This window comes from Sphingopyxis sp. MC1, from assembly GCF_000371385.1.
Taxonomy (GTDB): Bacteria; Pseudomonadota; Alphaproteobacteria; order Sphingomonadales; family Sphingomonadaceae; genus Sphingopyxis; species Sphingopyxis terrae.
In genome coordinates, this window is the sequence record NZ_AOUN01000002.1 from 173,015 (window position 1) to 227,204 (window position 54,190).

The following is a 54,190-nucleotide window of genomic DNA, read 5'->3' on the forward strand; positions in this document are numbered from 1 at the left end:
CGATTTCGCGGCCGGGTCGGATACGCCAGGCAACGAGCTCAGCTATATCACCAACCTCCCTTCGATGGCGACGACCGCCCTCTATCACGGCAAGGCAAGCGCGCCGTCGGTCGAACAATTCGCCGAAGAGGCGCGCCAGTGGGCGATCGGGCCCTATGCCGCGGCGCTGCTCAAGGGGCAGAAGCTGCAGGGCGAGGAACGCGCCGCGATCCGCCGCGAGCTTGCCCGCTTCACCGGCCTGTCCGAAACCTATCTCGAGCAGGCTGATCTGCGCGTCACGCCCGGCCGCTTCTACAAGGAATTGCTGCGCGACCGCGGCCTGACCGTCGGCCGGCTCGACAGCCGCTACACGGGCAAGGACTATGACAATGCCGGCGAAGAGCCCGACAATGATCCCAGCTTCTATGGCATCGACGCGGGCTACACCGCCGCGATCAACAGCTGGGCGCGCGATACGCTGGGGTTCAAGACCGACCGCGAATATCAATCGATCAGCGGTATCGGCGGCCAGTGGGACTGGCGCATCGGAGGCCGCGACACCAACGCCTATCTGAACGTCGCGCCCTATATCGGGCAGGCGCTGCGCGAAAACAGCGGACTGCGCGTCTTTGTCGGTCAGGGCTATTATGATTTCGCGACGCCCTTTTTCGCCGCCGAATATTCGCTGTCGCGCACCGGCATCCCGCAGGATCGGATCGAGTATAAATATTATGACGCGGGACACATGATGTATATCCGCGACGAGGATCGCCACAAATTGTCGTCGGACATCCGCGCCTTCATTCGCGCGCGGTAGAAGAGCGACCGGTTGCGGACCATGTCCTCCCTGTGGCGCAGCCATGGGGAGGGGAACCGCCGCCGCAGGCGGTGGTGGAGGGGCCGCGATGCTTGCGCAATCGCCCCTCCGTCAGCGCTGCGCCGAAGGCGCGGTTTATCCTGAGCGCCTGCAAGGCAGTCGAAAGGCGCTGCCACCTCCCCATCGCTGCGCGACAGGGAGGAGCGTCAACACCCGCTCTCCACCTCAAAAGCCTTTGGGTTCAGCGCAGCACCCCGGCCGCGGCCTGTTTGCGTGCGTAGAGAAACAGCGCGATCAGGATGACCCAGATGACCGCGGTGAAGACCATCGGGAAGGTTCCGAACATCCGCATCAGGTCGCCATAATGCATGCCGAACTGGTAGACGCAGCTAACCGCCAGTCCGGCAAGCGAGACCATGAAGGCCGCGACCGCATGGCGGCTGCGGACCAGCAGCAGAAGCGATCCGATTACCGAGCCCCAGACGCCGAGCGCCCATCCCGCGTTCGCCCAGACCGGAAAGCCCGTAAACCACGCCTGCTGCTCGGGCGTGAAAGCGGCCAGATAATCGGGATTCTGGATCTTGGTCATCACATAGTCCATCGCGCCGAAGGCGTTCCAGACGAGCGATACGGCCCCGACGACCCACAGGTGCCACGGCGTTTTGACGGCTACATTCATGTTGATCTCCCCCTCCAGAAAGATGGGGGCAGACTATCATCCATTCGCGCGCTGGACAATTGGTGATGTAGGCGCGCAACACACCGTAAACGCTTGGCAAATCCGCCGCGCTCTCCGATAGGCAGCGCATGTGTGTCGTCGCCCTTGCTCGCCGCGTCCATCCCGACTGGCCGCTGATCCTGATCGGCAACCGTGACGAGTTTCACGCGCGGCCTGCGGCGGCGCTCGCCGAATGGGACGATGACAGCGGCATCGTCGCAGGGCGCGACCTGCAAGCCGGCGGGACATGGCTTGGCGTGCATCGACCGAGCGGACGCGTCGTCGTGGTGACCAATGTCCGCGGCGCGATGCCCGATCCGGCGAAGGAATCGCGCGGCGCGCTCGTCGTCGACATGCTGCGCGGCGACGGGCGTTTCGGCGATCCGTCCGAACCCGATCTCGACCGGTTCAATGCCTTCAATCTGTTCGCCGCCGATGGAAATGCCCGCCTGCTCACCAACCGGCCCCAGCCGCTGATCGCGGCGCTGGCGGACGGCGTTCATGCCCTTGCCAACGAACCCGCCGACCGCCCCTGCCCGCGCGCCGAACGGCTGCGCGCTGCGCTGGCCGCCACGGTCGAGGCCAGCGCCGACCCCGAAGGGCTGCTCGATACGCTGACCGCCGAAGGAGACCCGGCACTGTTCCTGCGCGGCGAGGTCTATGGCACGCGCGCCTCGACGCTGGTCATGATCGGCGCGAGCGGCCATGTCCGCATGGTCGAACGCCGATACGAAGCGGGCGGCCGCTCCGCCGGAACGACCGCCCTCGATTTTCGTATCGGCTGAGCCGCAAATCCTACTTAGGTGCGAGCACCATCAGCATCTGCCGCCCTTCGGTGCGCGGATGCGCCTCGACCTTGGCGATCTCTGCCGTCATCTCCGCCACGCGCTGCAGCACGTTGAGGCCGAGCTGCGTATGGCTCATTTCGCGGCCGCGGAAGCGCATGGTCATCTTGACCTTGTCGCCTTCCTCGAGGAAGTCGAAGACCTTCTTCATCTTCACTTCGAAATCATGATCGTCGATGTTCGGACGCATCTTGATCTCTTTGATTTCCTGGGTCTTCTGCGTCTTGCGGGCCGCATTGGCTTTTTTCTGGGCTTCGTATTTATACTTGCCCACATCCAGGAACTTGCACACCGGCGGATCGGCGTTGGGGGATACTTCGACCAGATCGAGGCCGACTTCGGCCGCCTGTTCGATCGCTTCAGCAGTCAGCATTACGCCCAGATTTTCGCCTTCCTCGTCGATCACACGGACCTTGGGCGAGGCGATGAATTCATTGTATCGCGGGCCGTTCTTCGGCGGCATTGGCGCCAGCGGGCGGCGGGTCATGGGCGGGCGTATAGCTGTATCTCCTGTGTCGTTTCAGTTCATATGCGCAGCGGGCGCGCAAACGCGCGCGCGGTGCACATATAATGAACATTGGCGCGGCGTAAAGGTTGCCGTGCGCAATTTACCGGCGGTTTTCGTCCGACTGTGGCGGCTATGCCACGCCCGCCGCCCCTAGGATCCGGACCCTACCATTTGGCGGGCGCGGGGTCGATCACGCGGAAGCCGCCCGCCCCCACCTCGCTGACCTCCAGCGCGCGGATCGCGATGCCGCGGTCGTTGAAGCGGAAGATGCCGTCGATGCCGCCGAACCCGTCCGCCGCCATCAGGCGCCCGGCAGGAAAGTTGGTCCCCGGCTTCCAGTCACGCGCAATGCGCACCGTCAGCAGCACCGAATCATAGCCGAGGCTGGCCAGGCGATAGGGCGCCTTGCCGAACCGGGTGCGATATTTGGTGGCGAGCTGGCCGTAGAGGCCGTCCGAAACGCTGGCGAACCATGCACCGCGCATCGCCGGGTTGCCGCCCAGTGTCGCATCGGTGTTCCACAATTCGGTGCCGAGGATCTGGCGCTGTCCCGCGCCCTTGATGATCGGAACCGCGCGCACCGCATTGCCGCCGACATCGGCGATCAGCACCGCGTCCATCGCACCCGCGCTCGCCAGACGGCGCGCCGCGCCGGTCAGCGCCGCGGCGCTGCGGTCATAGGTTTCGGTCGCGACGAGCGTTCCGCCCGCATTGGCGACCGCCGCCTTGAACGCCGCCATCGAACGCTCGCCATAAAGATTCTTGGGGATCAGCGCGCCGAAGCGCTGCTGCCCCTTGGCGCGGGCAAAGCTCACGACCCGCTCGACCGACTGGCCGGGAACGAAGCCCATGATGAAGACGCCGTTGCCCGCGACGCTGCTGTCGTTCGAAAAGCTGATGACGGGCACCTTCGCCGCCCGCGCGATCGGCGCCACCGCGGTCACATCCTCGCTGAGCAGCGGGCCGAGGATCAGCTTGTTGCCGTCGGCCACCGCCTGCTTCGCAGCCGCGGCGGCGCCCAGCGCGGTGTCATACGTCGTGATGCGGACCTTGTCAGCCTTGGTATCGAGCAGCGCCATCGTCGTCGCATTGGCGATCGCCATGCCGACATCGGCGTTGGTTCCCGTCTGCGGAACGAGCAGCGCGACGCGGTGGCGGTCGGTATCGGTCGGCAGGCCGGGGCCGACATTGTCGGTGGGCTTGTCGGGCGGCGGTGGGGTGGCCGGACCGTTGGTCTTTGGCACCACCTGGCATGCGGCGAGCAGCCCGCCAAGCGCCAGCGTCGCGATACCGCGCAGCAATTGCCGCCGCGGCGACGCATTCCCTTGGCGCTCGCGCGTCGTTTCTGCCATCTCTGCCGCCATGCCGGATTCGACCATCTCTATATCTCCCTTGCCCGGTCTCTATATCGTCGCGACGCCCATCGGCAACCTTGGCGATATCACCCCGCGCGCCGCGGCGGTGCTTGCGCGCGCCGACGTGATCGCGGCGGAGGATACGCGCGTCACGGCAAAGCTGCTCGCACATCTGGGCTTGCGTGTTCCGATGACCCCCTATCACGATCATAGCGACGAACGCGCCCGTGCGGCGCTGGTTGCCCGGATGGCGGACGAAGTCGTCGTGCTGGTGTCCGACGCCGGAACCCCGCTGATTTCGGACCCCGGCTACAAGCTGGTGCGCGATGCGCGCGCGGCGGGACGGGCGATCACCACCCTGCCCGGCCCCTGCGCCGCAATTGCCGCCATCACCTTGTCGGGCCTGCCGAGCGATCGCTTTCTTTTTGCGGGCTTCCTGCCGAACAAGGCCAAGGCACGCGCCGACACGATCGCCGAATTCGCCGCTCTGCGCGCCACACTCGTCTTCTATGAAAGCGGGCCGCGCCTCGTCGCGACGCTGGCCGCGCTCGCCGCCGGCCTCGGCAATCGCGAGGCTGCGGTCGCGCGCGAAATCAGCAAATTATACGAAGAATGCGTCACCGGCCCCCTCGAAGCGCTCGCCGCGCGCTACGCCGACGCGCCGCCCAAGGGCGAGATCGTCGTGATGGTCGGCCCACCCCAGGAGCAGGCGGTCGAAGCCGCGGACGACGACGCGATCGACGCGGCGCTGCGCGAGGCGCTGGACGAGCAGCCGGTGGCCAAAGCGGCCAAGGCCGTCGCCAAGCGCTTCGGGCTCGACCGTCACGCCGTTTATGCGCGCGCACTCGCGCTTAAGGATCGCGCTTGAACCGCGCCGCCGCCGAAGCGCGCGGACGCCGGGCCGAACGGCGCGCTGCCTGGTGGCTGCGCCTGCATGGCTGGCGTATCCTGGGCGAACGGCTGCGCGTTCCCGCGGGCGAAGTCGATCTGGTGGCGCGGCGCGGCCGCACCCTCGCTTTCGTCGAAGTGAAATGGCGCGACCGCGCCGCCGATCTCGATATGGCGATCGACGAATTTCGCCTGCGCCGCGTCGCCGCAGCCGCAGAAATGCTCAGCGCGCGCTTTGCGCGACCCGATGATGATATTCGCATCGACGTGATGCTCCTTGCGCCGGGGCGCTTGCCTCGCCATCTGGTCCACGTCTGGCAGCCCTGAAGGAAGACGGAATGACCCTGTGCGCGGCGGTTCAAATGGACCCGATGGATGGCATCAACATCGGCGGCGACAGCAGTTTCGCGTTGATGCTGAAAGCGCTCGAACGCGGCTACACCCTCTATCACTACGATGTGCGCGGGCTGACCTGGGAGGCCGGACGGCTGACGACACGGGCGCACCCCGTTCTCGACGTCAAGCGCGAGTCCGGCGCGCATTACCGCTTCGGCGATCCCGTAACGATCGACCTCGGCCGCGATGTCGATGTCGTGCTGATGCGGCAGGATCCGCCCTTCGACCTCGGCTATCTTACCGGTACCTGGCTGCTCGAACGCATTCGGGGCGAGACGCTGGTGGTCAATGATCCCGTTTCGGTGCGCAACGCGCCCGAAAAGGTTTTCGTGCTCGATTTTCCGCAATTCATGCCGCCGACGATGGTCACGCGCGATCTTGACGCGGTGAAGGATTTTCAGGCGCGCCACGGCGCCGTCGTCGTCAAGCCGCTACACGGCAACGGCGGCAAGGCGGTGTTCCGCATCGACGCCGACGGCAGCAATCTGGGCGCACTGGTCGAACTGTTCGGTCAGGTCTGGCCCGAACCCTTCATGGTCCAGCAATTCCTGCCCAGCGTGTCCAAAGGCGACAAGCGGATCGTGCTGGTCGACGGCGACGTGGCCGGCGCGATCAACCGCAAGCCCGGCGAAGGCGAATTCCGGTCGAACCTTGCCGTCGGCGGCTATGCCGAAGCGGCGGAATTGACGCCGCGCGAGCAGGAAATCTGCGCCGCGCTCGGCCCGCAGCTCAAGGAACGCGGCCTGATCTTCGTCGGTATCGACGTGATCGGCGGCGAATGGCTCACCGAAATCAACGTCACCTCGCCGACCGGCATCGTCGCGATCGACCGTTTCAACAACAGCGATACGGCCGGCATGATCTGGGATGCGATAGAACGCCGGATCGCTTGAGCCGCCACCGCGTTTGCCATCCATGACCGAATTCATCCTCGATCTGATTCAGGCGTGGGGATATTGGGGCATTGCCGTCCTGATGTTCCTCGAAAACGTCTTCCCGCCCGTTCCGTCCGAAGTGATCATGGGTCTGGGCGGCATCGCGGTCGCGCAAGGGCGCTTCGACTTCTGGACCCTCGTCGCGGTCGCGGTCGCCGGCACCACGGCGGGCAATTGGGTGTGGTATGCGATCGGGCGCTGGATCGGCTACAAGCGGCTGAAGCCCTTTATCGACCGCCACGGCCGCTGGCTGACGCTCGACTGGCACGAGGTCGAGCGGCTGCACGCGGGCTTCGTCCGATATGGTCCGGGCATCGTCTTCGTCGCGCGCTTCATGCCCGTCGCGCGGACGATGGTGTCGCTGCCCGCGGGCATGGTCCATATGAATCAGGCGAAATTCCTGCTGTGGACCGCCGCCGGATCGACGATCTGGATCGCCGCGCTCGCTGGCGCAGGCAACTGGTTCGGCAAACAGTTCGCCGATATCGAACAGTTCGTCGGCCCGCTCGCGCTCGTCGCGATCGGCTCGCTGGTCCTCCTCTATTTCTGGCGCGTCTTCACCTGGAAACCCAAGCACCGTCGCGACTAGCCGGCGCGCGGGTGAGCGCTGCGATAGACGTCGAGCAGATGCGCGGCGTCGACGGCGGTGTATATCTGCGTCGACGCCAGACTCGCATGGCCCAAGAGTTCCTGCAGGCTGCGCAAATCGGCCCCGCCCGCGAGCAGATGCGTTGCGAAGCTGTGGCGCAGCGCGTGCGGCGTCGTGCGCTCGGGCAGGCCGAGCGCGCGGCGCGCCTGCCGGACGCTGGCCCGCACCACACCCGGCTGCAGCGGCCCGCCGCGCGCGCCGACGAACAACGGCGCGTCCTTGCCCATCGACCAGGGGCAGGCCGCGACATAGCGCGCCACCGCCGCCGCGACCGCGGGCAGGATCGGCACGATCCGCGTCTTGCCGCGCTTGCCGGTGATGCGCAGCGTTTCGCCGAGCGGCAGCGCCGCGCCGGTCAGCGACAGCGCCTCGCCGATGCGCAGCCCCGCACCATAAAGCAGCAACAGCAAGGCAAAATCGCGCGCGCCGACCCAGGCTTCGCGGGCATTGTCCTCGACATCCTGTGCAAGCTGCATCGCCTCGGCGGGCGCGACCGGGCGCGGCAGCCCCTTTTTGACGCGCGGTCCGCGCATCTGCGGCACGCTGGCGTTCGATCCGCCGACAAAGCGCAGGAAGCTGCGCAGCGCCGACAATTCGCGCGCCGCCGAGGCATTGCCCAGCCCGTCGGCGCGGCGATCGGCCAGGTAAGAGCGCAGGTCGTTCGGGGTCAGGCCTTTGAGCATGCGCGCATCGACCGCGCCGCCGCGATGATGCGCCAGAAAGCCGCAAAAGCGCTCGGCGGTCGCGATATAGGCGCGCCGCGTATGGTCCGACCGGCGCTTTTCATGCGCCAGATGGGCGTCCCAGTCGCGGATCAGGACGTCAAACAAAACCCACTCCGTTCGGGCTGAGCTTGTCGAAGCCCCGTCCTTTCTTTCAGCCTCCAAAAGGGAAGAACGGCCCTTCGACAAGCTCAGGGCGAACGGGCTTTGCAGTCGTCTAGCCTGTTCGCACCACTTCCGAAAGGATGCTGTCGAGCAGCAATATGCCATCGTCGGTCACGCTCAGCCGGTCGCCGGTCTGCTGCATCAGCCCCTGCCCGGCCAGCCGCGCCACCGCATCGGCATCGACGAACGCGTCGCGCGCCAAGCCGCTCCGCACCTCGATCCGCGCCAGATCGATGCCCTCGGTCAGCCGCAGGCCCATCAGCATCGCCTCGGTCGCGCGTTCGTGCGGCGGCAGGTCGGTCTCGACCTTCAGGCCGTGGCCGTTGCGTTCGACCGCCGTGATGAAATTCTCAGGCTTCTTGTGGCGCTCGGTCGCCTGCGCCAGCCGCCGCCCATGCGCCCCCGGCCCGACCCCCGCGTAATCGCCGTAGCGCCAATAGGTCAGATTATGGCGGCTTTCCTCGCCCGGCCTTGCATGGTTCGACACTTCGTAACGCGGCAGCCCCGCCGCCCGGGTCATCGCCTGCGTAGCGTCGAACAGGTCGGCGGCCGCATCGCCGTCGGGCAGGACAAGCTCGCCCTTGGCGGCGAGCGTCGCGAAGCGCGTGCCGGGTTCGATGGTCAGTTGATAGAGCGAAAGATGCCCGGTGCCGAACCCCAGTGCATCGGCAAGCTCGCGCTCCCAGTCGGCGAGCCCCTGCCCCGGCCGCGCATAGATAAGGTCGAAGCTGGCACGGCGGAAATGCGCCTGCGCCGCCGCAATCGCCCGCCGTGCCTCGTCCCCGCTGTGCGCGCGCCCCAGAAATTCAAGCACTTGCGGATCGAAGCTCTGCACGCCGATCGACACACGATTGACCCCCGCGACCGCCAGATCGGCGAAGGCGGCAACCTCGACCGAATTGGGGTTGGCCTCCAGCGTGATCTCGCAGTCGTCGGTCAGGCCCCACAGCGCCGCCGCCTCGGCGATCACCGCCGCCACCGTCGCGGGCGGCATCAGGCTCGGCGTGCCGCCGCCGAAGAAGATCGACGACACTCGGCGTCCCGGCAGCAGCGTCGCCTCGTGCCGCAGATCGGCAAGCAACGCATCGCGCCAGACCGCCTGATCGACGCTCTCGCGCACATGGCTGTTGAAGTCGCAATAGGGGCATTTCGACACGCAGAACGGCCAATGGACATAGAGGGCGAGCGGTTCGGTCATGGGGGGGCGACGGGGGCGACGAAGGATCTAAAACACCCCCGCCACCAGCTTCGCGAAGGCATCGGCCCGGTGGCTGATCGCATGTTTTTCGGCCGGATCGATCTCGGCATAAGTCAGGGACTTGCCTGTCGGCACGAAGACCGGATCATAACCGAACCCCAGCGTACCGCGCGGCGGCCAGGTCAGGCTGCCCGCGGCGCGCCCCTCGAAAACCTCCGCATGGCCGTCGGGCCAGGCGATCGCGAGGGTGCAGATGAAGGCGGCGCTGCGGTCGACGTTGGGCCCCTGCTCGGCGAGCAACCCCTCGACCTTGCCCATCGCCATATACCAGTCGCGGCCCTTTTCGCCTTCGAACCACTGCCGTTCGGCCCAGTCGGCCGTATAGACACCCGGCCGTCCACCCAGCGCCGCGACCGCCAGCCCGCTGTCGTCGGCAAGCGCGGGAAGACCCGCGCCGGACGCACTCGCATGTGCCTTGAGCAGCGCATTTTCGCAGAATGTCGTCCCGGTTTCGTCGGGTTCGGGAAGGCCGAGGTCGCCCGCCGACACCGGTTCGATGCCATAAGGCAACAGCAGCGCCCGAATCTCGCGCACCTTGCCCGCATTATGGCTCGCGATGACGAGTTTACCCGGAGCGAGTTTTCGATGTGACATTCGACAACCTCATTTTTCGTCATGCCGGACTTGATCCGGCATCCATGAGCGCGTGGACCCCGGATCAAGTCCGGGGTGACGAGAGGAAACTACCTACCCACCGCCTTCGCCTGCGCCGCGAAAATCTCGCCGCAGCCGATGCGCGCGAGGCGAAGGAGGCGCAGCAGGCCTTCCTCGTCATAGGTCGCGCCTTCGGCGCTCGCCTGCACTTCGACGATCTGGCCCTTGCCGGTCAGCACGAAATTGCCGTCGGCTTCGGCGTTCGAATCCTCGTCATAATCGAGGTCGAGGACGGCGGTGCCCTGATACATGCCGCACGAAATCGCCGCGACCTTGTCCTCGATCGGGTCTTCGGCAATCGCCTTGGCCGCGATCAGCTTGTCGACCGCGAGCCGCAGCGCGACCCACGCGCCCGAAATCGATGCGGTGCGCGTGCCGCCGTCGGCCTGGATCACATCGCAATCGATCACGATCTGGCGCTCGCCGAGCTTCTTCATATCGACGACGGCGCGCAAGCTGCGCCCGATAAGCCGCTGAATTTCCTGCGTTCGTCCCGACTGCTTGCCCTTCGCCGCCTCGCGGCTGCCGCGCGTGTGCGTCGCGCGGGGCAGCATGCCATATTCGGCGGTCACCCAGCCCTGCCCCTTGCCGCGCAGGAAGGGCGGCACCTTCTCCTCGACGCTGGCGGTGACGAGCACCTTGGTGTTGCCGAAGCTTACCAGCACGCTGCCTTCGGCATGGATGGTGAATTCGGTTTCGATAGCGATGGGGCGCATCTGGTCGGGCGCGCGGCCGGAGGGTCGCATGATATTCCTTTCATCGTTGAAGGCGCGGCTCTTAGGCGCGCGCCGTCATCCACTCAACCGCATCTTGAAGAAATCGAGGATTTCGTCGCGCGCCTGCACCGTCGGCTGGCCTGCCTCGTCGATCAGGTGGATGGTGACGACGCTGTGCGGGTTTTTCATCGGACTGTCGGGGTTCGCCGCCGCATCGGGCAGGACGCGCCCGACGAAGCGATCGCCGAGCGCATCCTCATACGCCGCAAAGCGCGCCGCTTTGCAGAATTTGTCGCCCGCGAAGCGATAGGCGAGCACGGTCAGATCCTCGGCCTCCATCCGCGCCTTCACCGCCGCCAGCTCATCGGGCGCGATATGCATTCCCGCAGGATCGTTGAGCGGCAGCGAGGGCTGCGCGAGCACCGGCGCGAGCACCGCGGGCTCAAGCATCATCGACAGCGCAAAATTGCCGGTAAAGCACATGCCGATCGCGCCGACGCCGTTGCCGCCGCATTCTTCGTGCGCGAGCGCCGCGAGCGCGCGCAGCCACTGCGTCGCCGGCGAGCTTTCGTTCGCCTGAAAAGCGCGGAACTGGCGGCTGATGCACCCGCCGATCATCGTGAACAATGCGCCCGGCATGCGCGGCACCGCGCCGTCCTTCCCGAAGATATGCGGCATATAGACGGTGAAGCCCGCATCGCGGACCCATCGCGCGAACCGCGCGACATGCGGGCTGATCCCCGGCATCTCGGTCATCACGATCACCGCCGGGCCGCCGCCCGTCACATAGACGAGCCGGTCGGTGCCGAGCAGCCGGATCGTCCGCCGGTCGAAATCGTCGAGCGGATCGTCGCGATCGAGCGGACGTGTCGTCATGCTTTTCTCTCCCCGCGGCCCAGACCGCTCGAACCTTGACGAAGGCTAGGCATAAGATTCATCCGATGCACCTGTTTTCATCGCGCAGCTCGGCCCGATTTCGGCAAAGCAGGGCGACAAAGCGGCATCGCGCCATTCGACTAGCGCCGCGAAGGGTGATAATCAGTCTCTTTGGTGGGAGATGCCTATGCTGCGCTGGTTGCGCGAACGCTATCTGCTCGTACTCGGGTCGATCTATATTTATAACGAACATCGCGGCTATACCGCGATCGACCGGGTTATCGAAGCGGTTCGCGCGCGGACGCCCGACGATCTAGCCTTGATCGCCGCGATCGAAAGCCACCGCGGCGACGAGCGCAAACATTATATGATGTTTCGTCGCTGGTTCGAACGGCGCGGCTCGATGCCGCTCGATGTCGATCGCACCTTCGGGCATATCGACCGCTTCGTCGAAATCGTCTTTCGCACGCCGATCGACAAGCTCGATACGCAGGCGGTCATCGATCGTGACGAGCTGTTCGAACGGCTCTGCCGCGTTATCGCGCTGACCGAACGGCGCGGTTACAAGCAGGTCGAAACCCTGCTGAAGAACCGCTTCGTGCTCGACGATCCGATCCTGACCCGGATTTTCCGGATCATCCACAAGGACGAACCGAGCCACTGGGCCCCCTATGAGGCATGGCTCGTCGCCCACGGTCGCCGCCGCCCGCGCTGGTGGGAACGCGCGATCGATGCCTTCATCCATTCCGAATTGCTGTTCATCAAGCTGCCGTGGCTCTTCCTCAACCCGTGGGTTGGGCGCCGCACCGCCTGGCCCGATGCGCGCGATGATGAAGCCTATGGCAATCGCCCGCTCGCGGCCCACGCCGCTACATGACCGACTATAGTGCAGGGGCGGAATTGCCCGCCAACGGACAGGCCCCGGCGGGCGAAGCCGGGCTGGCGTCGCGCCTGTTCAATCGCCGCGTCGGCGGCATGCTGCTCAAGAACACGGCGGTCAGCAGCGCCGTCTTTCTGGTCGGTCTCGCCGTGCTCTGGGGCCTGGTGCAATGGGGCAGGATGCAGGCGGTGCCCGCGGCGGCGATCGGCTTTCTGACCTCCAACAGCCTGCACTATGCGCTCGGCCGTTCGTGGATATTTCGCGGCACCGATCGTGCCATCGGGTCGGGCTACCTGATCTTTCTGGTCAACGCGGGGGTGGGCATGGCGATCACCATCCTGCTCTTTGCCGCCTTGCTGAAATGGACCGCCATCCACTATCTCGTCGCCCGCGTGATCGTGTCCGTCTTTGCCGGGCTCGCGATGTTCGTGCTCAACGCGGTGCTCAATTTTCGACAGGTGTAAGGTGCGGATCGCGTTATTTACGGGAAATTACAACTATGTGCGCGAAGGCGCGAACCAGGCGCTCAACCGCCTTGTCGCGCATCTCGAGCAGCATGCGGGCGCCGCGGTGCGGGTCTATTCTCCCGTCACCGACACGCCGGCGTTCGAACCGGCGGGCGACCTGGTCCCGGTGCGGTCGATCGCGCTGCCGGTGCGCAGCGAATTTCGGCTCGCGCTCGGCCTGCCCCGCGCGACCCGTCGCGACCTGACGCGGTTCGCGCCCGACATCATCCATGTCGCGACCCCCGATATTCTCGGCACCCGCGCGCAGACCTTCGCCCTCGATCGCGGCACGCCGCTTGTCGTCAGCCTGCACACGCGGTTTGAAACCTACCTTGGCTATTACGGCCTCGACTGGCTGCGGCCGGTGGTCGACCGCCACATCCATCGTTTCTATCGCCGCGCCGATCATGTTCTCGCCCCGACTCCGGGTCTTGTCGATGAGATGCGCTCGCTACGCGGCGACGACCGGGTCAGCCTGTGGAGTCGCGGCGTCGATCGCGACCTTTTCGCGCCGTCGCAGCGCAGCCTGGAATGGCGCCGCACGCGCGGAATCGCCGACGACCGGATCGTCATCCTCTTCTTCGGCCGCCTGGTGCTGGAAAAGGGCGTCGAGGAATATGTCGCGATATTGCGCGAATTGCTGTCCAGCCACCCAGTCACGCCGCTTGTGGTCGGCGCAGGACCGGCGGCCGAGGCCTTTGCAGCGCTGCCGTCTGCGGTGCTGACCGGCCATCTCGACGGACAGGAACTCGCGCACGCGGTTGCCAGCGCCGACATCATGCTCAACCCGAGCACGACCGAAGCCTTTGGCAATGTCGTGCTCGAGGCGATGGCATCGGGCCTGCCCGTGGTCAGCGCCGATGCGCCGAGCGCGAGCGCGCTGATCGTGGAGGGCGAAACGGGTCATCTATGCACGCCCGGCGACCGCCGCGCCTATTCGGACGCGCTCGTTCGGCTCATTGCGGACGGCGACGCGCGGCGCGCAATGGGCGCCGCCGCACGCGCAAGAAGCGCCGCCTTTTCCTGGCACGCCGCATCCGAAAGCGTCGCGCGCCTCTATCGCGCGATCCTCGCGCCGCCTCGGCAGGCCCAGCCGGACGGAGCCGCGGGCAGCGCGATGCTTGCCCCCGCCCCTTCGCATCCCTAAGTCCATGCCATGACGACCCCGCCGATCACCGAATTGACGACACGCGCGCGCGATGTGTTCCGGCTCGTCGTCGATGCCTATCTGGAGAATGGGCAGCCGGTCGGGTCGCGCACGCTGTCAAAGCTGGCGACGCTCAACCTGTCGCCCGCGTCGATCCGCAACGTCATGCAGGATCTCGAAGAGCTCGGCCTGCTTGCGAGCCCGCACACCAGCGCCGGACGCCTGCCGACCGAACAGGGGCTGCGCCTGTTCGTCGACGGGATGATGCAGGTCGCCGAACCCTCGGCCGAGGATCGCGCTCAGATCGAGGCAAGCCTTGCCGAAGGCGGCCCCATCGAAAGCGCACTGGCGCAGGCGACGGCCACGCTGTCGGGGCTTTCGGCCTGCGCCGGCCTTGTCCTCGTTCCCAAGCATGAACGCGTGCTCAAGCAGGTCGCCTTTGTTCCGATGGCCGACCGTCAGGCGCTCGTCGTCCTCGTCGCGGGCGATGGATCGGTCGAAAACCGCGTCATCGACCTGCCTGCCGGATTGGGTCCGTCGGCGCTGGTCGAGGCGGGCAATTATATCTCTGCGATGCTCGGCGGCCTGACGCTGGCCGAGGCAATGGCGCGGGTGCGGCGCGAGATAGAGGACGAACGGATCGCGATCGACCGCGCCGCCGCCGATCTCGTTTCGCGCGGGCTGGCCATCTGGTCGGTCGACGGCGCCGACCGGCCGGTGCTGATCGTGCGCGGGCAGGCGAATCTGCTCGACGACAGCGCGGTCGGCGATCTCGACCGGGTGCGCCAGCTGCTCGACGAGCTCGAAACAAAGCAGGACATCGCCGGCCTGCTCGACAGCGCGCGCGAAGGCAGCGCGACGCGCATTTTCATCGGGTCGGAGAACAAGCTCTTTTCGCTGTCGGGTTCGTCGGTTATCGCCGCGCCCTATCGCGGATCGGATGGACGGGTAGTCGGCGTCGTCGGGGTTATCGGCCCGACCCGCTTGAACTATGCGCGCATCGTTCCCATGGTGGATTTTACAGCACAATCGCTCTCAAGACTGATACGATAGGGTTATGACGAACATCGAAAACGAAACGCCGGTCGAAGACGGCCAGGCCCCGGAAACCGAAGCCGCAGCGGCTGCCGAAGCCCCCGCGCAGGACGAAGCGGCAAAGCTCGCCGAACAACTCGCCGCGGTGCAGCAGGATCTGCTCTACGCGCGCGCCGAAACGCAGAATGTGCGCCGCCGCGCCGAAAAGGAAGTCGCCGACGCGCACGCCTATGCAGCGACGAAATTCGCGCGCGATATCCTGTCGGTCGCCGACAATCTCGGCCGCGCGCTCGCTTCGCTCAGCGAAGAACAGCGCGCCGACGAGGCGATCAAGCCGCTGCTCACCGGGCTCGAGGCGACCGAGCGCGAACTGATGAGCGTGTTCGAACGCCACGGCATCACGCGCATCGCCGCGATCGGCCTGCCGCTCGATCCGAACCAGCATCAGGCGATGCTCGAAATCCCCAGCGACAAGGACGCCGGCACGATCGTACAGGAAATGCAGGCTGGCTATATGATGAAGGACCGCCTGCTGCGCCCCGCGATGGTGGGAGTCGCCAAGAAGGCGGATTGATTTTCCGCCCTACACCCATTGCGTGTGTCCCCGCGAAGGCGGGGACCCATCATCCGATGGCGGAAATCCGAAACGGCCGGTGATGGGCCCCCGCCTTCGCGGGGGAACAGGTCACAAAATTTGGGCTCAGGCCGCCTTGCGCAGCTTCGCGAGCTTCTTCAACACCATCTCACGCTTCAGCCGCGACAGATGGTCGATGAACAATATGCCTTCCAGATGGTCATGCTCGTGCTGGATGCACGTCGCCATCAGGCCGGTCATGCGCTCCTGATGATGCTTGCCGTCCACGTCCTGCCAATCGACCGTGACTTCGGCGGGGCGCGTTACATCGGCATATTGCTCGGGGACCGACAGGCAGCCTTCCTGATAGACGCTATGCTCCTCGCTCTCGTCCGAAAAGACGGGATTGATGAAGACGCGCGGCTCGCGGATTACCTTCTTGCCTTCCTCGTCCTCGGGATCGGGCTCCTGCAGATCGATGACGAGAATGCGCTTCGGCACCCCGACCTGGATCGCGGCAAGCCCGATGCCGGGGGCGTCATACATCGTCTCGAACATGTCGGCGACGAGCTGCTTCAGCTCGGCGTCGAACGTCTCGACGGGCTTGGAAATGACGCGCAACCGCGGATCGGGGGTCTCTATAATGGGTAGAATGGCCATGCGTGCGAGGTATGATCGCGCGGGCGCCCGGTCAAGGGGGTCAGGCGGCTCTCCACGCGGTTAACGCTCGCCTCAGTCTTACGTACCCTCTTGCGGATCGATTCCAGTCGGCAGTGGTGTAGTGGCTAAACTCGTAGAATAGGTTGTCGACAATATGCTCTTGATTTCTCTTCGCCCAAAGCCACTCTAAATCATCGAAGCAATCGTTATCGATTATCTGGGTATCTCGGAGACGCGCAATTCTACCCCTGAATCCAGCGCCTCGACCTAGACCGTATTCCCCTGGAAATACCGTGATGCTTTCACACACCGAACCTAGCAAGCAGACCGACTCCTTGATCACCATTTCCTTGGCTTGCCCGGAAATATCCGTTCGATTGACGATCCACCGCAAGACGTCGTGGGTCATAAGGGCATAGCTAATATTCGCTTTTAGTCGGCGATCAGAAATGAATGGAAGGCTTGCCCGTTTCTGCACAGCTGTGCCGATGAAGCCCCGAGGAAATCTCACCCGACCTAAATGCTGCTGTTCAGGATGATCGTTCAAATAGTCGCTAATTGACTGGAGAAGCGTACTAGCCTCGGTGACCGCAGCAACTAAGCTCTGTTCGTCGGCAATTGGCATCCTTAACCCACCGGCCTTCTAGCCCGCAGCGCCTGCGCCAGCGTTCCCTCGTCGAGATAGTCGAGCTCGCCGCCGACCGGCAGGCCATGCGCCAGCTGCGTCAGCCGCACCGGATAGCCCTCCAGCCGCTCGGCGAGATAATGCGCCGTCGTCTGCCCCTCCAGCGTCGCGTTCATCGCCAGCACCACCTCGTCGATGCCGCCCGCCGCGACGCGCGCCACCAGCGCGTCGATGCTCAGATCCTGCGGCCGCACGCCTTCCAGCGCCGACAGGCGGCCGCCCAGCACATGATATTTGCCGGGAAACAGCCGCGACTTGTCGAGCGCCCAAAGGTCCGACACTTCCTCGACCACGCACAGGCTGCGTGGGTCGCGGCGCGGATCGGCGCAGATCGCGCAGGGGTCGCTGGTATCGACATTGCCGCAGATGCCGCACGTCACCAGCCGCTCGGACACCGTCTGGAGCGCCGCGAGCAAGGGCGCGAAACTGCTCTCGCGTTTTTTCATCAGATGCAGCACCGCGCGCCGCGCCGACCGCGGGCCAAGGCCGGGGAGCCGGGCGAGTTGCTGGACGAGGGCTTCGATTTCGGTAGACGCCATGCGGCGGTGGTAATGGGTGTGCAAGATATGCACAACATTCCCCGTGTTCCTGCGAAGGCAGGAACCCATCTCCGGACGGTGCAAGTTGGAACCGGCGGAGATAGGCCCCTGCCTTCGCAGGGGCACTGGAGCTTGATGGGCTTGAATGTCGCGCCTGCCTCCTCCAAAGGCGCTGCCCATGCGCATTGCCTTCATGGGAACGCCGCCCTTTGCGGTGCCGACGCTCGCCGCGCTCCACGCGGCGGGGCATGAGATCGTGGCGGTTTACACCCAGCCGCCGCGCCCGGCGCAGCGCGGCAAGAAGCTCCAGCAGAGCGCGGTCCACCTCTGGGCAGAGGCGCACGGCCTGCCCGTCCGCTCGCCGAAGAGCCTGCGGACCGAAGAAGCGCAGGCCGAATTCGCCGCCCTCGACCTCGATGTCGCGGTGGTCGCGGCCTACGGCCTCATTCTGCCGCAGGCGATCCTCGAGAGCCCACGCGAAGGCTGCCTCAACGTCCATGGCTCGATCCTGCCGCGCTGGCGCGGCGCGGCGCCCGTGCAGCGCGCGATTCTGGCGGGCGATACCGAAACGGGCGTCACCATCATGCAGATGGATGCCGGGCTCGACACCGGCGGCATGCGCCTGATCGGCCGCACGCCGGTCGCGGGCAAGAGTGCGGGCGAATTGACCGACGAACTCGCCGCAATGGGCGCCGCGCTGATGGTCGAGGTGCTGGCCGACCTGTCCGCCTGTCTGCCCGTGCCGCAGCCGGATGACGGCGCCACCTATGCCGCCAAGATCGACAAGAGCGAGGCGCGGCTCGATTTTCTGGTCAGCGCGCCCCAGACCGAGCGCCAGATTCGCGCGTTCAACCCGGTGCCCGGCGCCTTTTTCGAGCTGGAGGGTGAGCGATACAAGATCCTCGCGGCCGATGTCGTGCATCCCGCCGACACCGTCGCCGGCGCCGCGCCCGGCGTCACGCTCGACGATGCGCTGACCATCGCCTGCAACCCCGGCGCGATCCGCGCCACCCGGGTGCAGCGCGCGGGCAAGCCGGCAATGGACGCCGCCGAACTGCTGCGCGGTCGGCCCGTAACTGCGGGGACGCGGCTGGCATGACCCGCTTCGCCCTCACCATCGAATATGACGGCCGCCCCTTCATGGGTTGGCAGCGCCAGTCGCATGGCCCCAGCGTTCAGCAGGCGATCGAGGAAGCCGTCACGCGCATCACCGCCGAAGCGGCGCCCGTTCACGGCGCCGGGCGCACCGACGCCGGGGTGCATGCGATCGCGATGCGCGCGCATGTCGACATCGAAAAGGCCATCCAGCCCTTTCGCCTGATGGAAGCGCTGAACGCCCAGCTTCGCCCCGCGCCGGTGGCGATCCTCGCGTGCGAGACGGTCGCCGACGACTGGCACGCGCGCTTTTCGTGCGTCGGCCGCGCCTATGAATATCGCATCGTCAACCGCCGCGCGCCGCTGACCTGGGACAAGGGGCTCGCCTGGCAATTTGCGAAGCCGCTGGATGCCGAAGCGATGCACGGCGCGGCGCAGGCGCTGGTGGGGCGGCACGATTTCACCACCTTCCGATCGGTGCATTGCCAGGCCGAAAGCGCGGTGAAGACGCTCGACCGCCTGTCGGTCAGCCGCCATGGCGACGAAATCGTCATCGAAGCCGCGGCGCGCAGCTTTCTGCATCATCAGGTTCGATCGATGGTCGGCTGCCTCACCCTCGTCGGCGAAGGCAAATGGTCGGCGCCCGATTTGAAGGCCGCTCTCGACGCCGCCGACCGGCAGGCTCTCGGCCTCAACGCACCGCCCGACGGCCTCTATTTCATCGAAGCAAAATATCCCTGACCCACGAAAAAGGGCGGCCCTTGCGGACCGCCCTTTTCACGTCTCGGCAGAAAGGCTCAGAGCGCCTTTTCGGCGTAATAGAGCGGCGCATGCTCGTTGAGGATCTGAAGGATCTTCGCCTGCGCGGTCTTTTCGTCGCTTTCTTCCATCGCGGCGAGTTCGCGCGCGAGGCGGCTCGACGCCGCTTCGAAGATCTGACGCTCCGAATAGCTCTGTTCGGGCTGGTCGTCGGCGCGGAACAGGTCGCGGGTCACTTCGGCGATCGACACGAGGTCGCCCGAGTTGATCTTCGCTTCATACTCCTGGGCGCGGCGCGACCACATGGTGCGCTTTACCTTCGGCTTCGTGGTCAGGACCTGAAGCGCTTCCTTCAGCGTCTTGTCCGACGACAGCTTGCGCATCCCCACGCCCTCGGCCTTGTTGGTCGGGACGCGCAGGGTCATTTTTTCCTTTTCGAAGCGCAGGACATAAAGTTCGAGCTGCATGCCGGCGATTTCCGACTTTTGCAGTTCAATGACGCGCCCCACGCCATGTTTGGGATAAACGACATAGTCACCGACTTCAAAGACGAGCGTGTTTGCGGACATGCAGGTTCCTTTCATTTGCCCCGTCGGGACCGGAAAAGCGCGAAAAGGCCGGGTACGTCCGCCCTCGTCGGAGGGGGATCGAAGCAAGGCGGTCGGCGCTAGCCAGTCAAAGTGACAAGGGATATGGCTCCATCAGGACGCCGCAGGGTGCCTTTCCGGCGATGGAAAGAGGCAAGCTGTCGACGCGTTGATATTTATTATATCAGATTCGCAACAAAATTGCCACCCCCGCACGGAAATCCGCGGGTCGGCGGCTTGACGCCCCCCGAAACGCGTTTCACCTTGAGACGGAAACACAGATGGGGATGCCAAGATGAAAGATCAAATCTGGTGGGTTACAGGGGCTTCGTCGGGTATCGGCGCGGCACTGGCGCGCGGCCTTTCGGCGCGCGGCGCGCGGCTGATTCTGTCGGGCCGCAACGTCGCCGCGCTCGAAGCGGTGGCAAAGGATTGCGGCGCGGGCACGATGATCCTGCCCTTCGAGGCGACCGACTATGACGCGATTCCCGGGCTTGTCGAACGCGCCTGGGCCTGGGGCGGCCGCATCGACGGTCTCGTCAACAATGCCGGAATTTCGCAGCGCAGTCTGGCGGTCGAAACCGATTTTGCGGTCTATCAAAAGATCATCGCGGTCGACCTGCTTGCGCCGATTGCCCTCACCCAGGCGCTGCTTCCGCGCATGATCGCGGCCGGCGGCGGTCAGATCATCGCCATATCGAGCGTCGCGGGAGTCGCCGGCGTGCCGCTGCGCAGCGCCTATTCGGCGGCCAAGCACGGCATCATCGGCTATCATGACAGCTTCCGCGCCGAAAATGAGCATCTGGGGTTGAAGGTGCTGGTGGTCGAACCCGGATCGGTGCGCACCAACGTCAGCCGCAACGCGCTCAACGCCGACGGCAGCGTCCGCGGCGCGAGCGATGCGGCGATCGACAACGGCCTGTCGCCCGACGATGCTGCGGCACAGATGCTCGCTGCAGTCGATGCCGGAACGCGCGAACTGGTGGTCGCCGAAGGCGCCGAAGCCGCCATCGCCGCCCTGCGCCGCAGCGACCCGAACGCGCTGTTCGACCGGATGAGCGCCATGGTGCAGGCGGGCTATGCCCAGCAGATGGGGGCGCAGCGCTAAATCAGATACTTCGTCAAAAGAAAAAGGCCCCGCCGGATCGTTCCGGCGGGGCCATTCTTTCACCCTGACGGACGCGATGCTTACATCGCGTGTCCCGCCAGCGCCGCGAGCAGCAGCAGCGCGACGATGTTGGTGATCTTGATCATCGGGTTGACGGCCGGACCCGCGGTATCCTTGTAGGGATCGCCGACGGTGTCGCCCGTCACGGCTGCCTTATGGGCTTCACTGCCCTTGCCGCCGTGGTTGCCGTCCTCGATATATTTCTTGGCATTGTCCCACGCGCCGCCGCCCGAGGTCATCGAGAGGGCGACGAACAGGCCGCCGACGATCACGCCGAGCAGCAGGGCGCCGAGCGCGGCAAAACCGTTCTCCTGACCCGCAACCGCCGAGATCACGAAATAGACGACGATCGGCGCCAGCACCGGCAGCAGCGAGGGGATGATCATCTCCTTGATCGCCGCCTTGGTGACGAGGTCGACCGTGCGCGCATAGTTCGGCTTCGACGTGCCCGCCATGATGCCGGGATCGCCCGCGAACTGATCGCGCACATCCTTCACCACGTCACCCGCCGCGCGGCCGACGGCGGTCATGCCCATCGCACCGAACAGATAGGGAAGCAGCGCACCGAGCAGCAGCCCGACGATGACATACGGGTTTTCGAGGCTGAAATTGACCGTCAGGCTCGGGAAGAATTCCCGAAGGTCGGTCGTATAGGCCGCGAACAGCACCAGCGCGGCGAGGCCCGCCGAACCGATGGCATAACCCTTGGTCACCGCCTTGGTGGTGTTGCCGACGGCGTCGAGCAGGTCAGTCTTTTCGCGCACACTGTCGTCCAGCCCCGCCATTTCGGCGATGCCGCCCGCATTGTCCGTCACCGGGCCATAAGCGTCGAGCGCGACGACCATGCCGGCGAGCGCCAGCATTGCAGTCGCAGCATAGGCAATGCCGATCAGCCCCGCGAGTTGATAGGCGATGATGATGCCCGCAACGATGACCAGCGTCGGCAGCGCGGTGGCTTCGAGGCTGATCGCGAGGCCCTGGATCACGTTCGTGCCATGGCCCGTTTCCGAGGCCTTGGCGATCGACCGCACTGGACGGAAGCCCGTGCCGGTATAATATTCGGTGATCCAGATGATCAGGCCGGTGATGACGAGACCGAGCAGCGAGCAATAGAAAAGATCGCGCCCGGTAAAGTCGGTGCCGGTGACCGCCGTTTCCATCCCGCCCAGCGCGTGGCTGGTCGCGAACCAGATCGCCGGGACCGCGAGGATCGCCGAAACCAGGAAGCCTTTGTACATCGCGCCCATGACATTGTTCGACCCGCCGAGGCGGACGAAATAGGTGCCGATGATCGAGGTGATGATGCACACCCCGCCGATCAGCAGCGGCAGCGACATCAGGCCGGGCAGCAGATCGCCCGCCCCTTTCAGCAGCAGCGCGGTCAACACCATGGTGGCGCCGACGGTGACGACATAGGTTTCGAAAAGGTCGGCCGCCATGCCCGCGCAGTCGCCGACATTGTCACCGACGTTATCGGCGATGACCGCGGGGTTGCGCGGATCATCCTCGGGGATGCCCGCTTCGACCTTGCCGACCAGGTCGGCGCCGACGTCGGCGGCCTTGGTAAAGATGCCGCCGCCAAGACGCGCGAAGATCGAAATCAGCGAGGCGCCGAAGGCCAGCGCGACGAGCCCGTCGACGACCGTGCGGTCGTCGCCGCCCACCGTCTTGCCCATCTGGACCGTCAGCACCCAATAAAATACCGCAATCGCAAGCAGCGCGAGCCCGGCGACGAGAAGGCCGGTGATGGCACCAGCGCGAAAGGCGAGCGTCAGCCCGGCCTGCAGCCCCTTTTGCGCAGCGGCCGCGGTGCGGACGTTCGCGCGTACCGAAATATTCATGCCGATGAATCCGGCGACACCGGACAGGACGGCGCCGATGACGAAACCCGTCCCCGAAACGGGTCCGAGTGCCCCCGCGACGATCACCGCGACGACGACGCCGACGATGGCGATGGTGCTATATTGCCGTTTCAGATAAGCCTGCGCGCCTTCCTGGATGGCGGCGGCGATTTCCTGCATCTTGTCATTCCCCGCCGAGGCGCCGAGCACCTGCCGCGAGGTAATGAACCCATAGAGCACGGCCAATAGGCCGCACGCTATCGCGATCAAAACCGGATTCATGCGTGTCTGTTCCTTCCCCAATGAAGGGGGCGGACACAGGATAGCTGTCGAACGTCCGACTTATTGATGCCGGTTCGCTCTCTCCCCTGATGCGACCGCCCCAAATTCTGGACGCCGCGTTATGGGAAGAAACCTCGCCCTTTGGCAAGCCCGGTTTTTTCGCCCTTTTCCGCGCCTAGTGCGCGAAACCGAGACGCTCCGGCAGCGCGACGCGCTGCGCCCGGTGCGTCAGCAGCAATCCGGCGCCGACGGCGGCATGGCCGATCGCCGTGACGGCGACGCCTTCGGCGGCCGCATGCGCCCGGATTGCATCGGCTTGCCCCGGGTCGGCGGCGAAGAGCAATTGATAATCGTCGCCTGCCGTTGCCGCAGCGAGCCGCGTGTCGAGAACGTCGGGACGCACCGCGAGCAGCGCCGCCGACAGCGGCACCGCCTCCAGCATCAGCGCGATCTGGCAATCGCTTGCCGCCGCCATCCGCTCGGCGTCGATCAGCAGGCCGTCGGAAACATCCATCATCGCATGAACATGCGGCGCGAGCGCCGCGCCCAACGCCAGTTGCGGCAAGGGCCGGGCATAGGCGGCCATGCAGGTTGCGCCCGGTTCGATCTCGCCGAGCCGCATCGCCAGGCCGACGCCCGCGTTGCCGATCGTCCCCGTCACCCAGATCTGATCGCCCGGCCTTACTCCGCTGCGCGCCGGCGCTCCCGTCGCGGGCGCACGGCCGATCGCGGTCAGGCCGAAACTGCGCGGCGCCCCGGCGGGTGGGCGCACCGTGTCGCCGCCGAGCAACGGCACATCGAACCGGCGCAGCACATCGTCGATCCCCGCGACAAAAGCGGCGTCCCACGCCGCATCGCCCGACAGGCTATAGCCGAGCAGCACGCCGAGCGGCGCTGCGCCCTTCGCCGCAAGATCCGACAGATTCACCGCAACCAGCTTCCACGCAATGTCCTGCGGCGTGTCGTCGGGCAGGAAATGGACACCCTCGACGATCATGTCGTGCGTCAGCACAAGATCGCCGAGCAGCGCCGTATCATCGGCCAGCCCGCGCGCCGCAGGATCGGTCGCGATCGTGCGCAGACGCGCGATGAAATCGGCTTCGCTCAACGCAATTCCTCTTCCGTTCGCCCTGAGCTTGTCGAAGGGCCGTTCTTCCTCGACCTATACCAGAAAAATGCGGTCCTTCGACAAGCTCAGGACAAGCGGCTCTCTGGAAGCGTCAATCGGAAGAACGCACATCCTTGCCGATCGCATCGAGCAGGCCGTTGGCAAAACCCGCCTCGCGGCCGTCGAAAAAGGCTTTCGCGACATCGACATATTCGCTCACCACCGCGCCCACCGGTACATCGCCGCGCGCGATCAGTTCATAGGCGCCGGCACGCAATATCGCCTTCATCGTGCGGTCGAGCCGGTCCATCGTCCAGCCGCTCGCCAGCCGCGCTGTGATCGCCGCGTCGACCTCTTCCGCCCGCGCCAGCGCGCCCTTCACGATATCGTCGAAGAAGGGAACGTCGGCTTCGGCATATTCGGCGTCCTCGATGATCGCGCCGATGCGGTGCTGGTGGAATTCGTGGATCAGCTGCGCCACCGGGGTGCCTTCCATCTCATGCTGATAGAGCGCCTGGACGGCGGCAAGGCGGGCGGCGGAGCGGGATTGGGCGCGTTTGTTCATGGCTTTTCGTTTCAGTTGAGGCGCTGGCTGACCGACAGCGCATGCGCGGGAAGTCCCTCGGCACCGGCAAGCGCGACCGCTGCGGGTCCGATGGCCGCAAGGCTCGCTTCGTCGAGCGCCAGGAAGCTGGTGCGTTTCATGAAGTCCGTGACCGAAAGCCCGCTCGAAAAACGGGCGCGGCGTCCGGTCGGGAGGACGTGGTTGGGCCCGGCGACATAGTCGCCGATCGCTTCGGGAGTCTGGCGGCCAAGGAAGACCGAACCCGCATGGCGCACGCGCGCGAACAGCGCGTCGGCCTCGGCAGGATCGACCGCGAGCTCCAGATGTTCGGGCGCCAGCCGGTCGCAGAGCGCGATGGCATCGGTCAGGCGCGGCACGACGATGATCGCGCCATTGTCCGCCCAGCTTACCCGCATCGTCGCCGCGGTGCTCAGCGTCGGGATGATCGCGGCGACCGCGTCGGCGACCGCATCGGCAAAGGCGCCATCGTCGGTGAACAGGATCGACTGACTCGTCGGGTCATGTTCGGCCTGGCTCAAAAGGTCGGCGGCGATGACGTGCGGCGCGTTGCGGTTGTCGGCGACGACGACGATCTCGCTCGGCCCGGCGACCATGTCGATCCCGACGACGCCGTAAAGCTGGCGCTTCGCCTCGGCCACCCAGGCGTTGCCGGGGCCGGTGACGACATCGACCGGCGCGATCCGGTCGGTGCCATGGGCGAGCGCCGCGATCGCCTGCGCGCCGCCGACGCGCCAGATTTCGTCTACTCCGCCGATATGCGCCGCCGCCATCACGACGGGATTGGTTTCGCCGCCGGGCGTCGGCGTGACCATCACGATCCGCTCGACCCCCGCGACCTTGGCGGGCAGGATGTTCATCAGCACCGACGACGGATAGGCCGCGCGGCCGCCGGGGACATAGACGCCCGCGGCATCGACCGCACGCCAGCGCGCGCCGAGCCGGGCGCCCGCGGCATCGCGATAATCGCGGTCCTCGGGCAATTGCGCGGCGTGATAGGCCCGGATGCGCGTCGCCGCGAGATCGAGCGCGCTCCGCAATTCGGGTGCCAGCGCGGCATAGGCCGCGGCACAATCCTCGGCGGTGATGCGCCATCCGCTGCTGTCGAGGTCGAAGCGATCGAAGCGCGCGGTATAATCGGTCAGCGCCGCGTCGCCTTCGGCCTTTACGCGCGCGATGATCGCCGCGACATCGGCCGACACGTCCGACGCACTCTCGCGCCGGTCGTCGACCAGCGCATCGAACGCGGCGGCAAAGCCGGGGTCGGAGGCGTCAAGCCGCCGCATCGCGAACGGCCTCGCGGAATTTCTCGACCAGCGCCGGCACCTCGGCCGAGCGCAGCTTGAACGCCGCGCGATTGACGATGAGCCGCGCCGAAACCTCGCTGACGATCGTCTGTTCGGCGAGCGCGTTTTCGACCAGCGTCCGCCCCGTCGACACAAGGTCGACAATGTGCGACGCCAGCCCCAGCTTCGGCGCAATCTCCATCGCACCGTTCAGCTTGATGCATTCGGCCTGGATACCCTGCCCTTCGAACCAGCGGCGCGTCGTCGCGGGATATTTGGTCGCGACGCGGATATGGCTTTCGCCAAGCCCCGGCGGCGCGCTGCCTTCGGGGCCAGCGAGCGACAGGCGGCAATGACCGATGCCGAGGTCGACCGGCGCGTACAGCTCCGAATAGTCGAACTCGTCGACGACGTCCGACCCCACGATGCCGAGCTGCGCCGCACCATGCGCGACGAAGGTCGCGACATCGAAGGCGCGCACGCGGATCAGCGAGATATGCGGCTGGTTCGTCGCAAACACGAGCGCGCGGCTCTTCTTGTCGAAGAAGTCGGCGGCCGGCTCGATGCCCACACGGGCGAGCAGCGGCAGCGCCTCGTCGAGGATGCGTCCCTTGGGGATGGCAAAGATGATCGGTTCGGGCATAAGCGAGGGCGCACATAAGCGCCAGCGGGAGAAAGGGCAATGAGCGAGCGGTACAAGTTCGTCGACATGAACGAAACCGGACCAGGCGCCGTCCGCACCGCTTTTGCCAATCAGGTCGCCTATTGCCGCGCGGCCGAAGCGCCGATCACGGCGCGCATCGTCGCCGCCGTCGCGACGCTCCTCGACCGGCCCGAAACCGGCTTCGCACGCCGCATCGCGGACTGGCCCGGCGCACCGCTTGCCGACGCGCTGCCGCTGCGCGCCGCCGACGGCCTTCACGCGCTGCACCTCTCGGGCGCCGCCGACGATCTCGCGCCGATCTATGCCGACGCCGAGGACATCAACGATGCCGCCATCGTGGCGGGCGTGGTGCGACGGCACGAGGCGGCGCTGCTGCCATGGCTCGACGGCCCGCCGCAGACCAACGAGGCGGGTCGGTCGGCCAATTTCATCGCCGCGATGCTGTGGCTCGCCGATCAGGGCCTTCCGCCGCGTTTCGAGTGCCTGGAAATGGGGTCGAGCGCGGGGATCAACCTGATGCTCGACCGTTATCATTACGACCTCGGCGGCGTTCAGGTCGGCCCCCAGCCCGGCGTCATGGCCTTCACCCCCGACTGGCAGGACCGCCATCCGCCGCAGCATGCGATCGAAATCGCATCGACAAAGGGATGCGATGTCGCCCCGGTGGACCTCACCGATCCGGCGCAGGCGCTGCGCCTCAAAGCCTTCATCTGGCCCGAACATGCCATTCGCTTCGCGCGAATCGAGGCGGCAATCGCTGCCGCCGAAGCGCGGCCACCCGACCTCGTGCGCATGAACGCGGCCGATTTCGTCGAACAGGAACTGGTGAAGCCGCAGGCCGCGGGGACGACGCGCCTGCTGATGCACTCGATCGTCTGGCAATATGTCCCCGCCGACCAACAGGCGCGCATCACCGCCGCGATGGAAGCGGCGGGCGCGCGCGCGACCGCCGACCGGCCGCTCGCCTGGGTCGCGCTCGAGGCGAATCGCACCGTTCACGGCCACGAACTTGTCGTGCGCCACTGGCCGGGCGGCGCGGCGCCGGTGATGCTGGCGCGCGCGCACCCGCATGGCGCGTGGATCGAGTGGTTGGTGTAACCCCGCACTTTCCGTAAACGTAAAGTGATTGCGCGGGCCGCCGCGACGCGATAGGCATATGCCATGTTTTTCGGCTTCCTCGACGAGCTTCGCGCCGCGGGCATTCCCGCCAGCCTGAAAGAGCATCTGATGCTGCTGGAGGCGCTCGACCGCGAGGTGATCGATCGCAGTCCCGAACAATTTTATTATCTCAGCCGCGCCATCTATGTGAAGGACGAAGGGCTGCTCGACCGCTTCGACCAGGTCTTCAACAAGGTCTTCAAGGGGCTGCTCACCGATTACGGCCAGAACCCCGTCGACATCCCCGAGGAATGGCTGAAGGCCGTTGCCGAGAAATATCTGACGCCCGAGGAGATGGAGGCGATCAAGTCGCTCGGCGACTGGGACGAGATCATGGAGACGCTGAAGAAGCGGCTCGAAGAACAGCAGAAACGCCACCAGGGCGGCAACAAGTGGATCGGCACGGGCGGCACATCGCCCTTCGGCAATTCGGGCTATAATCCCGAAGGCGTGCGGATCGGCGGCGAAAGCAAGCACAAGCGCGCGCTGAAGGTGTGGGAAAAGCGCGAGTTCGCCAATCTCGACAACACCAAGGAACTCGGCACCCGCAACATCAAGATCGCGCTGCGCCGCCTGCGCAAATTCGCGCGCGAGGGGGCCGCCGACGAACTCGACATTCCCGGCACGATCGAAGGGACCGCGCGGCAGGGCTGGCTCGACATCCGTATGCGTCCCGAACGGCGCAATGCGGTCAAGCTGCTGCTTTTCCTCGACGTCGGCGGATCGATGGACCCGTTCATCAAGCTGTGCGAGGAATTGTTCAGCGCCGCGACGAGCGAATTCAAGAATCTCGAATTCTTCTATTTCCACAACTGCCCCTATGAAGGCGTGTGGAAGGACAACAAGCGCCGCTGGTCCGAACGCACGCCGATGTGGGATATCCTCCACAAATATGGCCATGATTATAAGCTGGTCTTCGTCGGCGATGCCTCGATGAGCGCCTATGAAATCACCCATCCGGGCGGCAGCGTCGAACATTTCAACGAAGAATCGGGCGCGGTGTGGATGCAGCGCATGACGCACGTCTATCCCGCCGCCGTTTGGCTGAACCCCGTTCCTTCGGCGCAATGGGGCTACACCCAGTCGGTGAAGCTGATCAAACAGTTGATGAATGACCGCATGTACCCGCTGACACTGGCGGGGCTCGACGACGCGATGCGCGAGTTGACGCGCAAGCATTGAGCCACGGTTTTCTTTAATCGTCATTGCGAGGGCCGAAGGCCCGTGGCAATCCAGAGCCTGCGTCAACCGCTCTGGATTGCTTCGCTCCGCTCGCAATGACGAGAAACTAGGCCACGAATGATCGACCTCCCCCTCGTCACCATCCTTCTGCTCACCGGCTTCATCAACCTGATCGGTGCGCTGGCCTATGCCGCGCGCATCGCTGGCGTGCGGACGCGGCGAATCGCGATGTCATTCGCGCTGTTCAACATCCTCGTGCTCTTTTCGCGCACCTCGAACAGTTTTCTCGGGCCGTTCCTCGCGAAGCGGATCGAAACGCGCATCCATGACGGCAGCGGCGCCTCGCTGTTCCTCGACATGCAATTGGTGCTGGCGGCGGCAAGCGTCGCGACGCTGCTCGGCATCCTGCTCGTTCCCACCGGCCAACGCATGTTCGCCGCGGCGATCGGCTGGTACCAGAACAACCGCTCGACGACGCGGCTCGCGATGAAGGCGGTCAGCCCGAGCGGCCTGCGCACGATGCGTCAGTCGCTCCGACTGCCCAGCCTTGGCCACCTCAAGGTCTGGCGCATGCCCAAGGGGATTGGTTGGAGCGTCCTGATCGCCAACTGCCTCGCGCAATCGCTCCTCGCGGTCGGCGTCGTCGCGTCGCTTTATGCGGGCTATCTCGCCCCCGAATTCCGCGTCACCGCTTCGCAGCTTTCGGCGCTCATCAACGGTTTCGCGACGATCCTGCTCTTCGCCTTCATCGACCCGCAGCTGTCGGTGATGACCGACGACGCGGTCGAAGGCAAAGTCGACGAGGGCGATTTCCGCCGCGCGATCACCTTCATCTCGCTGAGCCGGCTCGCCGGCACGATCCTAGCGCAGGCGCTGTTGCTACCCGCTGCGACGCTCATCGCCTACGTCTCCGTGCATGTCTGACGCACCGATGCGGCACAGCCGCTTTCACGCCGTCCGCACGCGGCTCGAGGCGATGGCGGTCGAGCCGGGACCGCGCGGTTGGTTCCTCGAATTTCTGGTGTTCGGCTTCAAACAGGGTTGGGCGTGCCTGTTCGGCGCGCTGATGCTCGCGCTTTTGCTCGGCACCCATCTATTCTGGCCCGATAGCGCCCCGATCCACCGCTATGACGCGATCACCATCGGCGCGGTGCTGATCCAGCTCGGCATGCTCGCGTTCCGGCTCGAGACACCGCGGGAAGCGATCGTCATCCTGATGTTCCACATCGTCGGCACGGTGATGGAATTGTTCAAGACCGCCGCGGGGTCATGGCAATATCCGGAAGGCAGCCTGCTCCACATCGGCGCGGTGCCGCTGTTTTCGGGCTTCATGTACGCCGCGGTCGGCAGCTATATCGCGCGCGTCTGGCGCATCTTCGATTTCCGCTACACCTTCTATCCGCCGATGTGGACGAGTTACGCGCTGGCGGCAGCGATCTATGTCAATTTCTTCGCGCACCACTGGCTGCCCGACATCCGCTGGCTGCTGTTCGCGGCGACCGCTTTGCTCTTCTGGCGTTGTCAGGTGTGGTTCCGCCCCTTGCATAAGCACCGCCGCATGCCCCTGCTCGTCGGCTGGGGGCTCGTCGCGCTGTTCATCTGGTTCGCCGAGAATATCGGCACCTTCGCGCGCGCCTGGACCTATCCCAGCCAGGCCGATGGCTGGCACATGGTCGGGGTCGAGAAACTGGGCAGCTGGTATCTGCTGATGATCATCAGCTTCGTGCTGGTCAGTCTGGTGCAGCGACCGAAGGGGCCCCGACGCCAGATGATATCGTCGTCGCCCGCGAAGACGTGAGCCGCGGGCCGTCTACACCGCGATGCCAAGTGGCAATCCATTGGCTCTCTTCGTCATCCCGGCGAAGGCCGGGATCTCACCCTATCGGAGTAACGCACCGGCGAGATCCCGGCCTTTGCCGGGATGACGGTGGAATCCAATTGCTCCCTGCCCCTAGCCGAACGGCTGATCGATCGAGGGCGGCGGTTCGCTGAACCATTTCGGGCCGCTGTCGGTCATGTAGAAGCAATCTTCCAGCCGGATACCGAACTCGCCGGGGATATAGATGCCGGGTTCGTTCGAAAAGCACATGCCCGGCGCCAGCTTCGTGGTTTCGCCGCGCACCAGATTGACCGGTTCATGCCCGTCGAGGCCGATCCCGTGGCCCGTGCGATGCGACGTGCCGGGCAGGCGATAGCCCGGCCCCCAGCCGAGCTTCTGATAATAGGCGCGCACCGCATCGTCGACCGTTCCCGCCGCCGCACCGATCCGCGCCGCGGCGAAGGCGACGTCCTGCCCCTTGCGCATTTCGTCCCACACCTGCCGCTGGCGCGGGCTCGCCTTGCCGTAGACGAAGCTGCGCGAGATGTCGGACTGATAGCCGTGCACGGTCGCACCGCAGTCCATCAGCACCACCTCGCCCGCCTTCACCGCCTGCGGCTTGCCCGATCCGTGCGGATAGGCGCTCGCTTCGCCGAGCAGGATCAGCTCGAATTCGCTGTTGCCGCCCAGCGCACGCGTCGCGGCGCGCATGATCGCGCCGATGTCGGCCGGGGTCATTCCCGCCTCGATCCGCGGCGCGGTGTGGCGATAGGCGGCGATGGTGATGTCGCTCGCGACCTGCATCAGCGCGAGTTCGGCCGCCGACTTGATCATCCGGCAACCGCGCACGACCGGCGCACCATTGACGACGCGCGCCTCCGGCATCGCCTTTTGCAGTCCGTCGACCGCGAAATAGCGCACCGTCTCCTCGACGCCGACCCGGCCCTTGGCAAGTCCGCGCTTCGCCAGCCAGTCGGAAACGAAGCGGAGCGGATTTTCATCCTCGTTCCAGGTCAGAACATCGGCGGGAACGCCCAGGCTTTCGCGCACCGACGGTTCCTCGAAAAAAGGCGTGACGATCGCCACTTCGCCCTCGCGCGTCAGCACCGCGGCGGTCAGCCGCTCGCTCCGCCACCATTCGACCCCGGTGAAATAGATAAGACTCGACCCCGGCTCGATCAGCAGCGCGCCGATATCGTTCGCGCGCAACAGCGCCGCCGCCTTCGCAATCCGCGCCTTGCGCTCCTCGGCGCCGATCGGGACGGCCTTCGCGGCGAGGTTGGGAAGGCCGGCGGTGTCTGCAGCGAACGCGGAAACCGGCATACTCGCCGCCAATCCGGTCAGCGCCGCCGTACCCAGAAATTGCCGCCGCTGCATCGCCATCGCCTTCCCCCTAATATATCATCAAATCCGCAATCTCCTCGCGCCACGCCGCCTCGTCGGGCAGCGCCAGCGCGTCGAGGTCGCCCGGCGCTGCCGCCGCATCATCGACCCACAGGCGCAAGTCCGGCCCGCCGTTGATCACGTCGATCGCGAGCACATCGTCGGTATATTCATATTTGAAATCCTTGCCGCGCCAGATCGGATAATCGGGATAGAGCGCGCGGATCGCCTTGAAACCCAGCGCCTGCACGCGCCACGGGCGGAAGGCCGCATGGTCGTACCACGGGCCGTCGGCGTGGATATGGATGCCGCTGTTGAGCTGTCCCTTATGCTTGTGAAAGGTCGGCTCGAACCAGATGTCGCGCAGTTTGCAGCCCGTCAGCCATTCGGGGGCGAGCCGGTGCATCTCCGCGATCACCGCCCGCGCATCGATGTCGGGCGCGCCGAAGAGTTCGAGCGGGCGCGTCGTCCCCCGCCCCTCGCTGAGCGTCGCGCCCTCGACCATCACCGTCCCGGCATAGGCGCGCGCCATGTTGACGTTCGGCGCATTGGGGCTGGGGTTGATCCACGCACGGTCCTGCGGCCAGCCGAAGCCCGGCCCGTCGGGCTGCCACCCCTCCATCGCGATGACGCGATAATCGACGTCGAGGCCGAAGTGGCGAAGGAACCAGTGCCCCATTTCGCCCAGCGTCAACCCGTGGCGCATCGCCATCGGCCCCGCACCGACGAAGCTTTCCCACCCGGCGCGCAGCAGCGTGCCTTCGACCGGGCGCCCCGCGGGGTTCGGCCGGTCGAGCACCCACACCGCCTTGCCGTGCGCCGCCGCGGCCTCGAGGATGTAGAGCAAGGTGGTGACATAGGTGTAGATGCGGCAACCCAAGTCCTGAAGATCGACGAGCATCACGTCGAACGTGTGCATCGCCTGCCCGGTCGGCCGCCGCACTTCACCGTAGAGGCTGAACACCGGCATGCCATAGGTCGGATCGGTGAAGTCGGGCGACTCCATCATATTGTCCTGCAGGTCGCCGCGCACGCCATGCTGCGGCCCGAACACCGCGGTGACATTCACCCCCGCCGCGACCAGCGCGTCGATGCTGTGCGTCAGGTCGGCCGTCACCGACGCGGGATGCGCGAGCAGCGCGACGCGGCGCCCCTCGAGCGGTTTGCGAAGCGCCGGATCGGCGAGCAGGCGGTCGATGCCAAATGTCACGGTCATGCTGCGCCGGGTGCCCCAAGCGTCAGTTGAAAGCAATCGGGATGATGGAAGTCGGGCTTGCCGGGCGGGTGCCGCAGCGCCCAATAGCTTTTGGTGCCGTCCAGCTCCTCGATCACCGCCGACAGCGCGAGCCTGCTGCCGCGATCGGGATAGATGCCCGGTTCGATACGCAGGATATAAAGCGCGGCGCCGCGCTCGCACGTCATGTCCCACGGTGCCAGATCGTCGCTTTTCAAGAGCGAGCGATAGTCGTCGAATTGATAACAGGCCCAGCGGCCATCGGGCGCATAGTTGAATTCGGTATAGTCGGGCTGTCCCTCTTCGGTCAGAAACGCCTCGAAGCAGCTGCTCTGCCACAGTCCGTCGGTCGCCGTGTCGGCGATGACGAGCTGGCCTTCGCAGGGCGGCAGCACCAAGGCGCCGATATCGCCCTCGACCCCGAAGCGCAGCGAAAAACCGTCTTCGAACGACAGCGCCACCTCCGCCCACACCGCGCGCACCGCTTTCGCGGGCGTCCCGGGGTGACAGATCAAGTGACGCCGTTCACCGGACTGCACCGCCATTCAGTCCTCTCCCGTTCGTCCTGAGCTTGTCGAAGGACCGTTCTTTCCTCTCGCCAACCGCGAAATTTGCAGCCAGTCGCCACGAATGAGTGCCATTTTCTTCGCTCTGCTCCACCCTTTTATGCGACGCTCGGCCTCCAACGCCTCCATCCGTGTCGAGAAGTCCTGGCTCCACACGAGCGCAACCGGCAATTTGTCGGAAGTAAATCCAGCTACCGCGCCCGATGCATGCTGCGCCATCCTCCGTTCCAGATCATCCGTGTGGCCGGTATAGAAAGCGCCGCCTCGACAGTGCAACATATAGGTCCAAAAGCGCATTGCCCGATGTAGAAGGAAGGGCGGCCCTTCGACAAGCTCAGGGCGAACGGGTTTGGGTTGTTTTCATCGGATAGGACGCATGCTATGCGCCCGCCCGCCATGACGAACTATAAATCCGACCTGCTGCGCCTGCTCGACGAGCGAGGCTATATCCATCAGATGACCGACGCGGAAGGGCTCGATGCGCTTGCCGCCAAACAGGTCGTCCCGGGATATATCGGCTTCGACGCGACCGCGCCCAGCCTGCATGTCGGCAGTCTCGTCCAGATCATGATGCTGCGCCGCCTGCAACAGACGGGGCACAAGCCGGTCGTGCTGATGGGTGGCGGGACGACGCGCATCGGTGATCCCACGGGGCGCGACGAGAGCCGCAAGATGCTATCGGACGAAACGATCGCTGCGAACATCGCGTCGATCCGCACGATCTTCGAACCCTTTCTGATCTTCGGCGACGGCCCGACCGACGCGGTGATGGTCGACAATCAGGACTGGCTGGGCAAGCTCGGCTATATCGAACTGCTTCAGGAAGTCGGCACCCACTTCACGATCAACCGCATGCTGACCTTCGATTCGGTCAAGCTGCGGCTCGAACGCGAACAGCCGATGACCTTCCTCGAATTCAACTACATGATCCTTCAGGGGTACGACTTCCGCCATCTGTCGAAGGCGATGGACGTGCGGCTCCAGATGGGCGGATCGGACCAGTGGGGCAATATCGTCAACGGCATGGAGCTCGGTCGCCGCATGGACGGCGCCGAACTCTTCGGGCTGACGACTCCGCTGCTGACGACCGCTGCGGGGGCCAAAATGGGCAAAACTGCCGCCGGCGCCGTCTGGTTAAATGCCGATCAACTGTCCCATTTTGACTATTGGCAATATTGGCGCAACTGCGACGACCGTGACGTCGGCCGCTTCCTGAAGCTGTTCACCGACCTTCCGCTTGCCGAGATCGCGCGGCTCGAAGCGCTCGAAGGCGCCGAGATCAACGAAGCGAAAAAGATCCTCGCCAACGAAGCGACCGCGCTGTGCCGCGGCGCCGATGCGGCTAAGGCTGCGGCGGAAACCGCGACGCAAACCTTTGAAAAGGGACACATCGGCGGCGACCTGCCGCGCGTCGCGGCCCCGGCCGAAGGGATCGGCATCCTGAACGCGCTGCGCGAAATGGGTTTTGCGGCGTCGAACAAGGAGGCGCGCCGCAAGCTCGACGAGGGGGCGGTGAAGGTCGACGGCACGGTGATCCGCGACCCCCATTATCTGGTCGTGCCCGGCGAAAACGATGTGCCGGTCAGCTTGGGGGCAAAGAAGCACGGGCTCGTCACGCGCTGAATCCGCAAAAAAGCGTTTACGGATTCTTCAGCAATCGCGATGATCTTCTCCGGCAAACCACAAAGGTCCGGGACGTATGCGTAAGATTGACACGAGCAAAGCCCACTATGTCGGGCTCGACCAGCGAATTGCTCCGCGCAGCGACGTTTACTGTCGCCTGCCCTTCGTGCTGCCCGACGGGCGGCAGGAAATGTGCACCTGCGTCAACATCAGCGCCGACGGCTTGCTGATGCGCTACGAGCGCGGGCTGGAGCCAGGCGATCTGGTCGTGTTCCGCATGCCCATCATCGGCCGCACGGCGGCAAAGGTCGTCTGGTCCCTCGGCGGCAAGACCGGTGTGCAGTTCGAAAAATCGATCACCGCCGAAGATTATCTGCCGATGATCCGCGCCATGGGCGCCCGCGGCGACGTAAACTAACGCTTCCCGATAGCGTCGCCCCCGCGTAGGCGGGGGCCGTTGGAGGCCTGTCTCCTCGTCGTTGCGTAAACTGCCAGCGGCCCCCGCCTGCGCGGGGGCGACGCTTGCTCACCCACTCCGCAGCAGCGGCACCGCCGCATCGCGCTCGAACAGATACAGGCAAAGCCGCACCGCTTCGCCGCGCGCGCCTTCCATCCCGCCGTCGCGTTCGACGAACAGCCGCGCATCGTCATGCGCCACCGACAAGAGGCGAATGAGCTGCTCGGGCGTCGCCAGCCGATAGTCGGCGTCGCCCGACTGCTTGAGCCCCAGCAATTCGCCGCCGCCGCGCAGTTCCAGATCCTTTTCGGCGATCACGAAGCCGTCGTTCGTCTCGCGCATCAACGCGAGCCGCTCGCGCGCCGTTTCGGACAGCGTCTGCGATCGCAGCAGCAGGCACACCGACTTCGCCGTGCCGCGTCCGACGCGGCCGCGGAGCTGGTGGAGCTGGGCCAGCCCGAAGCGGTCCGCATGCTCGACGATCATCAGGCTGGCGGCGGGGACATTGACCCCGACCTCGATCACCGTCGTCGCGACGAGGACGCCGATCTCGCCCGCTTCGAACCGCGCCATGACGTCATCCTTGTCCGGCCCTTTCATGCGGCCATGGACCAGCCCGACGCGCGCCTCGCCGAAACGGGCGCGGAGCAGCGCGGCGCGATCTTCGGCCGCGGCCAGTTCGCTCGCCTCGCTCTCGGCCACCAGCGGGCACACCCAATAGGCCTGCGCGCCGCTCGCCAGATGCCGGGCCAGGCCGTCGATCACTTCGTCGAGCCGGTCGACCGACACGACGCGCGTATCGACGGGCGTCCGCCCCGGCGGCATTTCGTCGAGCCGCGATACGTCCATCTCGCCATGGTTGGCGAGCAGCAGCGTGCGCGGGATCGGCGTCGCGGTCATCACCAGCAGATGCGGCGGACGCGCCGCCTTGTTCGTCAGCATCAGCCGCTGGGCAACGCCGAAACGGTGCTGTTCATCGACCACGACGAGCGACAGATCGCGGTAGCTTACCGCGTCCTGAAAGATCGCATGCGTTCCGACCAATATGTCGATGCTGCCGTCGGCAAGGCCCATCAGCGTCGATTCGCGCGCCCGCCCCTTGTCGCGGCCGGTCAGGATGGCGAGATTGACGGGGAGCCCGGCGAGCATCGATTGCAAGGTCGCATAATGCTGGCGGGCCAGAATCTCGGTCGGCGCGAGCAGCGCCGCCTGCGTTCCCGCTTCCACCGCCGCCAGCATCGCGCGCAGCGCGACAAGCGTCTTGCCCGATCCGACATCGCCCTGCAGCATGCGCAGCATCGGCGTGTCCTGCGCCATGTCGCCGGCGATCTCGCGCCCGACGCGCTCCTGCGCGCCGGTCAGGCCAAACGGCAGCCGCAACGCATCGACCAGCCGCCCGTCGCCGCGCACCGCCCTCCCCCGCCGATTGCGCAATCCCTGCCGGATCAGCATCAGCGCGACCTGACTGGCGAATATCTCGTCATAGGCGAGCCGGTCGCGTGCCGCTTCGTCGCGCGGGCTAGCGTGGGCGCGTTCCATCGCATCGCGCCACGCCGGCCAGTTGCGGCTCGCCAGCAGCGGCGCGTCGATCCATTCGGCAAGTTCGGGTCGCCGCTCGAGCGCCACCGCCGCCAGCTGCGACAGCCGCGCATTGGTCAGCCCTTCGGTCAGCGGATAGACGGGTTCATGTTCCGCAATCCCGGCCTCATCCCCCGGTTCGGCGACATGGTCGGGGTGCACGATCTGGCGCATATCGCCATAAAGATCGAGCCGCCCCGACACCCGGCGCGTCTCCCCCAGGGGGAACAGCTTGCGCGCCAGACCCGACGTGCGCCCGAAATAGACCAGCCGCACATGGTCGCCCGCCGCGTCGAACGCCTCGACCCCGAAGGGCGCGCGCGGGGATCGGCCGGGGCGGTAATCCTGCGCGGTCAGGTCGACGATGATCGTCTGTCCCGCCTGCGCCTGATCGAGCCGGTCGACGGGCACGCGCGAGATGAGGCCGGTCGGGAGATGGAACAGCACATCGACGACGCGCTCCAGCCCCAGCCGCGCCAGCGGCTTGGCAAGCTGCGGACCGACACCCTTGAGGTCGGTCAGCGCAGCAAAGAGCGGGTTGAGGATTTCGGGTCGCATGGCTAGGGCGTGTCTAGCCTCGTCTTTCCGTTCGTGTCGAGCGAAGGAAACCCAACCTCTCTTCCGTTTGTGCTGAGCTTGTCGAAGCACCGACCTTATTTCCAGCGGCGGAAAGAGAGAACAGCCCTTCGACAAGCTCAGGGCGAACGGTGAGTGGGGGCGATGTCCGTTTTCACTTCATCGCTTGCGCGATTAAAAGGCCCGCCATGCAAGACCGCCTCAAACGCCTGAAATTCCGCGCCTGGCACCGCGGCACGCGTGAGGCCGATTATATGATCGGCGGCTTCTTCGATCGCTATGCAGCGGTGTGGGGCGAAGACGAAATCGCGTGGTTCGAAGCCGTCGTCGAAGAGGATGACGTCGACATCATGGCGTGGGCGCTCGGCACCGGGCACCCGCCCGCGCATCTCGACCGGCCGGCAATGATCGCCGCGATGCGCCGGCTGGACTATATTCCGCTGCCATGACCCGTCCTTCCGCCGACATTTTCGCCGCCATCGCGTCGGCGTCGGCACCGCTGACGCTCGCGCGCACCGCGGACGGCTTCCTGCCGCTGCTGCTCGCCGATCTGGCGCGCGCCAGCGACAAGCGGCTCGTCTATGTCGCGACCGACGATACCGCGATGCAGGCGGTCGCCGATGCCGCGCCTTTCTTTGCGCCCGACCTGGTCGTCCATCGCTTTCCCGCCTGGGACTGCCTGCCCTATGACCGCGCCGGGCCATCGATGCGCGTCAGCGCCGACCGGCTCGCCACGCTGTCGGCGCTGCAGGCGCCGCCGAAGCGCGGCGAACTGATCCTGACCACCGTCGCCGCGATCACCCAGCGCACCCTCACGCCCTTCCGCATCCGCCAGCTCGCGACCACGCTCGCACCGGGGCAGCGGATCGATCGCGACGCGCTTGCCGAACTGCTCGTCGCCAACGGGTTCAACCGCGTCGATACGGTCGCCGATCAGGGCGAATTCGCGGTGCGCGGCAGCCTCGTCGACCTTTTCCCCGCCGGCGAGGACGCGGGGCTGCGCGTCGATTTCTTCGGCGACGAGATCGAGAGTATCCGCCGCTTCGATCCCGCCGACCAGCGCAGTCTTGGCCCCGCCAAGTCGCTGCAACTGCTTCCTGCGGCCGAAACGCTGCTCGATCAGGACACGATCAAGCGCTTCCGGTCGAGCTACCGCGAGATGTTCGGCGCGCAGGCAACCGGCGATCCGCTCTATCAGGCGGTCAGCGAGGGCCGGCGGCAGGCGGGGATGGACCATTGGCTGCCGCTGTTCGAGGAACGGCTAGCGACGCTGTTCGACCATATCGACCCCGCAACCCCGGTGCTGCGCGGCCACCGCACCGACGCGACGGCGGAGACGCGCTTCGATGCCATCACCGACTATCATGCGAACCGCGTCGCCGCCGAGCGCGAGCAGGCGGGCAGCTATCGCCCGCTCGCCCCCGACACGCTCTATCTGACCTCGAGCGAGTGGGCGGCTGCCGAGCGCGACCGGCCGGTGCATGTCGTCTCCCCCTTCGATGTCCCGCCCGCGCCGAGCGTCATCGATCTCGAAAGCTTTGCCGCCCGCGATTTCACGCCCGAGCGCGCGGCCGACCTCAACGTCTATGACAAGGTCGCCGACCATCTGTCGGACGAACGCCGCAAGGGCCGCCGGACGATTATCGCCAGCTATTCGGCGGGCGCGCGCGACCGCTTGTCGGGGCTGCTCAGGGACCATGGCGTCAGCGCGCTTGCCTCCGCCGACAGCTGGCAGGAAGCACTCGGCACCGCTTCGGCCGATGCCGGCGGCGCGACCGCAATGGTCGTCCTTCCGCTCGACCACGGCTTCGCGAGCGACGCGATCAGCCTGCTCACCGAACAGGATATTCTCGGCGAAAGGCTGGTACGTCGTCAAAAGCGCCGCAAAAGCGCCGACGCCTTCCTCGCCGAACTCGCGACGCTCAGCGTCGGCGATCTCGTCGTCCACCTCGATCATGGCATCGGCCGCTACGAAGGGCTGACGTCGATCCCGGTCGGGAAAAGCCCGCACGATTGCGTCGCGCTCACTTATGCGGGCGGCGACAAGCTCTACGTCCCCGTTGAAAATCTGGACGTCCTCTCGCGCTACGGCGGCGAGAGCGACGGGGTTGCGCTCGACAAGCTCGGCGGCGAGGCATGGCAGCGCCGCAAGGCGCGGATGAAAGAGCGCATCCGCGAAATCGCTGGCGAACTGCTCGCGACCGCAGCGCAGCGCGCGCTCCGCCCCGGCGAAGTGCTGGCGCAGGACGCCGCTTATCCCGCTTTTGCCGACCGTTTCCCCTACCAGGAAACCGACGATCAAGACCGCGCGATCGGCGACGTGCTGGAGGATATGGCGTCGGGCCGCCCGATGGACCGGCTCGTCTGCGGGGACGTCGGTTTCGGCAAGACCGAGGTTGCGCTCCGCGCCGCCTTCGTCGCGGCGATGGCGGGGGTGCAGGTCGCGGTGGTCGTGCCGACGACCTTGCTCGCGCGCCAGCATTACACGAACTTCGTCGAGCGTTTCAAAGGCTTCCCGGTCAACATCGGCCGCCTGTCGCGTCTCGTGCCCGCGGGCGAAGCGCAGAAAACGCGCGACGGCCTCGCCAGCGGGCAAATCGATATCGTAGTAGGCACCCACGCGGTGATCGCTAAATCGGTGGAATTCCGAAATCTCGGCCTCGTGATCGTCGACGAAGAACAGCGTTTCGGCGTCGTCCACAAGGAACGGCTGAAGCAGCTCAAGGCCGACGTCCATGTGCTGACGCTGACGGCGACGCCGATCCCGCGTACCTTGCAGATGGCGATGTCGGGGCTGCGCGAACTCAGCGTCATCCAGACGCCCCCGGTCGACCGTCTGGCGGTGCGCACCTATGTCGCGCCATGGGATCCGGTGGTGATCCGCGAAGCCCTGCTGCGCGAGCATGACCGCGGCGGCCAAAGCTTCTTCGTCACCCCGCGCATCAAGGATCTGCCCGACATCGAGGAGTTCCTGCGCACCCGCGTCCCCGAAATCAAATATGTCGTCGCACACGGCCAGATGGCACCCGGCGAAGTCGAAGAGCGCATGAGCGCCTTCTACGATCGCAAATATGACGTGCTCGTATCGACCACGATCGTCGAAAGCGGCCTCGACATTCCGAGCGCCAACACCTTGATCGTGCACCGCGCCGACCGTTTCGGCCTTGCCCAGCTTTACCAGCTCCGCGGCCGCGTCGGCCGGTCAAAGACGCGCGCCTACGCGTACCTCACGACGCCCGAGGGCGGCGCGATCACCGACACCGCCGAAAAGCGGCTCAAGCTGCTCGGCGATCTCGACACCTTGGGGGCCGGCTTCCAGCTTGCGAGTCACGACCTCGACATTCGCGGCGCCGGCAATCTCGTCGGCGACGAACAGTCGGGACATATTCGCGAAGTCGGCTTCGAACTCTATCAATCGATGCTCGAAGAGGCGATCCTCGTCGCCAAGGCCGAAGGTGCCGGCGTCGCGCCGCCGCGCGAGGCCTTGTCGCCCGTTATCACGGTCGATGCGCCGATCCTTATCTCTGAAGATTATGTGCCCGATCTGCCGCTACGCATGGCGCTCTATCGTCGCCTCAACGAGGCCAAGGACCGTACCGGGCTCGACGGTTTCGCGGCGGAGATGATCGACCGCTTCGGCCCGCTGCCGCCCGAAACCGCGAACCTCATCCAGCTTATGGAGATCAAGGCGAACGCGAGGGCGGCTGGCATCGCCAAGCTCGACGTCGGCACCAAGGGCGCCCTCGTCAGCTTCCACGGCGACCAGTTCGCCAATGTCCCCGGTCTGATCGCCTATGTCGAGCGGCTGAAGGGCCGCGCGCGCATCCGACCCGACAACAAGCTGTCGGTGAGCGGCGACTGGATCAGCGCGGGCGCGCGGCTCAACGGCGCACTGCAACTGTCGAAAGGTTTGGGGAAACTCGCACGGCAGGCGAGCTAGAACGGCCGCTATTGCGGATTTATTCGATCAGCCCCGGCAGTTCGCTTCCCGGCACCGGCCCCGATTTCAGGAAGCCCTGCCACGTCGCAACGCCCAGTTCGCGCAGCCGCTCGAGCTGGCGCTTATTCTCGACCCCTTCGGCGACGACGAGCAATCCAAGCGCCCGCGCGAGGTCGACGATCGCGCGTACCACGATGCGGTCGCGGTCGCTGCCGTCGATCGTGCGCGTAAAGCCGTTGTCGATCTTCAGATAGTCGATCGGCAGCCGGGCGAGCAGCGACAGGCTGGAATAGCCCGTTCCGAAATCGTCGATCGCGATCGCGCAGCCGAGCGCCCGGATTTGAGCAAGCTGTGCCGCTGCGCTGGCCGGATCGCTGAGCATCGCCTGTTCGGTGAGTTCGAGCGTCAGCCGGTCGGGATCGACACCAGTGGCCTTCACCATCGCCGCGAAACGGTCGGCGAAATCGGGATCGCCGAGGTCGGCGGCGGTGATGTTGAGCGACACGCGAAGCTTGCCGAGCGCGCGCGGCCAGCCGGCAATCTCGGCCAGCGCGACGCGATGCGCATGTTCGGTAAGCTCGCGTTCCATGCGGGCTGCGCGCGCCGCGGTAACCAGCGGCCCGGCGCCGAGCAGGCCGAGTTCGGGGTGTCGCCAGCGCAGCAACGCCTCGACCCCGATCATCGCTCCCGTCGCAACCTCATATTGTGGCTGATAGAAAATCGCGACCTCGTCATTGGCGAGCGCCGACTTGACCATCACCCCGTCGCGCGCCGACGCGGGGCGTGCAAGCTGGTCGGCCGCGGCGCGAAGCTGCTCCTCGACGGGTTCGTCGCGCGTGATCAGCGCCGTGACGATGCGAATCGCAAGCCGGCCATTCGGATCGCCGACCATCGGTTCGGCTAGCGCGACATGCAAAGCCCGCTCCTGCGCGCGCAGCGCTCCGAGCGATAAGGGCACCGCAGGCACGATCAGGAAGCGCGGCCCCTCGAGCCGGCCGACGAACGAGCCATGACCGAATTCGTCAGCGGCAAAGGTTTCGAGCCGGCGCGCGACTTCGTCGAGCAGCGCGTTTCCGGTCTCGGTACCGGCGCTATGGTTGATTCGGGCGAGCTGGTCGACCTGGACCAGAATGACGCCCGCATCGGCGCCGTGCCGACCGTGGAGATTTTCAAGGTGCCGAACGCTTTGTGCGTTCGTGTCAACTGTGCGATTCATTGGCGCCCCCTAGCAGGCTTTGCTTGCCAATCTCTTCCCTTTTGCACCATCATTCAGGCGATGGCCGCAAATTCCGCCCCGCCTGTCGCTCCACTCACCGACGGTCACGGTCGGCGCATCACCTATTTGCGCCTGTCCGTTACCGATCGCTGCGACCTCAGATGTCGGTATTGTATGGCCGAGGAGATGCAGTTTCTGCCTCGATCCGCGGTCCTCAGTATAGAAGAAATGGGCGCACTTGCCGAACGCTTTGTTGCGCGCGGCGTCCGCCGTATCCGCCTCACCGGCGGCGAACCGCTCGTACGGCGCGGAATCGATCTGCTCGCGGCGCGGCTCGGCGCGCTCATCGGCCGCGGGCTCGACGAACTGACGCTGACCACCAACGGCATGCGGCTGGCCGACCATGCTTCGACGCTTGTCGAAGCAGGGATTCGCCGCATCAACGTCAGCCTCGACACGCTCGACCCTGACGCCTTTCGCCACATTACGCGCGTCGGCGAACTCGCTACGGCGCTGCGCGGCATCGCCGCAGCCCGGGCCGCCGGGTTGGCGGTGAAGATCAACATGGTCGCCTTGGCGGGGCTCAACGAAGATCAGCTTTTTCCGATGCTCGACTGGTGCGCGGCGAACGGCTGCGATCTGACGCTCATCGAGACCATGCCGCTGGGCGAGGTCGCCGATGACCGCAGCGATCATTATATTCCGCTCCACCATTTCATCGCGCCGCTACGCGCCGATCGCGCGATCTTTCCGGTCGATCGCTACACCGGCGGCCCGGCGCGCTATTTCGGGATCGAGGACAGCCCGGTCACACTCGGCCTCATCACCCCGCTCAGCGATAATTTCTGCACCAGTTGCAACCGCATCCGCCTGACGGTCGAGGGGCGCATCTATATGTGCCTCGGCCAGGACGACCATGTCGACCTGCGCGCCGCGCTGCGTGAAGGGGGCGATGTCGATGGCTTGATTGATGCCGCATTGGCTGGCAAACCCCGCGCGCATGACTTTCAGATCGAACGAAAGTCCACACCGGCGGTCGCGCGTCATATGAGTGCAACGGGCGGTTAGATCACGCCCCAGGGGGACCAGATGCAACGCAAGATCGCGCTCGTCGCGTCGAATGCGCCCGCGGCGATGGAGGCGGAGGCCGAGCTTCGCCCGCTCTACGATTTCGTCGAGCTTGGCGAAGCCGACATGCTCATCGTGCTCGGCGGCGACGGCTTCCTGCTGCACATGCTGCACCAGCTCCTCGATCAGCGGCGCAGTCTGCCCGTGTTTGGGATGAACCGCGGCACCATCGGCTTCCTGATGAACGAATTTCGCGTCGAAGGGCTGCTCGACCGTATCGCGAGCGCTCGCCCCTTCCTGATCCACCCACTGCAGGGCGATATCACCACGATCAGCGGCGAACGGCACATCCTGCCGGCGATCAACGAAATTTCGCTGCTGCGCGAAACGCGGCAGGCCGCGAAGCTTGAGGTGCTGATCAACGAAAAGCAGATGCTCGAGGAACTTGCCTGCGACGGCGTGCTCGTCGCGACCCCCGCGGGTTCGACCGCCTATAATCTGTCGGCGAACGGCCCTATCCTGCCGCTCGAATCCGAAATGCTCGCCCTGACCCCGATCAGCCCGTTCCGCCCGCGACGCTGGCGCGGCGCGCTGGTTCCCGAATCGACGCGCATCCGTTTCAACGTCCGCGAAGCGGCCAAGCGGCCCGTCAGTGCGGTCGCCGACCAACGCGAAATCCGCGACGTGAAGACCGTGCTCGTCACCACCGACCGAAGCCGGCCGCTCACGCTGCTCTTCGATCCCGATCAGGGACTCGACGAACGTATCGCGATGGAACAATTCATCGTTTGACCGCTTGCGTGGCCGCCGGGCGCGGCTAGCATCGCCCTTTCACATGAATGGGGGAATTTCATGCGTCTGACCATGCTTGCTCTTTTGCCATTGCTCGCGCCGCAGCCGGCCTTCGCCGAATCGTGGCGGCTTGCCGCCTATTCCAACAGCGCGCCGCAGCTTGTTTATCTCGTCGATATCGATTCGGTGCAGCGGTCGGGCACCACCGTCACCTTTCGCCAGCAGACGCTCTACGAAAGCACGACCGATACGCGCGATTTCGACCGCACGATGACCACGCGGCAGGCCGACTGTGGTTCGAACACGTCGTTCATGCGCGACAGCAGCTTTTACGTCGCCGGCAAATATCTGGATACCGAAGCGGGGCCGTCGGACACGACCACCGCGCAGTCGGGATCGGTGCTGCGGCAGTTGGTCGATACGGTCTGCGGCCGCTCGGACTATTTCTCGCCCATCCTCCCGGCGCCCGAAAGCTGGGTGCGCGAAAAATTTCGGACGGGCTTCTGAACTATCCGTAAAAATTGCCGTACAACCCCCTTGCAAAATGATCCGCATGGCGGCAAAGGGGCCGCCTTGCCCGCCTCGGCGGGCTGCTCCTCGGTAGCTCAGCGGTAGAGCAATCGACTGTTAATCGATCGGTCGTAGGTTCGAATCCTACCCGGGGAGCCATTCACTTAAATCGCTGAAGCGGGAAGCCGAACCGGACGACAAGCCGATGTTCGTCCAGTATCGCGCCTCCAGATGTGCCGCCTATCGCGTCTGCCGGCGATATTCTTGCGGCGTCATGCCGGTGTCAGCCTTGAAGGCTCGGTTGAACGGGCCGATCGATCCGAATCCGCAATCCAGTGCAATCGTCAGGATCGGCAAGTGGGCGAGCGCCGGATCGACCAAGCGGCGCTTTGCCTCTTCGATGCGGTAGCCGTTCACCATCTGATTGAAATTGGGGTAGCCAAGCGCGCCGGTAATGCACTGGGTCACCTTATATTCGGGTTCGCCGGTGAGTCGTGCCAGGTCGGCAACGCGCAGATCGGCCTCCGCGTAGAGACTGTTCTCGCGCATGAGCGTGATCAACTGCGCTTCGAGCCGGGGGTCCGACGCAACGGGTTTCCGCGAAGCGCGCGCCTTCGGATCGACGAGCGGATGCCGTTTCCGATGGCCGAGGGCCAACCCATAGCCGAACACCGCCGCGATCGCGCAAACGACCTTGACCGGAATGCTTAGTTGGGATGCGGTCGACCCGTCGGGCGCCCCGTCGACAGCCAGGACCGCCACCGCCAATATGGCTGCGTAGATGCCTGAATACAGGATGCGGAAGCGCCGTTCGGATTTGTCGCTTTGTTCGCGCAGATCAAGCAACGGCGCGGCCACCGCCATAAGCAGCATGGCGGAACTGCCTAATCTGGCAAGATTATCCAGGATCCTGAGGGGCATGCCGTCTGCCGGCACTAGCGATGTCACAGCGGATGCGATCATCACCATCAGCACCGCGGCGATCGGCCACCAGTCGCCTCGGGACGGAGATTCACGCCGGAAAAGCGATCGGGTTGCCAGCCACGACCATCCGCATGTCGCATTGCCAAGGATCGCAACAGCATCGACGGCCATACCCAGCCGCGATGCCAGCACGGACTTGAGGCAGAATGCGAGCGACGCACAACAAAAAGCCGCGCCGTAGAGAAGCGAAATGTCGATCCTCATCGGGTCCGGTCGCTGCGAACGAATGCCAGGCTGCAAAATCGACGCCATCAACGCAGAACCCTTAAAGACTCCGAACAGAAACCACGACGCTCACCGGGTCGGTTGGCCTCGCATGCCCCCCATCGGCAATCGCACCCTGCAACAAATAAACCGCGGGGGGCGATCGGCAAGCATATTCGGCGACCCGCTAGCCTGTGCGGCGGATCCGATGCCGAAATTCCATCGGCAATGTGAGGCAATCGACGCAAAAAACATCGCCGAATTCCAAACCGGCAAGACGAGCAGCGCCAAAATGACCGATCCGGCGGGTGGCCCGAGCGGAAACTGGGACGAAGGAGGGATGGCCGACCGGCCCGCCTCTTTGCAACGACCCGACGATCCGTGGCCGCACATATTTTGGACATAACAAGGTCATGCGATGAAAAGCCTCACCGACGCCCCGGTCCCTACCCGCCTCAAGCTGTCGACGCTCTGGACAGCAACAATGTTCTGCTATGTCTATGGCGACTATTTCGGCCTCTACGCCGAAAACAAGCTGGCATCGATGGCGCAGGGAAACATCGGGCCGCTTGGACCCGCAACCCCTGAAACGCTGGTTGCCGTTTCGCTGATGATGGCGATTCCCGCGCTGCTGATCGCGGCGACGCTCTATCTCCCGGCGGCGATTTGCCGCTGGAGCAATATCGCCTTCGGCCTTTTGTATACCGCTATCATGGCGATGACGCTGCCGGGTGCCGCGCCATTCTACATCACTCTGGCGGTCATCGAAATGGCGCTCACCGCCGCGATCGTCATCGCCGCCTGGACGTGGGCCACCGCCGAGGGAGGATCGGAATGAGCGCGGACTCTTCGCACGCCCGCCTCGCCGGATTCCTGTATCTGGGAACGATAGGCTTTGGCGTCTACGCAGAAGTCGTCGCCCGCGGCGCCTTGATCGTGCGCGGCGATCCTGCCGCAACGGCACAAGCCATCTTTGCATCGGGATCGACGTTCCGGATCGGGATGATCGCCGATCTCGCGATGCTGGGTTGCTATATCGGCGTCACCATCCTTCTGCATGGCATCTTCCGCAAAAGAGCGCCCTTGGCCTCGGCAACAGCCGCTTCTTTCAGCCTGATCGGCATCGCGATGCTCGCATGCGATACGCTGCTGTCGGCAATGATATTGCGGCTGCCGGATTTGGGGCAGCCGTCGTCATCGCTCGCCGATTGGGTCTATCTGCTGCTGCGCGTGCATGGCGACGGCTACAAGGTCAGCCTGGTCTTCTTCGGGGCCTATTGCCTGCTGCTGGGTTGGCTCATCTGGTGCGGACGCGCGATGCCGAGAGTTGTCGGCCTGCTCGTCGCTGCGGCAGGTGCATGCAACCTCGTCAACAGCCTCGCCTGGCTCGGAGCGCCGCTCTGGGCGGCGCAGCTTCCGCAATATTTCACCCTCCCGACCCTGCTCGGCGAACTGGCGCTGGCACTGTGGTTGCTGGCGTTCGGCATTCGCGAGCGCGAGGCGTAGCATGCGAGTACAGAGCCACGCCGTTATGCCCGAGCAAAGCCGATGAGCGCGCTCGACAAGCGAGGCGAATTCGTGCGCGACCGAAATACGCCTTTCGAAAGCCCGCACGCGGCGTCGCTCCGCGACGCGCTCCGCGCCAAGGAGAATTCCAAACTGCTCATTGTGGTCGCTGACGACGGGCAGGCGATCGCGCAGATTCGGGCGCTGGCGTCGGCCTGCGTCGAAATCGACGACCATGCCGATGCCGACGCCTATTCCGCAAACTGGTCAGGCGAACCGGACATGAAAGGACTGCGGGACGGTCTAACGCAAAGGCAATTCGAAATTGCCCTGGGCGTCATGCGCGGCCTGTCGAACAAAGGCATCGGCCGCGAACTCGGCATTTCGCATTTTACCGTCCGCAACCATTTGTCGCGGATGTTGCTGCTCCTCGGCCTTTCGTCCCGTCAGGAGCTTGGCGACTATCTGCGCGCGCGATTATTTCGGCCGACGTAGCGGCTCCATGGGCTGGATCACGTAGCGCGCCCAGACATAGCGCCACGGCATGAAGATATAGGCGAGCACGATCCCGATACAGTCCTGGAAAAGCGCTTCGATATCTTGCGTCCATTTGCCCGCCAGCCAAGCCCGAAAGGCGATCAGCAGAAGCCAGATCGTCTTCCACGCAACCTCATAGATCATCAAAGGCAGCATCTGGATCGGATATCGCACGCCGAGCAGGCTAAGGAGCGCGAGCGCCCCCAACATCGATCGGGCCAGACCCTGCTGAACCGGAATGTCCGCGGATTCGAAGATGAGCCGGTACCAGACGAAGCTGCCCATGAAGCCCGCCATCAACAGGAATACGAGGCGAATGACATTGATCCGCCACGTGGCGATCAGCGGGAAAGATGGCTGTTGTCCGTTTTGCATATTGGATTGGCCCCTCCTGTCTTCGACCAGCGAAGTGCTGGGAAGAACGGCATTGTTGACGTCGCTGCCCGAACGGACAGACCCCAGATATGAAGCAGCGTCCTCCGAAGGCGTCTCGCCGGTTTGGAAAACGGCGATGCTTTTCCGGTTCCACCGCTACCGGGACGCTAATCCGCCGAAGTATCGGCTACGAAAGCCCTGATTTCGGTATATATGCGTTCGACATCTTCAAGCTCGGGGAAGTGACCAAGATCCTCATATTCAGCGATGCGGCTAGCTGGATGGTCGCATAGCCAGAGGCTCGATTGCCGATCGGTTTCGCGGTGCGAGCCGTCGCTGTTGCCCCAAATGGCGAGCGCGGGCTGGCTCACCCGTTTCATTGCGGGCTCCTTGTCCGGCAAGTAGTTCTGAAACGCCGTCGCCATCGCCCAGGCCCCGCCGTGATGCAGCGCATCTGTCGCGCATCCGCAGAGACCGGTCAGAGCCTCCTGCTGGCCCACGGCGAGCTTCAGCCAAAGCGGCGCGCGCGCAAGCGCCAGTTTCCGCATCGCGATCTGGCCGAGAAATGGCTTTGCCAAGATATTCTTCGGATCGCGCGCCATCTTCCAGCGTATCTCTTCGGGCCAGCTCGGTGTCTGTATCTGGACCAGGTGCGATACGCGTGACGGGTATCGGCCCGCAATATCGAGCGCGCCCAAGCCGGAAACGCACGAAAAGGCGAGTATCGCCGGTTCCTCTGCGATCAGCCGGATGAACTCCGCGATCGTATCATTCGCCTGAAAGAAACGGAAATCCTGCCAGAACCCGGGGACAGAGAAACCCATTGCGGGCAGTTCGAACACGATCGCCCGGAAGTCCGCGCTGTATATTTCCAAAAGCCGGTCATAGGCCTCGAGCGTTACCGGAGGGTCGGCGGCGAATATGATGGGGCGCCCATACCCCGCCGCGCGGTACCGGAAGGTGACACCGCCCGCCTCGACAAAGGCAATGTCTTCCCGCGTTCGGGAAGGCCAACCTTCACGGAAGGCCCGGGCCCGCTTGCCGGAACCAATCGTGTCGAGCCTTGCGGCCATCCATTTCAACATATGTCGCCTCGTCCATGCGCTGCCGTGCCGACCCGCTGGTCGATACGCCGATACGCGCTACGCCCCGACGCGCGGATTAGAGGCGACTGCTTTGCGAGACGAATCCGATGATGTACTAGTTTGCATGGGCTGCGCCGCCCGACGTTTCGCAGATCGACGGAAGCCGCCTATTTCCCTGCCCGGTAAAATTTTGCCTTGGCGGGCAAGCGATTGGCAGAGCAGAAGGTCCATGCGTCCCCGAAGCCTACAAGCTCGAACGATTGCGGCCCGGTGATCCTGTAATCCTGCGTGGCGGGCATCGGCCGTCCATCGATGTCGGGGCAGCTCTCGGTTTGCCGAAAGGCGTTTGCGCTCGTCATCTTCAGGCTGGTGAACTTGCAGCTGCTCCCACGCTGGACGATCCGGTCCTCGGCCAGATAGATAGCGATGTCGGCGAAGGGCTTTTCGCAGGTCGACATGCGCGCATCGACATAATAGCCGACCGGCAGCGGCAGAATGCGCGACTGGCCCGGACCCGCCGGTCCCTCCGCATTGGCCGCAGCGCCGCGCGGACATTGTTTCTCGAGCGATCGGATCGCCGCCGTCGATCCGGCAAGCGAAAGCGCCGTCAATTCGGTCCATTCATCGCCGCCGTCATAGCTTGCATATAGGGAAAGGTCGCTGTCGGCGCCCATCAGCAGGCCACGCGCCACGGGATCGAGCGCGCCGCTGAAATCGGGCTTTCCGGCTTCGGGGTTCAGGCTTTGCGTCGCCTCGCTGCCTTCGCCGGCGCTTCGAAAGCCGATCAGCAGGGGCTTGCCCGGCGGGGGCAGGCGCAGCCCCTTGGCCGGCGCGATCGTCATCGCCATGCCGCCGCCCGGTTGGCAACGAAGCCCCACCGCGGTGAATTCGGGATGTCCCGTTACCGCGGCGACGGTGCCGGCACCGCTTCCCGCGACTTGCCAGCGCGCGCTGTGAAGGGCGGGCGGCGGCCCGGCGTCTTCGCCGGTTGACGCCGACAGGTCGGCATCGGTGCCGCGGCGCCGTTCGACCACCGCCCATTTGCGTCCATCCCACCGGAGGACTTCCAGGCACATATCCGCCCCGACGCTTCCGCACACCGTCCCGTGAACCGAAAGGCCCAGCCCGGTGCGCCCCTTTCCGTCGAGCTTCACCGCCTGCCAGTCGCGGACATTATCGTTGAAGATTTCGCGATAGCTGTTGCGGTCAGACCCGAAGATGGCAATCATGCACCCGGCAGTGCCGCAATAGGCCGAATAGCCCGCGTTGGAGCATCGCGCGCTGCTGTAATCCACGACCCAGTCGGGCTTGCCGTCGCCCGTCACCTCGGTCTCGACCGCGAAATGCGCGCGATCGGGAATGAATTTGCCGCCATCGGCCCGGCATTCCTGTTTCAGGCTGTCATAGAGGGCCTGCACCTCGCGCGGCCAGACCTTTGGCGGCGCCGCCGGTTGCGACTGGACCAGCGCGAGCAGCGGCAGCAGCATCGATGATGCCGTCATCAACGGGCGGATCATGGGCGCCCCTCCGCCGTCATAACGCACCGATGGCCTGAATGTGCCCGCATGATCGCTCCCTCTCTACCGATCCGGCCCGTCCGCCGGGTTTCGCCAGAGAGCTAGCGAGCGCGATGCCGCAAAGTCTTCACGCCATTCTAAAGATTATCTCAAGCCCGGACCGCCTGCGCTCCCGCCTTACCCGCGCAATTGCGCGCGCAGCCGTTGCAACCGCTGTTTGAGTTCAGGATCTTCCGAGGCCTTTGCCGCAGCCTCCGCCGTATCGAGCAGCGCGGCGGCCTTGGCACGGTCGCCCAGCCCCAGCATCGTCTCGGCCCGTGCCGCGGCCAACGTCGCGGCGAAATCGGCCCGCCCGGTCAATTCGGCAACCTTGGTCGCATCGACAAGCGAAAAGCTGCGGTTCGCTTCGGCGAACCGGTGGTTCGCAAGCTCGCACTCGCCCAGATAGAATTGAATCGTATGGGTCAGGCCGTAATCGGCGCCGAACGCCTGGCGGGCCTTTGCCGCCGCATCCGCCAGGATGGGTAAGGCATCGCGGCGTCGGCTCGTCTGGCAGAGCGCCGACGCATAATCATTCTGGCCGACAAGCGCCTGATGCGACAGCGATCCGGCCTGCGTGGCCGCCCCCTCCCAAACGCGCTTCGCTTCCACCGCAGCCTCGTCATAGCGTCCGAGGGCGGCAAGGCTTTCAAACCGCGTCGAATGCATCGCCAGCGTGAAGCGATGATCGGGACCGAAGCGCCGTTCGAGCGCGGTGAGCAGTGGGCCGCTTTCGCGCAGCGCGCGCTCATGTTCGCCGAGCATCGACAGCGCCGTCACCCAATGCTGCCGCGTCACAAGCGTATCCGGATTATCCGCCCCCCGTATCCGGGTCGAGTCGGCGACGATGGCCCGCGCCACAGGTTCTGCTTCTTTCACCTTGCCTTCGCGCAGCATCACCAGCGCGAGCGAAGACCGCGCCTTCAGCAACTGCGTCGGCGAAACGCGCGACCCCGGCGCCGAACCGATCGCCACCGCGCGGCGGATTGCACGTTCGGCCCGCTCGATGTCGGCGGTGTAGGCATAAGCCCCCTCCGACTGCGCCAGCGCGAAGCCGATACGCCCGCTTTTCGCCCGGTCGCCGAGCGCCTTTTGCTCTTTGGCGATGGCGGCGCCCGCCGCCTCCAACCGCCCCGGCTGGCCCGACGTCGCCTCCATGTGGATGCTGCCCAGCCGGCCCAGGACGGCATCCTCGCTGTCGGCTTCCCCGGCCTTGCCGAACAGCGTGGCGGCGCGCGCATATTCGGCGCGGGCGGTGTCGAAATCGCTGCGCTGATAAAAGGCGCGCGCGACCGCGAGATGGAGCCGCGCGGCGGTGCCCGGCGAGCGGGCATAACGCGCGTCGATATTCGCGCTCGCGCGCTTCATCGCCTCGATGACCGTTTCGTCGGTGCTCGACTTCGCCGGATCGGGGCTGGACAGCACATCTTCGGCGATGAAGGCATAGCTGGTCTCGGCCTGATCGCGTGCTTCCAGTGCCGCACCGCGCTGATGCCAGGCATAGGCAGCCAGCGCGCTCGACGCGATAAAGCCGCCCGCGAGGCTCGCGATGGCGGCGCGGATCCACGGACGGCGCGCGGCCTGTTTTTCCTCGGCCCGTCGCGCTTCTTCGGCGGCGGCCGCCCGCCGCGCCGCCGCCGATGCGTCGGCTCGCCGACGGTCGATCGTCTCGAGCCGGTCGGCGAGATCGGCGGCGCTGGCCAAGCGGAGCGCCGGATCGCCCTCGGCCGCGGCCAAAATGTCCGAGCGCAGGACGGGATCGGCGATGCGGCCTTCCCAACCGGGCGCCAGTGAAGCCGAAAAATCGCCGGCCACGAGCTGATAGAGGATCATCCCCAGCGCATAGATATCGCTTTTCGCCGTCGGCATCGCATCGCCGGTCAGCTCGGGCGCGCGATAGGCAAGCGTTCCCGACCGCGGTTCGTCGCGCGCCAGATCGGGGTCGAGCGACCCCGGATCGG

Annotated in this window: 57 protein-coding genes and 1 tRNA gene (2 of these 58 cut by a window edge); 30 read left to right on the forward strand and 28 right to left on the reverse strand. The window is 65.4% G+C overall.

What is annotated here, in order from left to right:
- Positions 1-796 carry the 3' portion of a S10 family peptidase gene (locus EBMC1_RS01340; RefSeq protein ID WP_003039442.1) on the forward strand. Its footprint begins 710 nt before the window's first position, so the window shows 796 of its 1,506 coding nt (coding positions 711-1,506); its start codon lies beyond the left edge, outside the window; its stop codon occupies positions 794-796.
- Between the two features lie 241 nt (positions 797-1,037).
- Here EBMC1_RS01340 and EBMC1_RS01345 read toward each other — a convergent pair whose 3' ends face one another.
- The gene (locus tag EBMC1_RS01345) at positions 1,038-1,475 is read right to left on the reverse strand and encodes a hypothetical protein (RefSeq protein WP_003039444.1); all 438 of its coding nucleotides are present in this window, start codon (positions 1,473-1,475) and stop codon (positions 1,038-1,040) included.
- Positions 1,476-1,603: 128 nt separating this feature from the next.
- Between EBMC1_RS01345 and EBMC1_RS01350 the strand changes: the two genes are divergently transcribed.
- Positions 1,604-2,299 carry an NRDE family protein gene (locus EBMC1_RS01350; protein ID WP_003039447.1) on the forward strand — a complete coding sequence of 232 codons (696 nt, stop codon included), beginning with the start codon at positions 1,604-1,606 and terminating at the stop codon, positions 2,297-2,299.
- A 10-nt stretch (positions 2,300-2,309) separates the two neighbouring features.
- Here the strand turns inward: EBMC1_RS01350 and infC are convergent, their stop codons facing one another.
- Both infC and EBMC1_RS01360 read right to left on the reverse strand, forming a co-directional pair.
- On the reverse strand, positions 2,310-2,846 hold the full coding sequence (gene infC, locus EBMC1_RS01355) for a translation initiation factor IF-3 (RefSeq protein WP_003039450.1): 537 nt from the start codon (positions 2,844-2,846) through the stop codon (positions 2,310-2,312).
- Positions 2,847-3,031: 185 nt separating this feature from the next.
- On the reverse strand, positions 3,032-4,246 hold the full coding sequence (locus tag EBMC1_RS01360; RefSeq protein ID WP_003039452.1) for a penicillin-binding protein activator: 1,215 nt from the start codon (positions 4,244-4,246) through the stop codon (positions 3,032-3,034).
- Between EBMC1_RS01360 and rsmI the strand changes: the two genes are divergently transcribed.
- Genes rsmI through EBMC1_RS01380 form a run of 4 tightly spaced genes read left to right on the forward strand, consistent with a single transcriptional unit; the run spans position 4,230 to position 7,030 of the window.
- Positions 4,230-5,090 carry a 16S rRNA (cytidine(1402)-2'-O)-methyltransferase gene (gene rsmI, locus EBMC1_RS01365; protein ID WP_040589114.1) on the forward strand — a complete coding sequence of 287 codons (861 nt, stop codon included), beginning with the start codon at positions 4,230-4,232 and terminating at the stop codon, positions 5,088-5,090. The two genes, EBMC1_RS01360 and rsmI, sit on opposite strands and share 17 nt — an antisense overlap.
- Positions 5,087-5,437, forward strand: a complete 351-nt coding sequence (locus tag EBMC1_RS01370) for a YraN family protein (RefSeq protein ID WP_003039458.1) — start codon at positions 5,087-5,089, stop codon at positions 5,435-5,437. Before rsmI ends, EBMC1_RS01370 begins: the two co-directional genes overlap by 4 nt.
- A gap of 11 nt (positions 5,438-5,448) precedes the next feature.
- Complete coding sequence (gene gshB / locus EBMC1_RS01375) at positions 5,449-6,399, forward strand: glutathione synthase (RefSeq protein WP_003039461.1); 951 nt, start codon at positions 5,449-5,451, stop codon at positions 6,397-6,399.
- Between the two features lie 22 nt (positions 6,400-6,421).
- Positions 6,422-7,030 (forward strand): DedA family protein, encoded by a 609-nt coding sequence (locus EBMC1_RS01380; protein ID WP_003039464.1) that lies wholly within the window; start codon positions 6,422-6,424, stop codon positions 7,028-7,030.
- On the opposite strand, the gene EBMC1_RS01385 is transcribed toward EBMC1_RS01380, so the two are convergent.
- The 5 genes from EBMC1_RS01385 to EBMC1_RS01405 all read right to left on the reverse strand — a co-directional run bounded on the left by EBMC1_RS01385 (position 7,027) and on the right by EBMC1_RS01405 (position 11,481).
- On the reverse strand, positions 7,027-7,920 hold the full coding sequence (locus EBMC1_RS01385) for a tyrosine-type recombinase/integrase (RefSeq protein WP_003039466.1): 894 nt from the start codon (positions 7,918-7,920) through the stop codon (positions 7,027-7,029). The two genes, EBMC1_RS01380 and EBMC1_RS01385, sit on opposite strands and share 4 nt — an antisense overlap.
- A 109-nt stretch (positions 7,921-8,029) precedes the next feature.
- Positions 8,030-9,175: a radical SAM family heme chaperone HemW gene (gene hemW, locus EBMC1_RS01390; protein ID WP_003039470.1), complete on the reverse strand. Its 1,146-nt coding sequence runs from the start codon at positions 9,173-9,175 to the stop codon at positions 8,030-8,032.
- 27 nt (positions 9,176-9,202) lie between these two features.
- Positions 9,203-9,829 carry an RdgB/HAM1 family non-canonical purine NTP pyrophosphatase gene (rdgB, locus tag EBMC1_RS01395; RefSeq protein ID WP_003039473.1) on the reverse strand — a complete coding sequence of 209 codons (627 nt, stop codon included), beginning with the start codon at positions 9,827-9,829 and terminating at the stop codon, positions 9,203-9,205.
- Between the two features lie 89 nt (positions 9,830-9,918).
- Complete coding sequence (rph, locus tag EBMC1_RS01400; RefSeq protein ID WP_003039475.1) at positions 9,919-10,635, reverse strand: ribonuclease PH; 717 nt, start codon at positions 10,633-10,635, stop codon at positions 9,919-9,921.
- Between the two features lie 45 nt (positions 10,636-10,680).
- Positions 10,681-11,481 carry a dienelactone hydrolase family protein gene (locus tag EBMC1_RS01405; RefSeq protein ID WP_003039478.1) on the reverse strand — a complete coding sequence of 267 codons (801 nt, stop codon included), beginning with the start codon at positions 11,479-11,481 and terminating at the stop codon, positions 10,681-10,683.
- A gap of 187 nt (positions 11,482-11,668) precedes the next feature.
- On the opposite strand from EBMC1_RS01405, the gene EBMC1_RS01410 reads away from it, so the two are divergent.
- From EBMC1_RS01410 to grpE, 5 genes are read left to right on the forward strand one after another with little or no spacing between them, the layout of a single operon-like run.
- A complete protein-coding gene (locus EBMC1_RS01410) occupies positions 11,669-12,358 on the forward strand; it encodes a ferritin-like domain-containing protein (protein WP_003039481.1) in 690 nt (229 codons plus the stop codon).
- Positions 12,355-12,825 carry a GtrA family protein gene (locus EBMC1_RS01415; protein WP_003039485.1) on the forward strand — a complete coding sequence of 157 codons (471 nt, stop codon included), beginning with the start codon at positions 12,355-12,357 and terminating at the stop codon, positions 12,823-12,825. Before EBMC1_RS01410 ends, EBMC1_RS01415 begins: the two co-directional genes overlap by 4 nt.
- A gap of 1 nt (position 12,826) precedes the next feature.
- Positions 12,827-14,014 (forward strand): glycosyltransferase family 4 protein, encoded by a 1,188-nt coding sequence (locus tag EBMC1_RS01420; protein WP_231292848.1) that lies wholly within the window; start codon positions 12,827-12,829, stop codon positions 14,012-14,014.
- 9 nt (positions 14,015-14,023) lie between these two features.
- Positions 14,024-15,067 (forward strand): heat-inducible transcriptional repressor HrcA, encoded by a 1,044-nt coding sequence (gene hrcA / locus EBMC1_RS01425; RefSeq protein WP_003039490.1) that lies wholly within the window; start codon positions 14,024-14,026, stop codon positions 15,065-15,067.
- Between the two features lie 4 nt (positions 15,068-15,071).
- Positions 15,072-15,623, forward strand: coding sequence for a nucleotide exchange factor GrpE (gene grpE / locus EBMC1_RS01430; protein ID WP_003039494.1), 552 nt, complete (start codon positions 15,072-15,074; stop codon positions 15,621-15,623).
- A 126-nt stretch (positions 15,624-15,749) separates the two neighbouring features.
- Here grpE and def read toward each other — a convergent pair whose 3' ends face one another.
- The 3 genes from def to recR are packed head-to-tail and all read right to left on the reverse strand — an operon-like array spanning position 15,750 to position 17,507.
- On the reverse strand, positions 15,750-16,283 hold the full coding sequence (def, locus tag EBMC1_RS01435) for a peptide deformylase (protein WP_003039497.1): 534 nt from the start codon (positions 16,281-16,283) through the stop codon (positions 15,750-15,752).
- Between the two features lie 40 nt (positions 16,284-16,323).
- The gene (locus EBMC1_RS18265; protein WP_156000880.1) at positions 16,324-16,908 is read right to left on the reverse strand and encodes a hypothetical protein; all 585 of its coding nucleotides are present in this window, start codon (positions 16,906-16,908) and stop codon (positions 16,324-16,326) included.
- Positions 16,909-16,910: 2 nt separating this feature from the next.
- Positions 16,911-17,507, reverse strand: a complete 597-nt coding sequence (recR, locus tag EBMC1_RS01445) for a recombination mediator RecR (RefSeq protein ID WP_003039500.1) — start codon at positions 17,505-17,507, stop codon at positions 16,911-16,913.
- Positions 17,508-17,685: 178 nt separating this feature from the next.
- Between recR and fmt the strand changes: the two genes are divergently transcribed.
- Positions 17,686-18,606 (forward strand): methionyl-tRNA formyltransferase, encoded by a 921-nt coding sequence (gene fmt / locus EBMC1_RS01450; RefSeq protein ID WP_003039504.1) that lies wholly within the window; start codon positions 17,686-17,688, stop codon positions 18,604-18,606.
- Entirely contained in the window at positions 18,603-19,343 is a 741-nt protein-coding gene (truA, locus tag EBMC1_RS01455; protein ID WP_003039508.1) for a tRNA pseudouridine(38-40) synthase TruA, read from the forward strand. The genes fmt and truA overlap by 4 nt, the downstream gene beginning before the upstream one ends.
- Positions 19,344-19,399: 56 nt before the next feature.
- Here truA and EBMC1_RS01460 read toward each other — a convergent pair whose 3' ends face one another.
- Positions 19,400-19,930, reverse strand: a complete 531-nt coding sequence (locus tag EBMC1_RS01460) for a CarD family transcriptional regulator (RefSeq protein ID WP_003039510.1) — start codon at positions 19,928-19,930, stop codon at positions 19,400-19,402.
- Between the two features lie 313 nt (positions 19,931-20,243).
- Here EBMC1_RS01460 and EBMC1_RS01465 point away from each other — a divergent pair, with 313 nt between their 5' ends.
- Positions 20,244-21,056 (forward strand): SDR family NAD(P)-dependent oxidoreductase, encoded by an 813-nt coding sequence (locus EBMC1_RS01465; protein ID WP_003039513.1) that lies wholly within the window; start codon positions 20,244-20,246, stop codon positions 21,054-21,056.
- 80 nt (positions 21,057-21,136) lie between these two features.
- Here the strand turns inward: EBMC1_RS01465 and EBMC1_RS01470 are convergent, their stop codons facing one another.
- From EBMC1_RS01470 to hisG, 5 genes are all read right to left on the reverse strand, one after another.
- Positions 21,137-23,239, reverse strand: coding sequence for a sodium-translocating pyrophosphatase (locus EBMC1_RS01470; protein WP_003039517.1), 2,103 nt, complete (start codon positions 23,237-23,239; stop codon positions 21,137-21,139).
- A gap of 175 nt (positions 23,240-23,414) precedes the next feature.
- Positions 23,415-24,347, reverse strand: a complete 933-nt coding sequence (thiL, locus tag EBMC1_RS01475) for a thiamine-phosphate kinase (RefSeq protein ID WP_003039520.1) — start codon at positions 24,345-24,347, stop codon at positions 23,415-23,417.
- 112 nt (positions 24,348-24,459) lie between these two features.
- Positions 24,460-24,912 carry a transcription antitermination factor NusB gene (nusB, locus tag EBMC1_RS01480; RefSeq protein WP_003039523.1) on the reverse strand — a complete coding sequence of 151 codons (453 nt, stop codon included), beginning with the start codon at positions 24,910-24,912 and terminating at the stop codon, positions 24,460-24,462.
- Positions 24,913-24,923: 11 nt separating this feature from the next.
- A complete protein-coding gene (gene hisD, locus EBMC1_RS01485) occupies positions 24,924-26,216 on the reverse strand; it encodes a histidinol dehydrogenase (RefSeq protein ID WP_003039526.1) in 1,293 nt (430 codons plus the stop codon).
- Complete coding sequence (gene hisG / locus EBMC1_RS01490; RefSeq protein WP_003039529.1) at positions 26,203-26,859, reverse strand: ATP phosphoribosyltransferase; 657 nt, start codon at positions 26,857-26,859, stop codon at positions 26,203-26,205. Before hisG ends, hisD begins: the two co-directional genes overlap by 14 nt.
- Before the next feature lie 39 nt (positions 26,860-26,898).
- On the opposite strand from hisG, the gene EBMC1_RS01495 reads away from it, so the two are divergent.
- The 4 genes from EBMC1_RS01495 to EBMC1_RS01510 all read left to right on the forward strand — a co-directional run bounded on the left by EBMC1_RS01495 (position 26,899) and on the right by EBMC1_RS01510 (position 31,018).
- The gene (locus EBMC1_RS01495; protein WP_003039533.1) at positions 26,899-27,978 is read left to right on the forward strand and encodes a DUF2332 domain-containing protein; all 1,080 of its coding nucleotides are present in this window, start codon (positions 26,899-26,901) and stop codon (positions 27,976-27,978) included.
- A 63-nt stretch (positions 27,979-28,041) separates the two neighbouring features.
- Positions 28,042-29,220: a vWA domain-containing protein gene (locus tag EBMC1_RS01500; protein ID WP_003039536.1), complete on the forward strand. Its 1,179-nt coding sequence runs from the start codon at positions 28,042-28,044 to the stop codon at positions 29,218-29,220.
- 117 nt (positions 29,221-29,337) lie between these two features.
- Entirely contained in the window at positions 29,338-30,144 is an 807-nt protein-coding gene (locus EBMC1_RS01505) for a lipid II flippase Amj family protein (protein ID WP_003039539.1), read from the forward strand.
- On the forward strand, positions 30,137-31,018 hold the full coding sequence (locus tag EBMC1_RS01510; RefSeq protein ID WP_040589119.1) for a DUF817 domain-containing protein: 882 nt from the start codon (positions 30,137-30,139) through the stop codon (positions 31,016-31,018). The genes EBMC1_RS01505 and EBMC1_RS01510 overlap by 8 nt, the downstream gene beginning before the upstream one ends.
- 153 nt (positions 31,019-31,171) lie before the next feature.
- Here EBMC1_RS01510 and EBMC1_RS01515 read toward each other — a convergent pair whose 3' ends face one another.
- From EBMC1_RS01515 to EBMC1_RS01530, 4 genes are read right to left on the reverse strand one after another with little or no spacing between them, the layout of a single operon-like run.
- Positions 31,172-32,422, reverse strand: coding sequence for a M24 family metallopeptidase (locus EBMC1_RS01515; RefSeq protein ID WP_003039545.1), 1,251 nt, complete (start codon positions 32,420-32,422; stop codon positions 31,172-31,174).
- 10 nt (positions 32,423-32,432) lie between these two features.
- Positions 32,433-33,632 carry an exo-beta-N-acetylmuramidase NamZ family protein gene (locus EBMC1_RS01520; protein ID WP_040589285.1) on the reverse strand — a complete coding sequence of 400 codons (1,200 nt, stop codon included), beginning with the start codon at positions 33,630-33,632 and terminating at the stop codon, positions 32,433-32,435.
- Positions 33,633-33,634: 2 nt separating this feature from the next.
- A complete protein-coding gene (locus tag EBMC1_RS01525) occupies positions 33,635-34,201 on the reverse strand; it encodes a DOMON-like domain-containing protein (RefSeq protein WP_003039551.1) in 567 nt (188 codons plus the stop codon).
- Positions 34,202-34,519 carry a GIY-YIG nuclease family protein gene (locus EBMC1_RS01530; RefSeq protein ID WP_003039554.1) on the reverse strand — a complete coding sequence of 106 codons (318 nt, stop codon included), beginning with the start codon at positions 34,517-34,519 and terminating at the stop codon, positions 34,202-34,204.
- A 99-nt stretch (positions 34,520-34,618) separates the two neighbouring features.
- Here EBMC1_RS01530 and tyrS point away from each other — a divergent pair, with 99 nt between their 5' ends.
- Positions 34,619-35,845, forward strand: a complete 1,227-nt coding sequence (gene tyrS, locus EBMC1_RS01535) for a tyrosine--tRNA ligase (RefSeq protein WP_003039555.1) — start codon at positions 34,619-34,621, stop codon at positions 35,843-35,845.
- Positions 35,846-35,921: 76 nt separating this feature from the next.
- Positions 35,922-36,263, forward strand: a complete 342-nt coding sequence (locus EBMC1_RS01540) for a PilZ domain-containing protein (protein ID WP_003039557.1) — start codon at positions 35,922-35,924, stop codon at positions 36,261-36,263.
- Between the two features lie 108 nt (positions 36,264-36,371).
- Here EBMC1_RS01540 and recG read toward each other — a convergent pair whose 3' ends face one another.
- Positions 36,372-38,438: an ATP-dependent DNA helicase RecG gene (recG, locus tag EBMC1_RS01545; RefSeq protein WP_003039560.1), complete on the reverse strand. Its 2,067-nt coding sequence runs from the start codon at positions 38,436-38,438 to the stop codon at positions 36,372-36,374.
- A gap of 206 nt (positions 38,439-38,644) precedes the next feature.
- On the opposite strand from recG, the gene EBMC1_RS01550 reads away from it, so the two are divergent.
- On the forward strand, positions 38,645-38,905 hold the full coding sequence (locus EBMC1_RS01550) for a succinate dehydrogenase assembly factor 2 (RefSeq protein WP_003039561.1): 261 nt from the start codon (positions 38,645-38,647) through the stop codon (positions 38,903-38,905).
- A complete protein-coding gene (gene mfd, locus EBMC1_RS01555) occupies positions 38,902-42,396 on the forward strand; it encodes a transcription-repair coupling factor (protein ID WP_003039563.1) in 3,495 nt (1,164 codons plus the stop codon). The genes EBMC1_RS01550 and mfd overlap by 4 nt, the downstream gene beginning before the upstream one ends.
- Positions 42,397-42,415: 19 nt before the next feature.
- Here mfd and EBMC1_RS01560 read toward each other — a convergent pair whose 3' ends face one another.
- The gene (locus EBMC1_RS01560) at positions 42,416-43,612 is read right to left on the reverse strand and encodes a GGDEF domain-containing phosphodiesterase (protein ID WP_003039565.1); all 1,197 of its coding nucleotides are present in this window, start codon (positions 43,610-43,612) and stop codon (positions 42,416-42,418) included.
- Positions 43,613-43,672: 60 nt separating this feature from the next.
- On the opposite strand from EBMC1_RS01560, the gene moaA reads away from it, so the two are divergent.
- The 4 genes from moaA to EBMC1_RS01580 all read left to right on the forward strand — a co-directional run bounded on the left by moaA (position 43,673) and on the right by EBMC1_RS01580 (position 46,141).
- Positions 43,673-44,680: a GTP 3',8-cyclase MoaA gene (gene moaA, locus EBMC1_RS01565; RefSeq protein WP_040589120.1), complete on the forward strand. Its 1,008-nt coding sequence runs from the start codon at positions 43,673-43,675 to the stop codon at positions 44,678-44,680.
- Between the two features lie 21 nt (positions 44,681-44,701).
- On the forward strand, positions 44,702-45,472 hold the full coding sequence (locus tag EBMC1_RS01570; RefSeq protein WP_003039570.1) for an NAD kinase: 771 nt from the start codon (positions 44,702-44,704) through the stop codon (positions 45,470-45,472).
- A 60-nt stretch (positions 45,473-45,532) separates the two neighbouring features.
- Positions 45,533-45,979: a surface-adhesin E family protein gene (locus EBMC1_RS01575; RefSeq protein WP_003039572.1), complete on the forward strand. Its 447-nt coding sequence runs from the start codon at positions 45,533-45,535 to the stop codon at positions 45,977-45,979.
- 87 nt (positions 45,980-46,066) lie between these two features.
- A tRNA-Asn gene (locus EBMC1_RS01580) sits at positions 46,067-46,141 on the forward strand.
- Positions 46,142-46,222: 81 nt separating this feature from the next.
- On the opposite strand, the gene EBMC1_RS01585 is transcribed toward EBMC1_RS01580, so the two are convergent.
- A complete protein-coding gene (locus EBMC1_RS01585) occupies positions 46,223-47,170 on the reverse strand; it encodes a helix-turn-helix domain-containing protein (protein WP_051066291.1) in 948 nt (315 codons plus the stop codon).
- A gap of 208 nt (positions 47,171-47,378) precedes the next feature.
- On the opposite strand from EBMC1_RS01585, the gene EBMC1_RS01590 reads away from it, so the two are divergent.
- From EBMC1_RS01590 to EBMC1_RS17690, 4 genes are read left to right on the forward strand one after another with little or no spacing between them, the layout of a single operon-like run.
- A complete protein-coding gene (locus EBMC1_RS01590) occupies positions 47,379-47,576 on the forward strand; it encodes a hypothetical protein (RefSeq protein WP_003039576.1) in 198 nt (65 codons plus the stop codon).
- A 12-nt stretch (positions 47,577-47,588) separates the two neighbouring features.
- On the forward strand, positions 47,589-48,008 hold the full coding sequence (locus EBMC1_RS01595; protein WP_003039578.1) for a DUF6326 family protein: 420 nt from the start codon (positions 47,589-47,591) through the stop codon (positions 48,006-48,008).
- Entirely contained in the window at positions 48,005-48,676 is a 672-nt protein-coding gene (locus EBMC1_RS01600) for a DUF4386 domain-containing protein (protein WP_003039580.1), read from the forward strand. The genes EBMC1_RS01595 and EBMC1_RS01600 overlap by 4 nt, the downstream gene beginning before the upstream one ends.
- 42 nt (positions 48,677-48,718) lie before the next feature.
- Positions 48,719-49,171 carry a response regulator transcription factor gene (locus tag EBMC1_RS17690; protein ID WP_003039582.1) on the forward strand — a complete coding sequence of 151 codons (453 nt, stop codon included), beginning with the start codon at positions 48,719-48,721 and terminating at the stop codon, positions 49,169-49,171.
- Here EBMC1_RS17690 and EBMC1_RS01610 read toward each other — a convergent pair.
- From EBMC1_RS01610 to EBMC1_RS17695, 4 genes are all read right to left on the reverse strand, one after another.
- The gene (locus tag EBMC1_RS01610) at positions 49,154-49,588 is read right to left on the reverse strand and encodes a hypothetical protein (protein WP_003039584.1); all 435 of its coding nucleotides are present in this window, start codon (positions 49,586-49,588) and stop codon (positions 49,154-49,156) included. The genes EBMC1_RS17690 and EBMC1_RS01610 overlap by 18 nt on opposite strands.
- Before the next feature lie 167 nt (positions 49,589-49,755).
- The gene (locus EBMC1_RS01615; protein WP_003039587.1) at positions 49,756-50,673 is read right to left on the reverse strand and encodes an alpha/beta fold hydrolase; all 918 of its coding nucleotides are present in this window, start codon (positions 50,671-50,673) and stop codon (positions 49,756-49,758) included.
- Between the two features lie 167 nt (positions 50,674-50,840).
- Positions 50,841-52,190 carry a hypothetical protein gene (locus tag EBMC1_RS01620; protein WP_003039589.1) on the reverse strand — a complete coding sequence of 450 codons (1,350 nt, stop codon included), beginning with the start codon at positions 52,188-52,190 and terminating at the stop codon, positions 50,841-50,843.
- A gap of 177 nt (positions 52,191-52,367) precedes the next feature.
- Positions 52,368-54,190 carry the 3' portion of a protein kinase domain-containing protein gene (locus tag EBMC1_RS17695; protein WP_003039590.1) on the reverse strand. The gene runs 898 nt beyond the window's last position, so the window shows 1,823 of its 2,721 coding nt (coding positions 899-2,721); its start codon lies beyond the right edge, outside the window; its stop codon occupies positions 52,368-52,370.

What these genes read in the sequence shown, in the direction of transcription:
- gshB (WP_003039461.1), top strand. Translation starts at nt 5,449, where the DNA reads ATGACCCTGTGCGCGGCGGTTCAAATGGACCCGATGGATGGCATCAAC.
- EBMC1_RS01470 (WP_003039517.1), bottom strand. Translation starts at nt 23,239, where the DNA reads ATGAATCCGGTTTTGATCGCGATAGCGTGCGGCCTATTGGCCGTGCTC.
- nusB (WP_003039523.1), bottom strand. Translation starts at nt 24,912, where the DNA reads ATGAACAAACGCGCCCAATCCCGCTCCGCCGCCCGCCTTGCCGCCGTC.
- EBMC1_RS01415 (WP_003039485.1), top strand. Translation starts at nt 12,355, where the DNA reads ATGACCGACTATAGTGCAGGGGCGGAATTGCCCGCCAACGGACAGGCC.
- infC (WP_003039450.1), bottom strand. Translation starts at nt 2,846, where the DNA reads ATGACCCGCCGCCCGCTGGCGCCAATGCCGCCGAAGAACGGCCCGCGA.
- EBMC1_RS01595 (WP_003039578.1), top strand. Translation starts at nt 47,589, where the DNA reads ATGAAAAGCCTCACCGACGCCCCGGTCCCTACCCGCCTCAAGCTGTCG.
- recG (WP_003039560.1), bottom strand. Translation starts at nt 38,438, where the DNA reads ATGCGACCCGAAATCCTCAACCCGCTCTTTGCTGCGCTGACCGACCTC.
- EBMC1_RS01590 (WP_003039576.1), top strand. Translation starts at nt 47,379, where the DNA reads ATGCCGAAATTCCATCGGCAATGTGAGGCAATCGACGCAAAAAACATC.
- EBMC1_RS01570 (WP_003039570.1), top strand. Translation starts at nt 44,702, where the DNA reads ATGCAACGCAAGATCGCGCTCGTCGCGTCGAATGCGCCCGCGGCGATG.
- EBMC1_RS01500 (WP_003039536.1), top strand. Translation starts at nt 28,042, where the DNA reads ATGTTTTTCGGCTTCCTCGACGAGCTTCGCGCCGCGGGCATTCCCGCC.
- EBMC1_RS01405 (WP_003039478.1), bottom strand. Translation starts at nt 11,481, where the DNA reads ATGACGACACGTCCGCTCGATCGCGACGATCCGCTCGACGATTTCGAC.
- fmt (WP_003039504.1), top strand. Translation starts at nt 17,686, where the DNA reads ATGCGCATTGCCTTCATGGGAACGCCGCCCTTTGCGGTGCCGACGCTC.
- EBMC1_RS17690 (WP_003039582.1), top strand. Translation starts at nt 48,719, where the DNA reads ATGAGCGCGCTCGACAAGCGAGGCGAATTCGTGCGCGACCGAAATACG.
- EBMC1_RS01495 (WP_003039533.1), top strand. Translation starts at nt 26,899, where the DNA reads ATGAGCGAGCGGTACAAGTTCGTCGACATGAACGAAACCGGACCAGGC.
- EBMC1_RS01410 (WP_003039481.1), top strand. Translation starts at nt 11,669, where the DNA reads ATGCTGCGCTGGTTGCGCGAACGCTATCTGCTCGTACTCGGGTCGATC.
- EBMC1_RS01350 (WP_003039447.1), top strand. Translation starts at nt 1,604, where the DNA reads ATGTGTGTCGTCGCCCTTGCTCGCCGCGTCCATCCCGACTGGCCGCTG.
- hisG (WP_003039529.1), bottom strand. Translation starts at nt 26,859, where the DNA reads ATGCCCGAACCGATCATCTTTGCCATCCCCAAGGGACGCATCCTCGAC.
- tyrS (WP_003039555.1), top strand. Translation starts at nt 34,619, where the DNA reads ATGACGAACTATAAATCCGACCTGCTGCGCCTGCTCGACGAGCGAGGC.
- EBMC1_RS01505 (WP_003039539.1), top strand. Translation starts at nt 29,338, where the DNA reads ATGATCGACCTCCCCCTCGTCACCATCCTTCTGCTCACCGGCTTCATC.
- EBMC1_RS01600 (WP_003039580.1), top strand. Translation starts at nt 48,005, where the DNA reads ATGAGCGCGGACTCTTCGCACGCCCGCCTCGCCGGATTCCTGTATCTG.
- EBMC1_RS01550 (WP_003039561.1), top strand. Translation starts at nt 38,645, where the DNA reads ATGCAAGACCGCCTCAAACGCCTGAAATTCCGCGCCTGGCACCGCGGC.
- EBMC1_RS01610 (WP_003039584.1), bottom strand. Translation starts at nt 49,588, where the DNA reads ATGCAAAACGGACAACAGCCATCTTTCCCGCTGATCGCCACGTGGCGG.
- hrcA (WP_003039490.1), top strand. Translation starts at nt 14,024, where the DNA reads ATGACGACCCCGCCGATCACCGAATTGACGACACGCGCGCGCGATGTG.
- truA (WP_003039508.1), top strand. Translation starts at nt 18,603, where the DNA reads ATGACCCGCTTCGCCCTCACCATCGAATATGACGGCCGCCCCTTCATG.
- grpE (WP_003039494.1), top strand. Translation starts at nt 15,072, where the DNA reads ATGACGAACATCGAAAACGAAACGCCGGTCGAAGACGGCCAGGCCCCG.
- EBMC1_RS01540 (WP_003039557.1), top strand. Translation starts at nt 35,922, where the DNA reads ATGCGTAAGATTGACACGAGCAAAGCCCACTATGTCGGGCTCGACCAG.
- def (WP_003039497.1), bottom strand. Translation starts at nt 16,283, where the DNA reads ATGGCCATTCTACCCATTATAGAGACCCCCGATCCGCGGTTGCGCGTC.
- EBMC1_RS01525 (WP_003039551.1), bottom strand. Translation starts at nt 34,201, where the DNA reads ATGGCGGTGCAGTCCGGTGAACGGCGTCACTTGATCTGTCACCCCGGG.
- hisD (WP_003039526.1), bottom strand. Translation starts at nt 26,216, where the DNA reads ATGCGGCGGCTTGACGCCTCCGACCCCGGCTTTGCCGCCGCGTTCGAT.
- rsmI (WP_040589114.1), top strand. Translation starts at nt 4,230, where the DNA reads ATGCCGGATTCGACCATCTCTATATCTCCCTTGCCCGGTCTCTATATC.
- EBMC1_RS01530 (WP_003039554.1), bottom strand. Translation starts at nt 34,519, where the DNA reads ATGCGCTTTTGGACCTATATGTTGCACTGTCGAGGCGGCGCTTTCTAT.
- EBMC1_RS01460 (WP_003039510.1), bottom strand. Translation starts at nt 19,930, where the DNA reads ATGTCCGCAAACACGCTCGTCTTTGAAGTCGGTGACTATGTCGTTTAT.
- moaA (WP_040589120.1), top strand. Translation starts at nt 43,673, where the DNA reads ATGGCCGCAAATTCCGCCCCGCCTGTCGCTCCACTCACCGACGGTCAC.
- recR (WP_003039500.1), bottom strand. Translation starts at nt 17,507, where the DNA reads ATGGCGTCTACCGAAATCGAAGCCCTCGTCCAGCAACTCGCCCGGCTC.
- EBMC1_RS01575 (WP_003039572.1), top strand. Translation starts at nt 45,533, where the DNA reads ATGCGTCTGACCATGCTTGCTCTTTTGCCATTGCTCGCGCCGCAGCCG.
- EBMC1_RS01560 (WP_003039565.1), bottom strand. Translation starts at nt 43,612, where the DNA reads ATGAATCGCACAGTTGACACGAACGCACAAAGCGTTCGGCACCTTGAA.
- EBMC1_RS01380 (WP_003039464.1), top strand. Translation starts at nt 6,422, where the DNA reads ATGACCGAATTCATCCTCGATCTGATTCAGGCGTGGGGATATTGGGGC.
- hemW (WP_003039470.1), bottom strand. Translation starts at nt 9,175, where the DNA reads ATGACCGAACCGCTCGCCCTCTATGTCCATTGGCCGTTCTGCGTGTCG.
- EBMC1_RS01345 (WP_003039444.1), bottom strand. Translation starts at nt 1,475, where the DNA reads ATGAATGTAGCCGTCAAAACGCCGTGGCACCTGTGGGTCGTCGGGGCC.
- EBMC1_RS01585 (WP_051066291.1), bottom strand. Translation starts at nt 47,170, where the DNA reads ATGAGGATCGACATTTCGCTTCTCTACGGCGCGGCTTTTTGTTGTGCG.
- EBMC1_RS01515 (WP_003039545.1), bottom strand. Translation starts at nt 32,422, where the DNA reads ATGGCGATGCAGCGGCGGCAATTTCTGGGTACGGCGGCGCTGACCGGA.
- EBMC1_RS01615 (WP_003039587.1), bottom strand. Translation starts at nt 50,673, where the DNA reads ATGTTGAAATGGATGGCCGCAAGGCTCGACACGATTGGTTCCGGCAAG.
- EBMC1_RS01360 (WP_003039452.1), bottom strand. Translation starts at nt 4,246, where the DNA reads ATGGTCGAATCCGGCATGGCGGCAGAGATGGCAGAAACGACGCGCGAG.
- rph (WP_003039475.1), bottom strand. Translation starts at nt 10,635, where the DNA reads ATGCGACCCTCCGGCCGCGCGCCCGACCAGATGCGCCCCATCGCTATC.
- rdgB (WP_003039473.1), bottom strand. Translation starts at nt 9,829, where the DNA reads ATGTCACATCGAAAACTCGCTCCGGGTAAACTCGTCATCGCGAGCCAT.
- EBMC1_RS01465 (WP_003039513.1), top strand. Translation starts at nt 20,244, where the DNA reads ATGAAAGATCAAATCTGGTGGGTTACAGGGGCTTCGTCGGGTATCGGC.
- EBMC1_RS01620 (WP_003039589.1), bottom strand. Translation starts at nt 52,190, where the DNA reads ATGATCCGCCCGTTGATGACGGCATCATCGATGCTGCTGCCGCTGCTC.
- mfd (WP_003039563.1), top strand. Translation starts at nt 38,902, where the DNA reads ATGACCCGTCCTTCCGCCGACATTTTCGCCGCCATCGCGTCGGCGTCG.
- EBMC1_RS18265 (WP_156000880.1), bottom strand. Translation starts at nt 16,908, where the DNA reads ATGCCAATTGCCGACGAACAGAGCTTAGTTGCTGCGGTCACCGAGGCT.
- EBMC1_RS01510 (WP_040589119.1), top strand. Translation starts at nt 30,137, where the DNA reads ATGTCTGACGCACCGATGCGGCACAGCCGCTTTCACGCCGTCCGCACG.